The sequence below is a fragment of the Mycobacterium sp. GA-1199 genome, assembly GCF_001500045.1.
Lineage (GTDB): Bacteria > Actinomycetota > Actinomycetes > Mycobacteriales > Mycobacteriaceae > Mycobacterium.
The window spans coordinates 57,672-113,751 of sequence record NZ_LQIX01000008.1 but is presented as its reverse complement, the minus strand read 5'-3'; the positions used below and the strand labels follow the sequence as shown (position 1 = coordinate 113,751).

The window sequence follows — 56,080 nt, the reverse complement described above, 5'->3', positions numbered from 1 at the left end:
TTCGGCCCACCACGTACAGGACGGGGTCCTTGCCCTCCGAACGAAGAAGCGAAAACAGCTCCTCAGACCTCCGGAAGATGTTCGCGTTGTACGCACCGGCCAGACCCCGGTCCGAGGAGACCACCAACACGGCAGCCCGCCGAGGGTTCTCACGCGGGACGAGCAGCGGGTGATCCAGTGCGCTCGCACTCGCGAGTTCGGTGAGCATGTTCGTGATCTCGCGGTCGTAGGGCCGAGCCGCCTCGACTCGAGCCTGCGCCTTGGCGATGCGCGACGTCGCGATCAGTTCCTGGGCTTTGGTGATCTTCTTGATCGAGCCCGCGGAGCGGATGCGGCCGCGCAATTCGCGCAGTGTGGCAGCCATCTGTGTTCAGGCCTTACTTCTTCTTCGGTGCGGGCTTGCGAACCTTCACCGATTCCTTTTCGACGTCTTCCTCGTCCATCGCCTCGACATGCTCGTCGGGCACGACCGAGCTGCCGTCGGTGGTGGCGAAGCCCTTCTTGAAGTCGTTGACGACCTTCTCGAGTTTCTCCTCCAGCTCCTCGGAAAGCTTCTTGCTCTCCCGGATCTCCTTGAGGATGCCCTCCTGCGACCCCTTCACGTGATCGAGGAATTCCCGCTCGAACTTCTGAACGTCTTCCACGGGAACGGAATCCAGGTGCCCCCTGGTGCCCAGGAAGATCGCGACCACCTGGTCCTCGACCGGCATCGGGCTGCTCTGCGGTTGCTTGAGCAACTCAACGAGCCGTGCGCCGCGGTCCAGCTGCGCCTTCGACGTCTCGTCCAGATCGGAGGCGAACGCCGCGAACGACTCGAGTTCGCGGTACTGCGACAGGTCCAAGCGGAGACTTCCGGCAACCTCTTTCATTGCCTTGATCTGCGCGGCACCACCGACGCGCGACACCGACACACCGACGTTGATCGCCGGGCGCACACCCTGGTTGAACAGGTCGGTCTCCAGGAAGCACTGACCGTCGGTGATCGAGATGACGTTGGTCGGGATGTACGCCGAGATGTCGTTGGCCTTGGTCTCGATGATCGGCAGACCGGTCAGCGAGCCGCCGCCGAGCTCGTCGGAGAGCTTCGCGCAGCGCTCCAGCAGGCGCGAGTGCAGGTAGAAGACGTCGCCCGGGTACGCCTCACGGCCCGGCGGGCGGCGCAGCAGCAGCGAGATCGCGCGGTACGCCTCGGCCTGCTTGGTCAGGTCGTCGAAGACGATCAGCACGTGCTTGCCGTCGTACATCCAGTGCTGAGCGATGGACGAACCCGTGTACGGCGCAAGCCATTTGAAGCCGGCCGAGTCCGATGCCGGCGCGGCGACGATGGTCGTGTACTCCATCGCGCCGCCCTCTTCGAGGGTCTGCCGCACGCTGGCGATGGTGGTGCCCTTCTGGCCGATCGCCACGTACACGCAGCGGACCTGCTGATCGGGATCGCCGGTCTCCCAGTTCTGCCGCTGGTTGAGGATGGTGTCCACGCACACCGCGGTCTTCCCGGTCTTGCGGTCGCCGATGATCAGCTGGCGCTGTCCACGACCGATCGGGGTCTGCGAGTCGATGGCCTTGATACCCGTCTGCAGCGGCTCGCTCACGCCCTGGCGCTGCACCACCGACGGCGCCTGGAGCTCGAGGGCGCGACGTTCGGTCGTCTCGATCTCCCCGCGACCGTCGATCGGCTGGCCCAGCGGGTTGACCACGCGACCGAGGAAGCCATCGCCCACCGGCACCGAGAGGACCTCGCCGGTGCGCTTCACCTGCTGGCCCTCTTCGATCTTCTCGAAGTCACCGAGGATGACCGCGCCGACGCTGTGCTCGTCGAGGTTCAGCGCCACGCCCAGCACGCCACCGGGGAACTCCAGCAGCTCCTGGGTCATCACCGACGGGAGTCCCTCGACGTGAGCGATACCGTCGCCGGCGTCGATGACGGTGCCGATCTCTTCGCGCTCGGTGTCCGCCTCGAAGCCGGAGACATACTCCTCGATCGCGCCCTGGATCTCATCCGCCGAGATCGTCAACTCTGCCATGGTGTTCTGTCTTCCTACTTCGTGTGTGGTCTTGGTGTGGTGGGTCAGTCGGGTAAGCGGGTCTCGGCCGCCGCCAGCTTCGACGCCAGCGAACCGTCGATCACCTCGTCACCGACGGCGATCGTCAAGCCGCCGAGCAGTTCGGGGTTCACGTCGAGCTGGATCGACACCGGACGACCGTAGATACGGGTGAGCAGTTCGGTGAGCCGCTGGCTTTGGTCGTCACTGAGCTCGGCGGCCGCGCGAACCTGCGCAACGACTTCACCGCGCCGCGAGACGGCAAGATTCGCGAGTTCGCGAACGGCCTCGTCGGCGCGCTCCCCGTGCAGCAGATCGAGTGTCTGACGCAGCAGGTCGGCGGTGTTCTTGCTCGCCCGGCGCCCAAGCACGTTGTTCAGCAGCCCAATCCGTCCCTCGAGCGGGGCCGTGTACTCGCCCAGCAGCGAGATCAGGCGTGGCTCGGAATCGAGGATGCGACTGAACCGGAACAGCTGGTCTTCGACGTCCTCGATCTGGCCCTCCCCCTCGGCCCGCACCAAAAGGGCCAGCCGGGCGAGGTGCTGGATGCTGTGAATCAGATCGGAGGTGGCCGACCAACGCTGCGACACAGCCGTTTTGAAGAGGTCGAGCGCGGAGTCCGAGACCTTTCCCGAGAGCAGCCGCTCGACGAGCCGAACCTTGGGCTCATCAGCACTGGATGGATCGGCCAGATGCCGGGAGAGCACTGGTTCGCGGCGCAACAGTTTCGATGTGGAAGCCAGATCGTCAGCCAACCGCGTCAGCGCGTCCGCATCCAGACCGTTGGCCACCCCGTCGAACCGCTCGACCAACTGAGTCAGGGACTCGCGGCTGGCGGCCCGAAGCTTCGCCGTGACGACGTCTGTGAACGTCGTCGACGACGGGGCCATCTCGTCGAGCTCGGCCAGGAAGCGGTCGACTGTCGCCGACTGCTCGGCGCTGTCGGAGACGAAGTCGCGGACGAGATTGCCGGCCCGCTGCACCGATTCGGCGCCGAGGCTCTGCCGGAGCTCGCGAACGAGCTGCTGGCGCAGAAGCTGAACTTGTTGCGCCCCCAGCGTTTTGATGCGTTCCAGCTCGACGTCGGCCTGTGCGCGCAGCTGCTCGGCGATGATCTCGGCATCCTTGCGGGCCTCTTCGATCACATTCGCAGCCTCGGCCTTGGCCTGCTCCAGCGCCTTCGCGTGCTCGGTGTCGGCGTCGGCCACCTTCTTCTCGGCCTCGGTGTGTTCAGCGAGCTGGTTTCGGACCGTCTCCTGCTGCGTCCTCATCATGTTGCGCACCGGCGGCACAACAAATTTGACGACCACGAACACAATGAGGGCAAAGCCGATGAGCTGGCCGATGAAGGTCGACATTCGTCAGCGCTCCCGTCCTGTCGCGACCGGCACCGTGCGCGTAGCCACGTCGACGCCGAGCACCCGACTCGCGAGGTTGGCAGCCAACGTCTCCACCGACGACTGGAGATCGGCCGTCAGAGCCCGCGACTGTTGCGTGAGCTGCTCGTTCGCCTGCTGCAGAAGCGTCGATACCTCCGCATTGGCGCGGGCCCGCGCGTCGTCGACGATCTTGCGACCCTCAGCGCGGGCTTCCTCACGGACAGTCGTCGCCTCGCGGCGGGCATCCGCCATCACGTTGCGATAGTCGGCATCCGCGGCAGCCCGCAACTGGGCTGCCCGTTTGTTGTCCTCGGCCGTCTTGTACACCATCGCCTCGCGCTCGTGCAGGACCCGGGAAATCGGGGGCACGACCCACTTGGCGATCACTCCGAGCACGATCAAGAAGATCAGCAGCACGAAGATGAAGGTGCCGTTGGGGATCAGGAAGTTCTGGCCACCTCCCTGAGCCAACAGAACGACGTTCGAGTCAGCCATGGCCGGCTTTAACCCCCAACCGGGGTGGCGAACACGAACAGCGCCATGAACGCCAGGTTGATGAAGTACATGGCCTCCACCAGACCAACCGTGATGAAGAACGGGACGAACAATCGACCCTGTGCTTCCGGCTGACGGGCTACGCCGTTGACCAGAGCGCTACCGACGACACCGTCGCCGATCGCGGCACCGATGGCGCCGCCGCCCAGAAGAAGTCCACCGCCGATGAGTGCTCCGGCAGCGATAGTGGGATCCATTCCTTATCCTCCTTGATATCTGGTAGCAGTCCTACCAGGTGGTTTTGTCGAGCATTTCCGCGTGGTCAGTGATGTTCGTCCTCAAGCTCCATCGACTGGCCGAAGTACAAGATCGTCAGCAACGCGAAGATGAACGCCTGGATCGCGCCGATGAACAATTCGAACATTTTCCACAGGGCGTTCGGCGCCCACAGGATGTAGGCCGGGAACAGCGCGATGATCGTGACCATGATGCCGCCGGCGAAGACGTTGCCGAAAAGTCGGAGGGACAACGAGACTGGCTTGGCGAGCTCCTCGACGAGGTTGATCGGGGCGAGAAACGCCACGTGTCCTTTGAGCAGTCGCACGGGGTGGCCGATCGGACCCCGGCGCCAGAACCCGGCGGCGTGGTAGCAGAAGAACACGAACAGGCCGAGCGCCACAACGAAGTTGATGTCGGAGGCGGCGGGTTTGAGCAGTTCGTGGATACCGGTCTCATCGCTGTACTGCCACGGGAATACCGACAGCCAGTTCGCGATGAGGATGTAGACGAACAGTGTCACAGCAAGGGGCAGCACGAACGGCGCGATCTTCATACCGATCGCGGACTCGACCTGGTTGCGCACCTGGACGGTGATGGCTTCCCAGAAGAGTTGCACTCCGCTGGGCACGCCGGTCGACGTCACCTTTGCGCGCAGGTAGAACGCCAGCGCCAGCACGATCACGGCGGCGATCGACGCGGACAACAACGTATCGGTGTTAACAGTCAGCCCAAACCAATTGGCCTCGGTATGTGTGCCGACGTGAATTCCGGAGTCGGCGGCGAGGATGGTTTCGGTCATTACTGGGTGGCCTCCCCTTGGGATCCAACGGTGTCGGTCGGGCTGCCTGCGCGCAGCTTCCGCGCGACGGGCACGGCGGTCGAGAACACGAGCAGCATTTGGAACAACGCCATTCCGAAGACCACGCCCAACCCTTCGGGCCGGAACACGAACGCGATCACCAGTCCGATCACCGTCAGGACCATCAAGCGGATCGCGGAGTTCACGGCCATCTTGCTCTTCAGCGGGTGCGCGTGGGCGGTGATCCGAAGCGCCGATCGGCGGACCAGGATCGCGTTGAACAAGCCGAGGCCCAAGCCGATGCCGAAGAAGATTCCGACCATCGGGTGGCCGAGCAGGGCGGTCGCCACGGTTGCGAGCACGGTCAGCGCGAGGCAGATCACCGAGAGCCGCAACGGGCGGAACGCAACGGATGGCAACACCAATGGCGCATCTTGCGCTGGCGTCGTCACAACTTCACCTCAATCCGCGGTTCACGGTGGTTGCCCCGATGATTTGCGTGCGTGGCTTCCTGAGCGTATCGGAGGGCATTTGGCTCGCTGGAATCACCCACGGGGCAGCTCCCTTTGTCGGTCGTGGTTCCGTTCCGATCGGTGGTCTACCGATGGCCCGGGGGCCGGCAACCCGCGAGGTTATTTCGGGTTCTGAATGCACCCTAACACATGGTGGGAGGCATAAAAGAGGGTCTACTACTTTTCGTCGTACATCGGCTGGAATTGGCCGTTCCGCCGACGGAGAAGAGGGATCAAAGTGACGACGACGGCGACCAGAATTGCGGCCAGCATGACGGCTCCGCTGTAGCGCGGATCGAAGAAGATGGTGCTGGCCGCGCCGAAGCACACGATGCTCACCCACAGATAGATCACCAGGACCACGCGCCGGTGCGAATGGCCGATCTGGAGCAACCGGTGATGTAGGTGCATCTTGTCCGGTGTCGTGAAGTGGACGCCGGCCCGGGTGCGCCGGATGATCGCCAGCAGGGTGTCCAGGGCGGGCACGAACATCACCGCGACCACGAGCAGGAACGGCGACAGCAGCGCGAAGACGTCACGCACCCCGTACGCCGTCTGCGAGATGGGACCGGCGGCCGTGGTCGCCGCCGCCGCGAGCATCAGGCCGATCAGCATCGACCCGGAGTCGCCCATGAAGATCTTGGCGGGGTGGAAGTTGTGCGGCAGGAATCCGAGGCACACCCCGGCCAGCACCACGGAGATCACCGCGGGCGGATAGAACAGGACGTCGCCGCCGTGGTCGCGTAGCAGCCCCACCGAGAAGATGCAGATTGCCGACGCGGTGATCAGCCCGAGGCCGGCCGCGAGCCCGTCGAGACCGTCGATGAAGTTCATCGCGTTGACGATCGAGACCGTCAGCGCCAGCGTCAGCAGAATCGACGACACCTGATCCAGGACGATGGTGCCGACGCCGCCGATCGGAATGTAGAGCACGCTCCACGCCACCCCCATCGTGACGAGCACACTGGCCGCGGTGATCTGGCCGGCGAACTTCGTCAGGGAATCCAAGCCCCAACGGTCGTCGATCAGGCCGACGACCATGATCAGCCCCCCGGCGACGACGACCGCGGGCATGCCCGTCGAATAGACGAACCCCCGCGTCAGGGCCGGGAGTTGGGAGGCCAGCAGGACCGCGAACGCGACGCCGATGTACATCGCGAGCCCACCCATCCGCGGAATGGGTTGCGCGTGCACGTCTCGGTCGCGCGGGATCGCGACGGCCCCGAAGCGACGCGCCAGAACCCTGACCCATCCGGTCGCGAAGTAGGTGATGATTGCCGCCGTCAGCCCGACCAGCGCGAGCTCCCGGATCGGTACGCCCGCACCGCGATCGTTGAGAGCCAGCAGCGTGTCGGTGGCATAGACCACCGGTGAACCGTACTGCACGAAAGCCAATCTCAGTCCGTCAAAGTCGTCGGCTCGACACCGAGCACGGTCGCGATCGCCTCGACACCGACCGGGCCTTCGCGCAGCACGCGCGGGTGCGCGCCGGTGAGGTCGACGATCGTCGAGGCCGCCTGCCGCTCGGATGGTCCGGCCTCCAGATACACCTCGACTTGCTCGCCCAATTGTTCGCGCGCCGCTTCCGCGGTGACGGCCGGGGGGCGTCCGGAGACGTTGGCACTCGAGACCGCCATCGGCCCGACTGCTCGCAGCAGTTCGATGGCCACCGGGTGCAACGGCATACGCAACATCACGGTCCCGTGCGCGTCGCCGAGGTCCCAATGCAGCGACGGCGCCTGGCGTACCACCAGGCTCAGCGCGCCCGGCCAGAAGGCGCGGATCAGTTCGCGTGCGCTGGTGGGCACGTTGTACACCAGGCCTTCGATCGTGTGCCATGAGCCGACGAGGACGGGCACCGGCATATCGCGGCCGCGCCCTTTGGCGGCGAGCAGGGCGGCGACGGCTTCTCCGTCGAATGCGTCGGCGCCGACGCCGTACACGGTGTCCGTCGGCAACACGACCAGCCGGCCGCCCTTGAGCGCGCTGATCGCCGACGCGACTCCGGTGTCACGCTGGTCGGCGTCCGAGCAGTCGAACAACTGACTCATGCCGCGGATCCTCCTTCGGGGGTCCTTCGGGCGGTCACGAACCGCGGCCGCCCGGCGAGATCGCGCCGCGCGGTGATGTCGTCGAAACGCGTTGATCGGCTCAAACACTCAACGGTGCGTTCCGAGGTCGTGTCGTCGTGTTCGACGGCCACGAGCCCGCCGGTGCGCAGCCACCGACCCGCGAGACCGGAGATCGCCTCGATCACCCGCATCCCGTCTGGGCCGCCGAACAATGCGTGCGCCGGATCGTGTTCGGCCACTTCGGGTTCGAGCTGCGCACCGTTGGGAATGTAGGGCGGGTTCGCGACGACGAGGTCGACCGACCCGTCGAGTTCGGGCAGCAGTGCAGGTTCGGTCACGTCGGCGTGGACGATCTCGACGGCCGTGCCCGCAAGATTACGTCGCGCGTATTCGAGCGCCGGTTCGGAGTCGTCGACGGCGATGATGCGCGCGTCGGGCCGGCCCTTCGACAGCGTGAGTGCCAGCGCACCGCTCCCCGTGCACAGGTCGACGATCACTGGGGCGTCGGGCAACCGTTGTGCCAGAGCCCATTCCAGCAGGGCTTCGGTTTCGGGGCGCGGGATGAACACGCCGGGGCCGACGTGCACGTCGACCGGCCCGAAGGCGGCGGTGCCAACCAGGTGCTGCAGCGGGATGCGCTGGGCGCGCCGCGCGATGAGGCTGTCGTATCGTTCGGCGAATTCGGGGTCGGCCTCGGCGAACCGGAGAAGGCCCCGGTCCACCCCCAACACGTGCGCGGCCAGCAGTTCGGCGTCGACGCGCGGTGCCGCGACGCCCGCTTCGGCCAGCGCCGTCGCAGCGGCGTCGATCGTCTGGCTCAGCGGGGTGGGTGCCGGCGCCGGGCTGGGCCGGATCATGTGGCCTGCAGTCTCGCCTGCTTGTCGGCGGCGGCCAGCGCGTCGAACAGGTCGTCGAGCTCGCCGTCGAGCACCTGGTCGAGGTTGTGCGCCTTGAAGTTGATCCGGTGATCGGCGATCCGGTTCTCCGGGAAGTTGTAGGTGCGGATGCGTTCGCTGCGGTCGACGGTGCGGATTTGGCTGGCGCGGTCGGCCGAGGCGTCTGCCTGCGCCTGCTCCTCGGCCACCGCCTGCAACCGCGCGGCGAGCACCTGCATCGCACGGGCCTTGTTCTGCAGCTGCGACCGCTCGTTCTGACAGGTGACCACGATGCCCGTGGGCAGGTGGGTGATGCGCACGGCGGAGTCGGTGGTGTTGACGCCCTGGCCGCCCTTGCCCGACGACCGGTAGACGTCGACGCGCAGATCCGATTCGTCGATCTGCACCTCTTCGACCTCTTCGGGCTCGGGATAGACGAGCACCCCGGCCGCGGAGGTGTGCACGCGGCCCTGGGACTCGGTGACGGGGACCCGCTGTACGCGATGCACGCCGCCTTCGAATTTCAGCCGCGACCACACGCCGTCGGCGGAGTCGCCTTTGCTGCGGATCGAGAGTGTGGCGTCCTTGTAGCCGCCGAGGTCGGAGAAGGTCTCGTCGAGCACGGTGACGGTCCAACCGTGGCGCTCGGCGTAGCGGATGTACATGCGGGCGAGGTCGGCGGCGAATAGCGCGGATTCCTCGCCGCCCTCCCCCGACTTGACCTCGAGGACGATGTCGTCGGCGTCGTGCGGGTCGCGGGGCGCCAGCAGGTCGGTCAGCTGGGTGTCGAGTTGCTCGACGGTGGCCACCAGCTCGTCGACCTCGGCCGCGAACGACGGATCGTCGGCCGCCAGTTCCCGTGCCGCCTCCAGGTCACCGCGGGCGGCCTCGAGCTTGCGATACGTCGCGACGATCGGCGACACCTGCGCGAAGCGTCTGCCCACCTTGCGGGCGCGAGCGGCGTCGGCATGCAGGTCCGGATCGCTGAGTTGGCGTTCGAGGTCGGCATGCTCGGCCAGCAGCGTGTCGATCGCGCCTCCGGGCTGAGCCGGGGATTCAGCGCGAGCCATGTCGACCTCCTCTCCGTGGCTACTCGCGAACGCAAACCGGCGCCCGGCCTGGCCGCTGATGCGGCAGATCGGGCGCCGGAACGGAAGCTACTTGTCGGCAGCCTTGTCCTTGCGCTTGCCGTAGCGCTTCTCGAAGCGCGCCACCCGGCCGCCGCTGTCGAGGATCTTCTGCTTGCCGGTGTAGAAGGGATGGCACTGCGAGCAGACCTCGACGTGGATCTGTCCGCTCTGCTTGGTGCTCCGCGTGGTGAACGTGTTGCCGCAACCGCAGTGCACTGTGGTCTCTACATAATCGGGGTGAATACCCGTTTTCATGGTGTCCTCTTCGATCGTGCCCCGGGTCGCCCCTCCGTGCTGGAGGTGACGGGCGTGAACCGGAACTTCAGGGTCGGCGGTCCATTATGCCAGCTAGGGCCGCCAAGTGCCTAAACGCGTGCGCACCGGGCGGTATTCCGCTTCCGCCTCGACCGTCGCGCTATTCCACCTCCGGGCCGAACGTGGGTTACCCGCACGCGGCGCGGCGGTTTGGCGTGACATAACCCCACACTCGCGGCTAGACGGCTAGACGGCTCGCGGCTAGACAGGTTGGAACCTGCTGCCGTCACGCCGCCACAGCGTCCTGCCGTCGGGTGTGACGCCTCGCGCGACGAGCTCACGCTTGACAATCTTGTTGGTCGCGGTGCTGGGCAGGTCGTCGGCGACCCACACGTAGCGCGGCCAGGCCTTCGGCGAGAGGTCTCGCTGTGCCGCCAGGAACTGCTCGAACGTCTGCGGATCGAGTTCGGCGTCGTCCTGCAGCACCAGGGCGGCCATCACCTGGTCGCCGACAAGCTCGTCGGGCACCGGATAGACCGCGACGCGGTTGACCGCCGGCAGCCGCAGCAGGATCCGCTCGATGGGCGCGGTCGCGAGGTTCTCGCCGTCAACCCGCATCCAGTCGGCGGTGCGTCCGGCCAGGTAGATGTAGCCGTCGGCGTCGCGGTACGCCAGATCCCCCGACCAGTACATGCCGTGGCGCATCCGCTCGTCGGTGGCGTCCGGGTCGTTGTAGTAGCCGCGAAACAGGCCGCTGCCGTCGGTGTTGACGAGTTCGCCGATCGCCACGTCGGCGTTGGTCAACGCGCCGTTTTCGTCGAACTCCGCCACCGGGCATTCGGTGACCGTGTCGCTGTTGTAGATCGCCACGCCTGGAAAGCCTTGTCCGATGGAGCCTTTCGGCGTGTCGGGGGTGCGGGTGATGATCACGGCGTTCTCGGTCGAACCGAAGCCGTCGTCGACGGTGACGTCGAAGCGCCGGCTGAACTGCTCGATGTCGCGGTCGGTGGCCTCGTTGCCGAATGCGACGCGCAGCGGGTTGTCGCGATCGTCGGGCTGCTCGGGAGTGGCCAGAACGTAGGCCAGCGGTTTGCCCACATAGTTCATGTAAGTCACGCGGTGGCGTCGGATGTCGGCCAGGAACCTGGACGCCGAGAACTTGGCGGGCACCATCGCGGCCCCGGCGACGAGCGCAGGCGCCCATCCGCCCACCACGGCGTTCGAATGGAACATCGGCATCGAGAGGTAGCAGACGTCGTTCTCGGTGAGTTCGAACCTCTCGGCCAGGGCGTTGCCGGCGAACAGCACCATGAGGTTGGCAACCTGGACGGCCTTGGGGTCACCGCTGGTGCCGGAGGTGAAGATCATCATGAACGTGTCGTCGACGGCGGCTTCGCGGTGCGGAATGAATGTCGTCGCGGTGGCCAGGAAGTCCGTCCATGCGGTGCTCGATGTGTCCAGCACCGTGACCCCCGACAGGTCCAGACCGTCGAGCAGCGCACGGTGTTCGGCGTCGGTGATCAGGAACTGACAGTGCACCTTGGTCACGTCGCGTGCCAGGGCCTCCCCGCGGCGCGTGGTGTTGATACCGCACACGACATAGCCCCCGAGGCCGGCCGCCGCGAGCGCGATCAGCATGTCGGGAGTGTTGCCGAGCAAGACCCCGACGTGCAGGGGACGGTCCGCGTCGGCGGCGCCGATGAGCGCGGCGGCCTGCGTCTTGGCCTCGGCGACGTATTGGCGGTAGGTCCAGGTGCGGTCCCCGTGCCGGATGGCGACGGTGTCGCGGTCGGCGCGCTCGTTGAGCAGCTGCTGGAGCGTGTCCGCCATGGCTCACCTTCCGACAGTGAACAGATTCGCGATTCTGTCTACCATGACACAATGCCCCGATCGGCCCACTCGAGGGCGAGGTTAACGGAGGAGCCCACCTGGTGACGAGCGGCGCCGCCACCAAGACCGTCCGCGATCGACTGATCGACGCGGCCGAGGTCTGCCTGCGCGCCAAGGGAATCCGCTCGACCACCGTGTCCGAGGTGGCCGAGGTGGCGGGCGTCTCCCGCGGCTGGCTGTACCGCCACTTCCCCGACAAGGTCTCACTGCTGGGCGCGGCGATCGTGCGGCTCAATGAGGCCTACTGGTCCGAGGCGCACGAGATGCTCGAGCGCGTCGAGGGCCTGGACCGACAGATCGCCGCCGGAGTCCTGCACGGGCGCACGGCCTACGACGACCCCGGCACCCTTTTGATGAAGCTGCGCGTCGACGAGCCGGACGAGTTCGCCGCGTGCGCGGGCGCCGGTGTGCAGGGACTGGTGCCCGACCTGGCCGACTTCTGGTCGCGCTACCTGGTCGCCGCACGCGAGTCGGCCGAGATCCACCCCGACACCAATATCGCCGAAGCGTCGGAATGGCTTGCCCGCGTGCTGATTTCGCTTGCCACCGTACCCGGCAGAACGCTTGATCCCAGCGACGGCGACGCGGTGCTGCGCCACCTACGCCGCTATGTCATGCCAGGACTGCGAGCCGACCCGGGCGCGTGATCTCTACGCGACGTCGATGGTGATCGCGGGCCGACCGACGAGCGTCATGAGGATGTCGCGGATCGGCGCCTCGACTCGTCGACCCTCGCCGGCCTGGAACTCGGCGTCCGTCGCGGCGAGTTGTACGCCGTCAAAGCGTCGCTGCGCCTTGAACGGAAAACCCATTGCCCACACCCGTTCGGCCGCCGCCACCGCCGCGTCGACGGGCATGGGACGGTCGATCCCGAGTGGCACGGCGATGTCCTGGGTGTGCACCAAAACATCCGTCAACGGGTCGAGTTCGGCGGTGCCCGGCGGACGCTTACGCGACCCGCGCATGGCGCGCAGCGCCGCTGTCAGCTCGGCAGGAGATCGCTTGTCCTGCACCGCTACTCGGTAGATCATCGCGTTGAACCGGAAGCCGGACCGCAGCAGTTCGAACAGCAACCTCGGCGTACCGGATGCGGAGTGCGTGATGTGCGCGGCCACGTGGCGAACGGTCCACCCCTCGCACAGGCTCGGCGTCGACCATTGTTCGGGCTCTAGGCCGTCCAGCATGTCGGCAAGGCTCGCACGCTGCTCATCGATATGCCGCCATATCGTGTCGGAGTCCACGACAGCCCCTTTAGTCAGGTTTCCTGACCAAATGTAGTCAGGTAATCGTACTAACGTCAACGTGTGACCGAGATGCCGAACGTCGCCACGCTCATGTTCATCGGACACCGCGCCGTCGAGACACGCGTCATGGAGGCATTGGCTGGCGCCGGCGCCGACGACATCACTGCGGCACAGAGTCGGCTGATGCAACGCCTCGATCCGCGCGGGATGCGGCTCACCGATCTCGCCGAGCAGGCACGCGTCACCAAGCAGACGGCCGGTGCGCTGGTCGACCAACTGGAACGCTCGGGTTACGTGTTGCGCTCCCCCGATCCAACCGATGCACGGGCCCGGCTGGTGACATTGAGCGACAAGGGCATGGCGGCGTGCAGGACCGCGGGCGCCGAGGTCGCCAAGGTCGAGGACGAGTGGCGACGTTACCTCGGTGACCGCCGGTTTCGGCAGCTACGCGAAGCGTTGACGGCGCTGCGCGAGATCACCGACCCGTATCGATGAATGGTTTCAGTTAGTCGGCGTCCATCGAGCCCGGGGCGGTCTTGGAGACCTGCACCAGGAACTCGTAGTTGTTCTTGGTCTTGCGCAGCTGGCTCATCAACAGGTCGATGGCCTGGTGCGGATCCAGCCCCGACAGCACGCGACGCAGCTTGTGCACGATCGCGAACTCGTCCGGCGAGAGCAGCAGCTCGTCCTTGCGGGTGCCGGACGGGTTGACGTCGACGGCCGGGAAGACGCGTCGCTCGGCGATCTTGCGGTCGAGCTTGAGCTCGGCGTTACCGGTGCCCTTGAACTCCTCGAAGATCACCGTGTCGCCGGTCGACCCGGTCTCCACCATTGCGGTGGCGACGATGGTCAGCGAGCCGCCCTCTTCGATGTTTCGGGCCGCGCCGAGGAACCGCTTCGGCGGATACAGCGCGGTCGAGTCGACACCACCGGACAGGATGCGACCCGAGGCCGGCGACGCGTTGTTGTACGCGCGGCCGAGGCGGGTGATCGAGTCCAGCAGCACGACAACGTCCTTACCCTGCTCGACGAGCCGCTTGGCCCGCTCGATCGCCAGCTCGGCGGCCTGGGTGTGATCGGACGGCGGCCGGTCGAACGTCGAGGCGATGACCTCGCCCTTGACCGAGCGCTGCATGTCGGTCACCTCTTCCGGACGCTCGTCGACGAGCACCACCATCAGGTGGCATTCCGGATTGTTGGTGGTGATCGCGTTGGCGATGTCCTGGAGGATCGTGGTCTTACCGGCCTTGGGCGGCGACACGATCAGCGCGCGCTGACCCTTGCCGATCGGCATGATCAGGTCGATGACGCGGGTGGTCAGCTTCTCGGTGTTGGTCTCCAGGCGCAGCCGCTGATTCGGGTAGAGCGGCGTGAGCTTGTTGAACTCGGGCCGCTTCTTGGCCTCCTCCACCGGCTTGCCGTTGACGGTGTCCAGGCGCACCAGCGGATTGAACTTCTGCCGCGGGTTCTTGTCGCCGCCTTCTCCATCTCGGGGCACCCGCACGGCACCGGTCACGGCGTCACCGCGGCGCAAGCCGTTCTTGCGCACCATGTTCATCGAGACGTACACGTCGTTCGGGCCGGCCAGATAACCGGAGGTGCGGACAAACGCGTAGTTGTCGAGGACGTCGAGGATGCCGGCGACAGGCTGAACGACGTCGTCCTCACGCAGTTCGGTGTCGCGGTCACCGCCGCCGCCGTCACCGCCACCGCGCTCACGGCGCCTGCGGTCCCGGAACCGGCGACCGCGACGACCGCCTCGGCCCTCGCCGTCGTCGTCGTTGTTGTTGCCGCCGCCGCGGTTCTGACCGCCCTGCTGGTCGCCGCCCTGCTGCTGATCGCCGTCGGACTTGGTATCCGACTTGTTGGACTGGTCGCTCTTGTTGGACTGGTCGCTCTGGCGATCGCCGGTCTTGGTAGCGGCGTTGTCCGGCTGGTCGCCCGAAGCGTCGGGTGCGCCGGTTCCACGCGACGCGCCACGCCGCTCACGGCGGCGGGGCTGTTGCTCGGCGTCGGTGTTGGAACCGCTGTCGTCGCTCTGGGTGCCCGACTCGGCGTTCGGAGCATCCTTGGCGGGTTCGGTGGTCTTGGCCTCGCTGGTCGCGGGAGCCTCACCGCCGGCGGATGCCTTTCCGCGGCCGTTCGAGTCGCCGCGCCGCTCACGGATGGCGGCGACCAGTTCGCCCTTGCGCATACCGGATGCGCCCTCGACGCCGATTTCCTTGGCCAAGGCACGCAGTTCGGGCAGCACCATGGTCGAGAGGGAGCCGCCGCGGTTGCCGGAAGCGACCTCGGCGGTCGGTGCTGTTTCCGCGGTCGGCGTCGCGTTCGGCGCGTCCGCCGCCGCAGAAGTTGAGGTTTCTGAACTCACGGCGTTTGGCAGCTCACCGTTTTCGCTGCTGCCCCCAGCCGTGATCAGGTCCGTTTCAGTCACGGATGTCCTTTCTTTCCCTCGCAGAACGAGTCGTGCGGGGATTCGGTGCGATCAGTCGAACCACTGAACGCGTGGGCCCCACCATTGCCCCTGCAACGGTGATGGCCGGGCCTCGCCGGTATTCGGCGAACCGTCAATCCACGAGTAGACCACGGGGAAAATGGGTGGTGTCCTAGTGTCGGCGCAGGTAGAGACGCTGCGATTGCCTGACGACAGCGAGAATATCCCGCATCGGGACGGGAAGCAAGAAAGACATGGGTGTCGTGTTGCTCCTGTGATTCCTGTTTTGGCCGCGGTCAGCGTCGTACTGCCGCGCCCGACGTCCACTTGGCGCCGTCACCGATGGTCATGGCTTTGACGGTGAACCCGTTCGCGGTGCCGTACTCGAGAGCCTCTGCGGGCAACTCCGCTGACGTGCACAGAGCAAGCACCGAAGGACCCGCTCCCGAGAGCACCGCTGCTATGCCACAACGTCGCAGGACATCCAGGTATTCCGCGGAAGCCGGCATCGCCGACGCCCGTTGCGGCTGATGCAGGACATCCTCCGTCGCCGGCATCAACAGGTCGGGCCGTTCTGTCAATGCGACCACCATCAGAGCGGCCCTGCTCACGTTGAAGCGCGCGTCGGCATGGCTGACCTTCTCCGGCAGGAGCACGCGCGTCTCGGCGGTCGACGAGCGTTCGTCCGGTATCGCGACGAACAGCCGGATGTCGGGGTGCACCCGGATCGGCGCGACCTCGAATCGGGTCCCCGACTCATGCTCTTCGGTCCAGGACACCACGCCACCGCCCAGCACGGCCGCCGATGCGTTATCGGGGTGCCCTTCGAACTCCGAGGACAACTGGATGAGGTCGTGCTCCGAGAGAATCTCCGAAGACATCTGCGCCGCAAGGCCGTTGACCACCGAGAGTCCGCTGACCACCGCAGCTGCCGACGACCCAAGGCCGCGCGAGTGCGGAATGTCGTTGCGGCATCGCACCGTCATGCCGGCAGCGCTGATGTTCAGCGCCTGGAGCCCTCGCCGGATGGCCCGAACCACGAGATGGGTGTCATCCAGCGGCACCTGACCTTCGCCCTCGCCTTCGACCTCGACCGTCAAGCCGGAATCCGTTGTCTCTACGACGATCTCGTCGTAGAGGCCCAGCGCGATGCCCAGACTGTCGAAACCGGGGCCGAGGTTCGCGCTGGATGCCGCCACCACGGAGGTGGCGCTCAGTCCCGACGGCAGTACGCGTGTCACCGGCTATCCAAGCCCCAGCTGCTCGACGACGGCCACCGGATCGACGGGGACCGCGATCACCGACGGCATGCCCTTCAACGCGGTGTCCGGGTCCTTGAGCCCGTTGCCGGTCACCGTGCACACGACCGTCGAACCCTTGGCCACCCAACCGTCTTCGACCGATTTGAGCAGACCGGCGATGCTGGCCGCGGATGCGGGCTCGACGAACACGCCCTCGCTGCTGGCGACCAGGTGGTAGGCCTCGAGGATCTCTTCATCGGTGGCGGCCAGGAATCGACCGTCGGACTGCTGCGCGGCCGCCACGGCGGTGGTCCACGACGCAGGCGAGCCGATTCGGATGGCCGTCGCGATGGTTTCCGGATTCTTGACCGGTTCCCCGTGCACCAGCGGCGCCGCACCGGCCGCCTGTGTGCCGAGCATGCGGGGAAGACGGTCCGAGACGCCGTCGCTGTGGTACTCGGTGTAGCCCTTCCAGTATGCGGTGATGTTGCCGGCATTGCCCACCGGCAGCGAGTGCACATCGGGCGCCACGCCCAGCGCGTCGACGATCTCGAAGGCTGCGGTCTTCTGCCCTTCGATGCGGTACGGGTTGACGGAGTTGACCAGCGATATGGTCGGGAAATCGGCGGTCAGCTTACGCGCGAGTTCCAGGCAGTCGTCGAAGTTGCCATCGACCTGGATGATCTTGGCACCGTGCATGACGGCCTGGGCCAGCTTGCCCATTGCGATCTTGCCCTGTGGCACGAGCACTGCGCAGGTGATCCCGGCCCTGGCCGCATAGGCCGCTGCCGATGCCGACGTGTTGCCCGTGGATGCGCAAAGGACCGCCTGCTGGCCCCGCGCCACGGCCTCGGTCACCGCCATGGTCATGCCGCGGTCCTTGAACGAGCCGGTCGGGTTGAGCCCCTCGACCTTGAGATGCACTGTGCAGCCGGTGAGTTCGGACAGGCGCTGCGCGGGGAGCAGCGGAGTACCACCCTCACGCAGGGTGATCGGCGTCCAGCTTTCGTCGACCGACAGCCGGTCGCGGTACGCGGCGATCAGCCCGGGCCAAGGCTGGTGAACGGTCTGCGCGGAGGCGCTCATTCGGTGGTTCCTTCCATGCGCAGCACGCTGTTGATGCTCTGTACGACATCGAGGTCGGCCAACGCCGCCACGGTCTCCGAGAGCGCTGCGTCCGTGGCCTGATGGGTCACAACCACGATGCGGGCACCGCAGCGCTGACCGTCTTCGTCGACCATGCCCTCCTGACGCACCTCGGCGATACTGACATCACGTTCACCGAACTCGGCCGCCACAGCGGACAACACGCCTGCTCGATCCGCGACGTTCATGTTCACGTAGTAACGAGTCGGGATGAAGCCAATCGGGGCGATCGGCAGCTTGGCGTACTTCGATTCGCGCGGGCCGCGGCCGCCCTGCACACGGTTGCGAGCCGCCATCACGAGATCACCCATCACCGCAGAGGCAGTGGGTGTCCCGCCGGCCCCCTGCCCGTAAAACATCAGGCGACCGGCGGCTTCTGCCTCGACCACGACCGCGTTGAACGCTCCGTTGACGGCGGCCAGCGGATGGTCCAGCGGCACCAGGGCGGGGTACACCCGCGCCGAAACCCGTTGCTGTCCCTCGTCGCTGGTGAGCCGCTCGCAGATGGCCAGGAGCTTGATCGTGCACCCGAGCGCCTTGGCGGATTCGAAGTCGGCGCTGCTGACCTTGGTGATGCCTTCGCGGTACACATCGTTGGAGCTGACCCGCGTGTGGAAGGCGATCGAGGCCAGGATCGCCGCCTTCGCCGCGGCGTCGTATCCCTCGACATCGGCGGTCGGGTCAGCCTCGGCGTAACCGAGGGCGCTCGCGTCGGCCAGCGCGCTGGCGTAATCGGCGCCCGTGCTGTCCATCTCGGAGAGGATGTAGTTGGTGGTGCCGTTGACGATGCCCGCTACTCGGACGACCGAGTCCCCCGCCAGGGACTGGGTCAGGGGACGGATGACGGGGATCGCACCGGCGACGGAAGCCTCGAAATATAGGTCAGCACGAGCGTTCTCGGCCGCCTGAGCCAATTCCCCGGTGGAGACGGCCATCAGCGCCTTATTGGCGGTGACGACAGACTTGCCCTGCTCCAAGGCGGTAAGGATCGCTTTGCGCGCGGGTTCCACGGGCCCCATCAACTCGACGACGATGTCGACATCGTCGCGCGAGACGAGTTCCTCGACGTTGTCGGTGAGCTTGTCCACCGAGATACCGCGGTCGTCGGCCACGCGACGGACGCCGACGCCGCGCAGTACCAACGGCGCACCGATGCGTGCGGCCAGGTCGTCGGCGCTCTCCTCGATGATGCGCACCACCTGGCTACCGACGTTCCCAAACCCGAGAACCGCTACGCCGATGGGCTTTTCAGAGTCAGTCATCGTTACCTCACTTCCAGACTCAGCAGATCGTCGACCGTCTCCCGGCGCAGGATCAGGCGGGCTCCCCCGTCGCGCACGGCCACAACGGCGGGACGGCCGATCAGGTTGTAACGGCTCGACATGGAGTAGCAGTAGGCGCCGGTCGCCGCGACTCCCAACAAGTCGCCGGGCCGGATGTCATCGGGCACCCACGTGTCACGGACGACGATATCGCCGCTTTCACAGTGCTTTCCGACGATACGGCCGATCGCCGGCGCGGCGTCGGTGTGCCGTGATATCAGCCGTGCGTCGTATTCGGCGCCGTAGAGCGATGTGCGTATGTTGTCGCTCATACCGCCGTCCACGCTGACGTAGCGGCGGTGTGCGGTCGGGCTCACGGCGACATCCTTGACGGTGCCGACCTCGTAGAGCGTGATGGTTCCGGGCCCTGCGATGGCTCGGCCCGGCTCGACCACCAACCGCGGAGCCGGAAGCCCGACGGCAGCCGACTCGTCGCGCACGATCGCGGTCAGCTTGGCCGCCAGGTCGGCGACCGGAGGCGGATCGTCCTGGGGCAGATACGAGATGCCGAGTCCGCCGCCCAGATCGACGATCGACATCTGCGAGGTCTTGTCGACGCCGAACTCGGCGACCACGTCGCGAAGGAATCCGATAACCCGGTGCGCGGCGATCTCGAAGCCCGCGACGTCGAAGATCTGAGAGCCGATGTGGCTGTGCAGGCCCTTGAGACGCAGGTGATCGGTCTGGAACACCCGGCGGACAGCGTCCATGGCGGCGCCCGAAGCCAGGGAGAGTCCGAACTTCTGGTCCTCGTGCGCGGTGGAGATGAACTCGTGGGTGTGCGCTTCGACGCCGACCGTGACGCGGACCAGCACGTCCTGGACCACGCCTGCGGCACCGGCGATCTGGTCAAGCCGGTCGATCTCGACCATCGAGTCGACCACCACGTGTTCGATACCGGCCTTGACGGCCGCCGTCAGCTCGGCAACCGATTTGTTGTTGCCGTGCAACGCAATCCGTTCGGCGGGAAATCCACCGGCCAGCGCGACGGCCATCTCTCCCCCGCTGGCCACGTCGAGCGAAAGGCCTTCTTCGGCGATCCAGCGGGCGACTTCGGTGCACATGAACGCCTTGGCGGCGTAGCGGACGTTCTCACCCCCGCCGAACGCCGCGGCGATCTCACGACAACGCGTCCGGAAGTCGTCCTCGTCCACCACGAAGGTCGGCGTCCCGAACTCCGCGGCGATGTCGGTGACGGGCACACCGCCGATCGACACCACGCCGTCGTCATCGCGAACGGTGCTGCGCGGCCACACGTTGGGCGCCAACAGCAGGAGTTCGGACGGAGACTGTGGGCGCGGCGGAGCACCACCGTGGTGGATCTCTTCGGCGTGCCGGGGCCCGGCGGGATGGGCGATCACATGCGCTCCGGAGCGGCGACGCCGAGGATGCCGAGACCGTTCGCAATCACCTGACGGGTGGCCTGACACAGCGCCAGGCGCGCGCCGTGCAGTTCGTTGGGCGTCTCGTCGCCTTGCGGCAGGACTCGACAGGAGTCGTAGAAGCGGTGGTAGTCCCCGGCCAGATCCTCGAGATACCGCGAGACACGGTGAGGTTCGCGCAGTGCCGCAGCCATTTTGAGCACTCGGGGGAACTCGCCGATGTTGCGGATCAGCGTGCCTTCCTTGTCGTGGTTGAGCAGATGCAGGTTCCCGGCGTCGGGCACCACACCGAGTTCAGCGGCGTTGCGGGCCAGGGCCGAAAGGCGCGCATGCGCGTATTGCACGTAGTAGACCGGGTTTTCGTTGGACGCCGAGGACCACAGCTCGAGGTCGATGTCGATCGGGCTGTCGACCGAGGACCGGATCAGCGAGTAGCGGGCGGCGTCGACGCCGATCGCCTCGACCAAGTCGTCGAGGGTGATCACGGTGCCCGCCCGCTTGCTCATTCGGACCGGTTGACCGTCGCGCACCAGGTTGACCATCTGACCGATGAGCACCTCGACGGTGGCCGGGTCCTCCCCCAGCGCGGCGGCCACCGCCTTGAGCCGGGCGATGTAGCCGTGATGATCGGCGCCGAGCATGTAGATGCACAGGTCGAATCCGCGTTCGCGCTTGTCCAGGTAGTAGGCGATGTCGGCGGCGACGTAGGCCGGCGCACCATCACTCTTGATGACGACGCGGTCCTTGTCGTCGCCGTAATCGGTTGTGCGCAGCCAGGTTGCGCCGTCCTTCTCGTAGATGCTGCCCGCGTCGCGGAGCCGCGCGATGGCCTGCTCGACGCGTCCGGAGGTGTGCATCGAGTCTTCGTGGGTGTAGACGTCGAAGTCGGTGCCGAAGTCGTGCAGGGACTGTTTGATGTGGGCGAACATCAGGTCTACCCCGATGGCGCGAAACGTCTCGCGCATCTCGTCTTCGGGCAGGCCCAGCGCATCGGGCTCCTTGGTGAGCACCTGCGCGGCGATGTCCTTGATGTAGTCGCCCGCGTAGCCGTCCTCGGGGGTCGGTTCGCCCTTGGCCGCGGCGATCAGGGAGTTGGTGAACCGGTCGATCTGGGCGCCGTGGTCGTTGAAGTAGTACTCGCGGGTGACCGCGGCGCCTTGGGTCGACAGCAGCCGGCCGAGGGCGTCGCCGACGGCGGCCCAGCGTGTGCCGCCGATGTGGATCGGCCCGGTGGGATTGGCGGAGACGAACTCGAGGTTGATGTTGAGTCCTGCGAGCGCCTCGGAGTGACCGTAGGCCGCGCCGGCGGTCAGCACGTCGGTGACGATGACGTTCTGCGCTGACGCTTCAAGGCGCAGGTTGACGAAGCCGGGTCCGGCGACGTCCGCGGCGGCGATGCCGGCGGTGTCGGTCAGGGCGGCGGCCAGCCAGCCGGCTAGTTCCCGCGGGTTGGCGCCGACCTTCTTGCCCAGCTGAAGGGCGAGGTTGGTGGCATAGTCGCCGTGCTCGGGGTTGCGTGGACGTTCGACGGTGACGGTGTCCGGCAGCGCTGACGCGTCGAGCCCATGCTGGGCCAGCACCGCGGCGGCGGTGGTCTTGAGCAGGTCGGCCAGGTCGGCGGGGGTCACGGGGGTCCATCCTATGGTCTCGGGTGGTCAGGCCCCGAATCCGTTTCCGATGAGTCGAATGCGTTACGCTGTCGAAGCCCATTGGCGCTGTTTTACTCACGCGCCCCCGTAGCTCAGGGGATAGAGCGTCTGCCTCCGGAGCAGAAGGCCGCAGGTTCGAATCCTGCCGGGGGCACCACTCCAAAACGTCCGCCGCCCACGGCGATAGGCCGATGCGGCCGATACCGCGGAACTCGATCGCGGCGCCCTCCTGATGTTCCCATCTCGGCGTCTGCGCCGGCCTCCACAGGTCCCGGACCCGCCGGTTAGCTGGCCGGTCAGCACCGACCAGCTTGATGAGTCCCCAGTATTCCCTCGATCAGCGTGGAAGCATGTGGCTGTGAGCGCTGTACAGGATTCATCCGAAGATCAGCAAGTTCGCTCGACCAAGGCGGACGCCATCTTCATCGTCGGTTGCCTGTTGGCGGTTCTCGTCGTCGGCTGGCTGTCCCTGGTCACGCAGCCGACCGCGCTGGCGTCCACGGCGTGGTGGCCGGTCGCCGGCATCGCCGTCGGATTGGGGATCCGCTTCCCCCGGCGGTATGTCTGGCCCCTTGCTGCGGCGGTCGCGGCGATCACCTTCCCTCTGCTGTTGTGGGCCGGGCGACCCACCGCCCTGGCCGTGGCGTTGGCGGTGACCGTCGGACTCGAGATGGTGGTCGCGACCGTCATCCTGCGCGGCCGTCAGGACTCTCTGCCGGTACTGGCCGCCCCGCGTGACCTGGGTCGACTGCTAATCGCGGTCGCCGCATCAACCGTCATCTACGACCTGGTCGGGACGGCCGCGACACTGCTGCTCGTCGATTCCTCCGAGGCGTGGTCGCGCCTGGTCACGTCGGCCCCCAAGCATGCCGCCGGAATGCTGCTGTTCGTTCCGCTGTTCATGCGCCTGCCCAGGAGGCCCCGCCAGGCCGGTCCGGTCGAGACGGTAGCGCAGGTGGTCGTCACCCTCGGCCTGGTCACCTTCGTGTTCGCGTTCAACCCCGGGATGCCGCTGTCGTTCCTCCCGTTCATGCCGCTTGTGTGGGTGGCGATGCGCCTGACGACCCGCGAGTTGATCGCGGTGATGCTGGCAATCGCGGTGATCGCATCCGCCGGCAGCACGTACAACACGGGACCCTTCGCGTTCAACCTCCTCGCACCGGATACGGGGAACCTCGTCCTGCAGGTTTTTGAACTGTCGATGGTCGTGGTGTTCCTGTCGCTCTCGCTCGCGGTGGGCCAGGAGCGGGCGACGGCGCAGCGCCTCAACGAGAGCGAGGAGTTGTTCCGGAAGATCTTCGACACCTCCGTCGCGGGGATGATGATCGCCGCCCGCGACGCGACCGGCTGGAATGTATTGCGCTCCAACGCCTCTGCGATCGACATCCTCCCCGGGCTCGCCGGCCGGTCGCCGCAGCTCCCCACGCTGCTCGGCGAGCAGGCCGCCGCCGCCCTGTCCGCTGAAGCCGACGCGCTCACCGAGGGCAACGCCCGCCTGACGCTGACCACGAGCAGCGAACAGGTCCTCAACTTCAGCATCGCGCTCATCGACGAGAACGACCACCGCAGGACGGTGGCTCTGCAGTTCTACGACATCACCGAGGCGATGCGAGCCCGACGGCTCGAACAGGAAGAGCTCGAACGCGCCGCCGAAGTGCAGCGGGCCCTGCTGCCGGGCCGGCTTCCCCATACCCCGGGCTGGAGTTCGGGTGCAGCCTCCGTCCCGGCCCGGCAGGTCGGCGGGGACTTCTACGACATCCGGGTCGATATTCCGCACGCGGTGTTGAGCCTCGGCGACGTGATGGGCAAGGGCATGGGCGCCGGGATGCTGGCGGCCGCCACTCGGGCAGCGTTGCGCGCCAACGACACCCGGCTCAGCCCGTCTGCCGCAGTCAGTCGCGTCGCAGACGTCATCGACCACGATCTGCAACGCACCAGCGCATTCGTCACGCTCACCTACGTGCTAGTCGACCTGGTCACCGGCGACTTCCGCTTCGCCGATGCCGGCCACGGTCTGCATTTCGTCGTGCGGACCGGCTCCAACGCGGTCGAACGCGCCGCGTCCAGCGATCTGCCGGTTGGCCTGGACAACGGTTGGGACGAGAAGCACGGCGCGCTGCAACCGGGTGACGCCATCCTTCTCGTCAGCGACGGGGTGATGGATCTGTGGGGCGGCTCGGTGGAGAAGCTCTCGGACGCCGTGGCCGAGTGCGCGCGGACGCACGGCACCAGTCCTCAAACGTTGGTCGACGCACTCTGCGCGCGGGCCAACGGCGATCTCGACCGCGATGACGTGACCGCCGTCGTCCTGCGACGCGAGCCTGTGCAGGCACAGATGAACTGATCACCCCATGAGGTCCCGTTCGTTGACCGACCACGCTCGGCGGTTACCTTCGACGCGAACGAGACCGGTGCGAAGAGCCGCCTGAAGTCGGGACCATCGAAGCCGGCTCAGCAGCAAGAAGCTGCCGGTTCGCCGTCCCGCGCTGTCGCTCCGCAGCACAGGTCGTCTTCGACGTCCGCATCATGACGCTGCGGGCTGCTGCCGAAGGTCTCGGAGTCAGCCAGGACGGTGTAGACCTCCCACTTTTCGCCGGCTGGGCCGGTGACCCAGACCTTGTCCTGTTTGGCGAAGCAACACGTCGTGCCGATCTCCTCGTCGGTGACTAGGCCCGCACCCGTCAGCCGCGCGATTTCGGCGTGGACCGTCTCGCTGGATTCCACCTCGACGCCGAGGTGGTTGATGGTTCCGCCTTCGCCGGGGTTCTCCAGCAGCACGAGCTTGAGGGGTGGCTCGGCGATGGCGAAGTTGGCGTATCCCTCTTTGAGCTTGGCGGGCTTTGTGTTGAACAGCTTCGAGTAGAACGTGACGGCCTCGTCGAGGTCGTCGACGTTGAGTGCCAGTTGAACGCGGGACATGGTGACCTCCATACCTGTGTGACATATATCGAACTTGCGACACGGCCGATACTGCCCACCTTTTTGATATATGTCAATATCTCTGGCATGCTGGATTCATGCCAAGAGCGCTGCCAATGGTCGACATCTCCGCCCCCGTGTGCTGCGAGCCGGTCGCAACGGGCCGACTCGACGACGACGACGCCCTGGGTATCGCGCTGCGCCTCAAGGCGCTGGCCGACCCCATGCGGGTCAAGTTGGTTTCGCTGCTGTTCAGTGCGGCGGAGGGCGAACTGTGCAGCGGGGATCTCGCGGCCGACGTCGGCCTGTCCGAGTCGACCGTGAGTCATCATCTGACGCAGCTGCGCAAGGCGGGCCTGGTGGAATCCGAGCGACGCGGCATGAACGTCTACCACCAGCCCAACCGCGACGCCTTGATCGCTTTGTGTCGGGTGCTCGATCCGAGCTGCTGCGCGTAGCCACGGCTCTATTCAGTACTCGGTCACGTTTGCTGCTCCACCCGCGAGGGTAGTCATCGCACACTGCCCGCGGTCGTCCTATTCGACGGGAGGAGTCGATATGGCGGACTTGACCAATCTCTTCGGTTCGCTTCAATCGATCATCTGGTTGTTGATCGTCATCCTCATCATCGCCGTGGTCATCTGGGCCGTGCGTATCGCGCTCGCCCCAAGGCCACGGTCGCACTCCGAACCGCCGGTGGTGCAGCAACCGATCGTGCAGCAGCCGGCGCCCTCTGGCGGTCTGGCGCCGGGCTGGTACCCGGACCAGAACGACCCCAACTCGATGCGCTATTTCGACGGCCGCACGTGGACGTCGCAAACCGAGCCCCGCCGCTGACCTTGCGGCCCACCCCGCTCAGATCGGCAGGCTCGTGCCGGTTTCCTTCTCGGCGAACTCCCAGAGCCTTCTGGCGTCGTCGTAATCGCAAGCGACGGCACCCCGGCCGCTCAACGTCGGCGCACCCTTCAAGCCGTACCTGCTGTCGATGCCGACATAGCTGCCGGGCGGAATCGGCTCGGTGATGCAGTAGAGCGTCGGTGCCGCACCCGCGTCGAGATCGTTGGCGAGCACCCGGGCCGCCGCCTTGACCACTGCGTGAAATGCGGCCATCGCCGGCTTCTCGGAGACGTTCGACAGATTCGACGCCACCCAGCCGGGGTGCGTCAGGAAGCTGGTGATCGGCGAGCCGGCCTCACGCAGCCGGCGGTCGAGTTCGAGGCCCCACAGCATCACGGCCAACTTCGAGCGGGCATACGCCGGGAACGCCGACCATTTGCTGGAGCGCAGATGCGGGTCGTCGAAGTTGATGCTCGCCGATCTGTGCGCATCCGAGCCCACGTTGATGATCTTCGAGCGCACCCGCCCGAAGAGCAGATTGGTCAACGCGAACGGTCCCAGGAAGTTAATGCCGAGCGTCGTCTCGAAGCCGTCCACAATTTGGCCACGGTTCTGCGCGACGAGCCCCGCGTTGTTGATGAGGATGTCGACGTCACCCTCGAGCAGATCGGGGAAGGCGTGCACCGACGACTGATCGGCCAGGTCGAGTTTGATCACCGTCGTTGCGCCGCCCATCTCAGCGGCTCGTTGTGCGCCCAAATCGGGGTTGCGCACCGCGAGGATCACCTGCGCGCCGGCACCGACCAGCGCGCGCGCCGTCGCCAGGCCGACTCCGTTGGTGGCCCCCGTGACGATGATCCGTTTTCCGCTCAGATTGCCGAGCCGACTCGGCGACCAATTCGTAGCCACCGTGTGAGGTTAGGCGATGCGGCCGAGCCTCCACCTTCGTTGACACCACGCATCGGCGCTGGTTGTCTTCTCGCCGATGAGCGACTCCGCCCGCGAGATCGAGAATCTCGTCTACGCCTACGCCGAGCGAATCGATTCCGGCGATTTCGACGGTGTCGGCGCACTGTTCACCTACGGTCGGATCCGCGCCGTCGAGAACGGGCCCCCGGACACGGTTTTCGAGGGTGCGACCCGGGTGCGGCAGATGTTCGAGATGGCGGTGCGTCTGTACGACGACGGCACTCCCAAGACCAAACACCTCACCACGAATGTGACGGTCCACGTCGACGAGGACGCCGGAACGGGCCGCGGTAGCGCCTACTACTGCGTCACACAGGCCACACCCGATCTGCCACTGCAGATCATCGTGACCGGCCGCTACCGCGACACCTTCCACCGCGTCGATGGCACATGGTGGTTCGACAGCCGCACCATGTTCGTCGACCAGGTCGGCGACACCAGCCACCACCTCAAGTTCTAGAGGCGGCCGACCTTCACCACTTCCACGGCTTGTTCCAGTGCCCTGGCGGCGGGACACCGGGTATGTGGGCGATATGTCCGGGCGGCGGCGGCTTCGGAACGTGGATGTGCACCGGCGGGACCTTCGGAACGTGGACATGCACCGGACCCGGCGGCTCCCACCACCAGTCGTCGTGGGCCATCGCCTGGCCCGCGCCCACACCGACGGACGCGAACGCGAACGCACCGGCCATCACGGCTGTGGTCGCGATCTTTTTCCTGACTGTCATCGTCATCGTGATTCCTCTCGGCTGTCTGCCCGCCGCCGCAACGGACGCTCGATAGTGCGTTCCAACGCGACCGGGCCCTCACGACTTCCCCGACGGTCCCATCCTGCCACTGCGGCGAGTACGCCCGCCAATCGCCCTACGCCGCGAATTCTTTGACGACGTCGGCGACCCTGCGCACCTGGTCGACATCCGAACTGGTTGGAATCAGATGAATCTCGTCGGTGCCGATGTCGCGGAACCGGCGCAAGACGTCGAGCAGCTCTCGTTCAGTGCCCGCCCAGCCGGTCGCAGGCGCCATCGCATCGACCACGTCGGCGGGGATCCAGTTCATGTAGCGCCGCAGATGCCGGTGTACCTGCTCGCGCGGTCGGTCACCCTCGCCGATCGCGAACCAGAACGACGTCGCCAGGTGCGGTGCGGGCTTACCGGCGTCGGCCCAGGCGGCGCGGGCCACATCGAACAGCTCGTTCTGCCTGTCGACGTCCAGATCGAGCGTCGTACCCGCCAGCCCGTCGGCCCACTGTGCGGCGCTGCGTACCGTCTTGGGTCCGATCGTGCCGACCACCAACCTCGGGCCGCCGGGCTGCAGTGGCGCCGGTCCGACGGGAAGAACGGATTCGGTGACCTTCTCGCCCGCCCAGACCCTGCGCATCACCGCGACGCGATCGGCCATCCCGCGCATGGTCTGGTCGGCCGGGTCCGCGCCGACGGCGCGGTAGTCCTCTTCCCTGCCGCCGACGCCGAGACCCACCGTCAATCGGCCGCCGCAGAGCATGTCGCCGGTGGCCAGCGCCTTGGCCAGCATCACGGGGTCGTGCAGCTGCGGGACCACCACGGTGGTCACCAAACGGACCCGATCCGTCCACGCGGCGAGCGCCCCGAGCAGTGTCAGCGAGTGCGGGTTGTCGAACGCGATGCGCTCCCCCCAGCACAGCGACGAGAAGGGTCCGCCGTCGATCACCCGAGCCCACGTCTGCAGCGTCTCGGCATCAAGGTCGGCTTCCATGACCGGCAGCGTCATCCCGATTTGCACGACGGCGATTCTGGCACGGCTGGCAGCATGGGGACATGGCGATCACCACGACGTCCGTCGCACACATCCGGCTGACCGTGACCGACATCGAGCGGTCGCGCGAGTTCTACGAGGCGGTGTTCGGCTGGAGCGTCTTCATCGAGCTTCCCGAGGGCGCCGACGCGGCAACCCGCCAGGCGCTCAGCTTTCTGTACGGCGGCGTCATCTACGACCTCGGTGGTGTGCTTGTGGGCTTGCGACCGGCGGCCATGAGCACCGACGCGTTCGACGAGAACCGCACGGGTCTCGACCACGTCGCGTTCCGGTTGACCAGCAAGGACGAACTCGACTCGGCGGAAAGTCATCTCGACTCTCTCGGGGTGGCACACGAGCCGATCAAGGACATCGGGCCGATGTACATCCTCGAATTCCGCGATCCGGACAACATCGCGTTGGAGTTGACCGCCCCGAAGTGACGCCTCAGGTGAGCCTGCTGATGATGTCGGCCACCGAACCCGGCGCGGCGGCGCGGAAACCAGTGCCCGCCCACACGTTCACCCCGTGCGGATCACCCGCGCGCACCGCCGCCGCCCGCAGCGGGCTGGTCAGGTAGTGCACTTCGGGGTATCCCAACGGCGCCTCGTGTTCGTGATCCTTGACGAACCGGTTCCGCAGACCCCGTGCGTAACGACCCGAGAACGCCTTCGTCACAACGGTTTCGGTGAACTCACCATCCTGCAACGCCGCACGGTGCACGGCGCTGCTGCCCGCCTCGTCGGCGAGCAGGAACGCGGTGCCCAGTTGTGCGGCCACCGCGCCCACGTGCCGGACCCGCGCGACGTCCTCGGCGGTCATGAGACCTCCCGCGGCGACGACGGGCACGTCGACGTTGGCCATCACCGATGCCAGCAGGTCGTCCAGCGGGACCTCTGACGGCCGGGCGGTCGGGTCGAAGGTGCCGCGGTGTCCTCCGGCGCCGGGACCCTGCGCGGCCACCGCATCGACACCGTGGGCGACCGCCTGCCGCGCCTCGGCGAGCGTGGTCACGGTGCCGACCGTGGTGATGCCGGCGGCGCGCAACCGCTGGATCTCCTCGGCGCTGGGCAGGCCGAAGGTGAACGACGCCACCGCGGGTCGCAGGTCGAGCAGGACGTCGAACTTGGCCGCCCAGGCGTCGTCGTCGAATCGGGGCTCACCGAGTCTCGCGCCGTAGCGTTCGGCGTCGCGGGTGAGCGCCTGCGCATAACGCGCGATGGCCTCGGGGTCGGCCGCGCTGGGTTGCGATGCGAACAGGTTGGCGCCCACCGGACCTGTTGTCAGGCGCTGCGCCGCACTGAGGCGTTCGCCGAACACCTCGGCGCTCAGGTAACCGGCGGCGATGAAACCCAGGCCGCCCGCATCTGTGCCGGCGGCGGCGAGTTCCGGGGTGGAGGGGCCACCGGCCATCGGGGCCACGACGACGGGATGTTCGAGGTCTGAGAAGTCGAACGTCACGGGTCCATCGTGCATCGTTGTCGGGTCGCCACCGCGGTGGTTGACTGAATCGGTATGGCCATCACGTTCAACCACACCATCGTGGCCACCAAAAACCGCGAGGAGTCGGCCCGGTTCTTCACCGAGTTGTTCGGGTTGCCCCCTGCCCGCGAGTTCGCCCATTTTCTGGTCGTGGACCTGGCGCACGACGCCAGCCTCGATTACGCCCATGTCGGCCCGGATGAGGAGATCCGCCCGCAGCACTACGCATTCCTGGTGTCCGAAGACGAGTTCTCCGAGATCTATGACCGCATCGTGGCGCGAGGCCTGCAGCACTGGGCCGATCCGCGGGGCATGCGCCCCGGCGAGATCAACCACAACGACCGCGGTCGCGGAGTCTACTTCCGGGATCCGTCGGGCCACTACCTCGAGATCATCACCCGCCCCTACGGATCCGGCGCGGACTGACCCGCGACGTCAGTTGAGCGAGTGGCCGCGCTTGGTCTCCTGATCGCGGTAGTCGTCGGCGAGTTTGCGGACGTGCTTGGGCAGCGCATCGGCGGCCACGTCGGCGACGCTGGTCTGTTCGAGCACCGATCGCATGCTCGCGCGCAGCGCACGCCAGACGTCGGTCAGCGGCGTCGTCGGGCCCGTATAGGGCAGGTCCCCCAGACCGATGTCACGGACGCTGGCAAGGGGTCCGTCGATGCAGCGCAACACGTCGGCGATGCTGATGTCCTTAGCCGGGCGGGCCAACTCGTAGCCGCCCTCGCGGCCGCGGTGGCTGCGCACGAGGCGGTCGGTGCGTAGCGCAGACAGGATGTCGACGAGGAACTGCGGCGGAATGCCCTGCGCCTTGGCGAGGTCGTCGGTGGTGACGAGGACGCCGTCGTCGGCCGTGGCCAGTTGCACCATCGCGCGGACGGCGTACTCCGCTTTGGCCGACATCCGCATGGATTCAGTCAATCACGCGTGACGGCGAGCACGGCGTCGGCCAGTTCGGGCCGGCACACCACCAGGTCGGGCAGCAGCGGATCGGGCCGGTTGTAGCGCAGCGGTGAGCCGTCGATGCGGGAGGTGTGCAGTCCGGCGGCGCGGGCGACGGCGACCGGGGCCGCCGAGTCCCACTCGTACTGGCCTCCGGCGTGCACGTACACATCCGAGAGACCCTGCACGACGGAGGCGACCTTCGCTCCGGCCGAGCCCATCTCCACCAATGTCCCGCCCAGCGCGTCGCGCACCGCGAGCGCGATGGCCGGCGGCCGCGTGCGGGACACGACGATCCGCGGGGTTTCGGGTTGCGGCGGCGGTGGCGTGACCGTCGGGGTGGCCAGCGTGATGCCCTGCGCCGGAAGAGCGACCGCCCCGGCGACCAGATCTCCTGCCTCCCAGAGCGCAACGTGCACCGCCCAGTCGTCGCGTCCGAGTTCGGAGAATTCCCGGGTACCGTCGAGGGGGTCGACGATCCAGACGCGTTCGGCGGTCAAGCGCACAGGATCGTCGGCGCCCTCCTCCGACAGCACCGCGTCATCCGGCCGCTCGGCAGCCAGCGCCTCGGTCAGGAAGTCGTGGGACCGTTTGTCCCCAGCGGACTTTCGCTCAGCGGCAGTCGCGTCGGCAAGCTCTTCGCGGATGTCGAGCAGTAGCCTGCCTGCCGCCGTCGCCAGCCGGCCGGCGAGCTCGTGATCGCTCACTGCCCGCTTTCCAGCAGCTCGATGACCAAGTCGGCGAGCTCCTCGGGATCGCGGTCGGGCGTCAACCTCAGGTCGGGGTTCTTGGGCCGCTGATAGGGGCTGTCGATACCGGTGAAGTGGGTGATCTCCCCGGAGCGGGCCTTGGCGTACAAGCCTTTCGGGTCGCGTCGCTCGCAGTCCTCCAGCGGGGTGTCGCAGAACACCTCGAAGAAGTCGAGCCCGGCTTCGTTGGTCACTTGTCGCGCCAGGGCACGGTGTTCCTCGAGCGGGCTGATCGCGGGCACCAGCACAACCTGCCCGGAATCGGCGAGGATCGCGGCCACATGAGCGAGCCTGCGCTGGTTCTCGGCGCGGTCGGCCATCGAGAAGCCGAGGTCGGCGTTGAGGCCGTGACGCAGGTTGTCGCCGTCGAGAACATAAGCGGGAACGCCTTTTTCGATCAGCTTCTGCTCGACGAGCATCGCCACCGACGACTTGCCCGAGCCCGACAGGCCGGTGAACCACACCGTCCGGCCCTTGCTCAGCCGGTCCTCGGCCTTGCACAGCGACTCGTGCCTGACGGTGTTGGGGCTCGAGGTGCGGGCGGTCACCTGCGGCAGGATCATTCCCGCGGCGACCGTGCCGTTGGTGTTCGGGTCGATCAGGATGAACGAGCCGGTGGTGGCGTTGCGGCTGTACTCGTCGAGCAGCAACGGTTGTTGTGTGCGCAGCGAGATACGGCCCAGCTCATTGAGTTTGAGCGCGGTGACTTCCTTGTCCCGGTGCAGCGTGTTGACGTCGAGGCGGTAGTCCAACGCCGTGACCCGCGCCCGCGTGGTGCGGGTGGTGTGCTTGATGAGGTAGTCGCGGCCGGGTTCGAGGGCGGAGCCGTCGGCCATCCAGCAGACAGTGGCGTCGAACTCCTGGGCCACCCGCGGTTGGTTGTTCGGCCGGGCGATGAGATCGCCGCGCGAGATGTCGATGTCGTCGGTGAGGCTGATCGCCACCGCCATCGGGGGGAATGCTTCATCGATCGGTCCGCTGGGCCCCTCGATCGCCGCGATCCGTGACGTCAGGCCGGTGGGCAGCACGACGACGTCGTCGCCGACCTTCATCACTCCGCTGGCGACCGTGCCCGCATAGCTGCGATGGTCGTGATGCTCCAGCGACTGCGGGCGGATCACATACTGGACCGGGAACCGCACGTCGACGAGGTTGCGGTCACCGGCGATGTACACCTCTTCGAGGTGGCTCAGCAGCGGCGGACCTTCGTACCACGGCGTCTTGTCGGATTTGGTGACGACGTTGTCGCCGTTGAGCGCCGACAGCGGAATCGTCGTCACGTCGTGGATGTCCAGGCGCGCGGCGAAGTCGTGGAAATCGTCGCGGATCTTCTCGAACCGCTCTCTGTCCCAGCCGATCAGGTCCATCTTGTTGACCGCGAGCACGATGTGCCGGATGCCGAGCAGCGACGCCAGGAACGCGTGGCGGCGGGACTGCTCGAGCAACCCGTGGCGCGCGTCGACCAGGACGATCGCCAATTGCGCGGTGGAGGTACCCGTCACCATGTTGCGGGTGTACTGAATGTGGCCCGGAGTGTCGGCGATGATGAATTTGCGCTTGGGCGTAGCGAAGTAGCGGTACGCGACGTCGATCGTGATGCCCTGTTCACGCTCGGCCCGCAGGCCGTCGGTCACCAACGCCAGATCCGTGTAGTCGTGACCGCGTTCCTTGGAAGTCCGCTCGACGGAGGCCAGTTGGTCTTCCATGACGGCCTTGGAGTCGAAGAGCAGCCGCCCGATCAGGGTCGACTTGCCGTCGTCGACCGATCCCGCGGTGGCGATCCGCAGCAGCGTCGCGGCGGGCCGGGTGGTGGCGCCGCGTTCGGCGGTGCGAGTCATCAGAAATACCCCTCCCGCTTGCGGTCTTCCATTCCAGCCTCGGAGATGCGGTCGTCGGCGCGGGTGGCGCCGCGTTCGGTGAGCCGCGACACCGCCGTCTCGGCGATCACCTCGGAAACCGTTGCGGCGTGCGACTCCACGCAGCCGGTGCAGGTGACGTCGCCGACGGTGCGGAACCGCACGGTCTTCTCGATGATCTGCTCGTCCTTGCGCGGCTGTAGATACTTGTGCACGGCCAGCAGCATGCCGTCGCGCTCGAACACCTTGCGGCGGTGGGCGTAGTAGATCGACGGCAACTTGATCTTCTCGGCGCCGATGTAGGACCAGATGTCGAATTCGGTCCAGTTCGACAGGGGGAACACGCGGATGTGCTCGCCCTTGTGGTGGCGGCCGTTGTAGAGGTTCCACAGCTCGGGCCGCTGGGCCTTCGGATCCCATTGGCCGAACTCGTCGCGGAAGGAGAACACCCGCTCCTTGGCGCGTGCCTTTTCCTCGTCGCGGCGGGCGCCGCCGAACGCGGCGTCGAACTTGTTCTCGCGGATCGCGCGCAGCAGGGTCACCGTCTGCAGCGGGTTGCGCGACGGGATCGTCTCGACCACGCGCCCGGCGTCGATGTCGTCCTGCACCTTGGCCACGACGAGCCGGACGCCGAACTCCTCGACGAGCTCATCGCGGGTCTGCAAAACCTCGTCGAAGTTGTGGCCCGTGTCGACGTGCATCACCGGGAACGGCAGCCGACCCGGGCGGAACGCCTTGAGCGCCAGATGCAGCATCACGATGGAGTCCTTGCCGCCGGAGAACAGCAGCACGGGCCGCTCGAACTCCGCGGCGACCTCGCGGATGATGTGAATGGCCTCGGCTTCCAGGGACCTCAGATGGCTGAGTTCGTAGCGCCCGGCATGGACTTGTTCGGTGGTGGCCGTCATCATTTCCTCGTAAAGTTGGTAGGAATGACCATATTTACGATCATTACCCGATATTAGACACCGCTGTCGCCCGGGGTGTCAACGCACGTCGCCTATCTCCGCGACGGTGCGTGTTTGCACACGACATGCCGCCAGAATTCGACAGCTTGCGCACGCTCGAGGCCCCGCGAACGTGCGCTCAGCACTTACCCGCGAGGTAATTGCCCCACGTGGCCCCGTGCCGATACTCGACCCATGACCACCACTTCCCCGCCCCGAACGGGCGCCGATGTCATGGCGCAGTTCATTCCACAGTCCCCCTTTGTCGCCAAACTCGGCATCGTCGCCGAGCAACTCGACGGCGACCAGGCCCGATTGCGCCCGCCGTGGGACGCGTCGAACGTGACGGTCGACGACATGGTGCAACGCGGTGCGATCGCGGCGTTGGCGGACGTCGCGGTGATGGCCGCGGCGTGGTCGCGGGCCACGGTGCCACTCGCGGGCGTCGAGCGCGCGCAAAGTGGCGCAATCTCGCGGCGCGTCGTGCGCAGACACGCGCGCTCGCGCCACAAAGGAGTTACGGGGTGACCTCGGTCAGCCGGCCGGTGGCGACGTCGAAGATGAAGCCCCGCAACGACTCGTGCTTGGTGACGAACGGGCTCGCCTCGATCCGCCGCAGCGACTGCCGCACGTCCACCTCCAAGTCGATGAACGACTCGGCCGCCCACTCGGGTTTGATGCCGATCTCATCCTGGATCTGCTGCTTGAATCCGTCGTCGGTGAAGGTCAGCATGCCGCAGTCGGTGTGGTGGATCAGGATGATCTCCTTGGTGCCGAGCAGTCGCTGGCTGATCGCCAAGGAGCGGATCTCGTCGTCGGTGATAACGCCGCCGGCGTTGCGGATAACGTGCGCCTCGCCGTCGCCCAGACCGAGGATCCGGTAGACGTCGAGACGGGCGTCCATGCACGCCACCACCGCGACGTGCTTGCTCGGCGGCAGCGGCAGCGGACCGGAGAACGTCTTCGCGTACTCCTCGTTGTTCTTCAGATATTCGTCGGTCACAGACATCCGTCGACCCTATAACCGCGCCCCGGTGATAAGGCCGGAGAAAATCAGGCCGATCCAAAGACGGTCCAGATCACCGGCTGGGCAGGGTCACGACGAAGCGGGTGTCACCGGGGACGCTTTCGACCTCGATGGTGCCGCCGTGGGCCTCGACGACGGCGGCCACGATCGCCAGCCCGAGGCCGGTCCCTCCGTCGCGTCGAGACCGCGACGTGTCGCCGCGGGCGAACCGTTGAAAGATTTCGGGCTGCAGCCACACGGGGATGCCGGGGCCGTCGTCGGTCACGGTCAGTACCGCCGACCCGTCGTCGACCACACGCAACGACGTCGTCACCGATGTGCCTGGCGGAGTGTGAGTACGCGCGTTGGCGAGCAGGTTCGCCAACACCTGCTGCAGGCGCGCCCGGTCGCCGACCACGACGACGGGCTCCTCGGGCAGGTCGAGCTGCCATCGCTGTTCCGGCCCGGCGACATGGACGTCGCTGACCGCGTCGAGGGTCAAGCGGGAAAGATCCACCGGCTCGCTCTGCAGGGGCCGTCCTGTGTCGAGCCTCGCGAGCAGCAGCATGTCTTCGACCAGTTCGGTCATGCGTCGCGTCTCGGACTCCACTCGGCTCATCGCGTGGGCGACGTCTTCGGGGACGTCATCGCGTTTGCGTTGCGCCAGTTCGGTGTAACCACGGATGGCGGCCAGCGGAGTGCGGAGCTCGTGGCTGGCATCCGCGACGAACTGGCGCACGCGTGTTTCGCTGGCGTGCCGCGCCGACAACGCCGACGCGATCCGGTCCAGCATCCGGTTCAGCGCGGAGCCCAACTGCCCCACTTCCGTTCGTTCGCTCGTCGGGTCGACTTTCACGATCGGCGTCGGCAGCCGCACTTCCCCGCGGTCAAGTTCGAGATCGGCCACTTGACGGGCCGCATCGGAAACCCTTGCCAGCGGCGCGAGTTGACGGCGGATGATCACGATGCCTGCCGTCGTACCGCCGATCAACGCGGTCGCCCCGACGATGCAGAAGATGATCGCGACGATGACCAACGTGTCGTCGACGTCGGAGGTGGGCAGGCCGATCACGATGGTGTCGCCGCCCCGCGGCGAATTCATCGCAACCACTCGGTAGCGGCCGAGCCCGTCGAGGTCGAGTGTCGTCGGCGTGTCCGAGTCCACACGCGCGAGTTGTTGCGCTGCGGCCGTGCTGATCTCGCTGCGGGTGCCGTCCGCGGTGATCACGCCGGCGTCGACCGGAGTGCCGCGTGAGACGACCGCGCCGACGGTGCGGGCGGCCTGTCCCGGCGCGTTGAGGAACGCAGGACCCGGTCCGAGATCGTCGCGGATGATCATGCGGTGACGCAGACCCGGACGCGGGAACCCCGGCGGCCCCGGCGGCGGGCCGAATTCGAACAGGCCGACCGAGCGTCGCCCGGTCTCGGTCAAACGCTCATCGAGTTGACTGACCAGAAAGTGTTGCAGGACAAGGACCGTACCCATACCGACCGTCGCGCACACCAGCGCGAGTAGCACGATCTGGGACGCGAGCAGCCGAGCGCGCAACGACCACGTCCGCGGCCAACGCATCCGTGTCGATGAGCCGTCAGCGCGCAGGTTTGAGAACATACCCGGCACCGCGCAACGTATGAATCATCGGTGCTCGCCCATTGTCGATCTTCTTTCTCAGGTACGAGACGTACAACTCGACGACGTTCGAGCGGCCGCCGAAGTCGTAGCTCCAGACCCGATCGAGGATCTGCGCCTTGCTCAGCACGCGTTTGGAGTTGCGCATCATGAACCGGAGCAGCTCGAACTCCGTTGCCGTCAACGTGATCAGCTCACCGCCACGGGTCACCTCGTGGCTGTCCTCGTCGAGGACCAGATCACCGACGACGATCTTCGCGCCGTCGGGTTCTGCTGCCACCCCGGTGCGCCGCAGCAGCGCCCGTAGGCGAAGGACCACTTCCTCGATGCTGAACGGTTTGGTGACGTAATCGTCTCCGCCCGCGGTCAAGCCTGCGATGCGGTCCTCCACCGAGTCCTTGGCGGTCAGCAGGAGCAGCGGTAACCCGGGAATCTGTTCGCGCAGTCTGCGCAACACGTCCAGACCGCTCATGTCCGGGAGCATCACGTCGAGCACCACGACGTCGGGTGGCGTCTCGCGCGCTGAGGCGATGGCCGAAGCCCCGTCGGCAGCGGTAGCGATGTCCCAGCCCTCGTATCGCAGGGCCATCGACATCAACTCCGCGAGTACCGGTTCGTCGTCGACGACCAGCACGTGAATCGGCGTGCCGTCGGCGCGGCGCATGACGACCCGACCCGAGTCCTGCTCGCTCACGCCGGGGGTCGCCACGGCTCCATTATCGCGGCCGACATGAACGCCGGCTGTGCGCTTGCTATGCGCCAGCTGTGAAACGGCCCGGTATGGCTAGCCGGTCGGTGCGGGCTCCGCGGTCACCGGGGGCGTGGCCACCGACGTCGTCGGGGTTTCCGGAGCCTTGCTGTCGGTGACCGTCTCGCCGGTGGTGATCTCCGACGTCGTCACCGGCCCCGGGGTCACGGGCGGTTCGTCATCTTGCGCGGCCGTCGTGGAGGCGACTGAGAACGCCCCCATCGCGAGCAGCGCGCTGGTCCCGACCGCCGCCGAGAGCAACTTCACCTGTTTCGTGTTCACTTCGATCTCCGTTTGTCCGGTGGGCGCGATGCCGTCGCGGCCCCTCTAACAGCGCAAACAGGGTTTCGTCGTACCCTTGGCTGGTGGATAACCGAACGGGAGGCCGACGAAACGAACGGGGGCGCTACTTGGCGGCTTCCTCTTCCGAGGGCAACGGCGCGGGCCCCTTGATCGCGGGCTTCGCGATTCCGACAGCTGGAGCCGTGGCCGGGGTGGAGTGTCTGCTCGTCGCGCCGACCGTCATGGTAGGTGTGGCGGTCGCGGGGCCGCTGGTCGAATGTGCTGCGAGCAACCCGAGCGCGGCCATGGCCACGAGCGCACAGCCGCCGATCACCGCCGAGACTGGCCGCATTCCGGCACCGGACCGCATACCGCGACGTGTCATCTGAGTTCTCCATTTCGTGGTTGCCCAGTCGCCCCGTTGGCGCGGCACCGGTGAAATCGCAGATGCACCCGACTGAACCAGCGGCTGCTGGGCGCGCGCTGCGACCGCGGTGAGAGTTCGCCAAAACGGCCAGCTCGGCGCGCTGCGACGGCCCGCATCACGGCCATCAGGGTCGTCATCTCCTAACCTGAGCGCATGCAGCCGACCGACGGACGCCCCGCATGACGCGGTTCCTGGCGCGCCGACTGCTCAACTATCTGGTGTTGCTGGCATTGGCGTCGTTCCTTGTTTTCCTGCTCGCGTCGTGGCAGTTCGATCCCCTCGACAGTTTGGAGAGCCGCAACCCGCGTCCGCCCCAGGCCGTCATCGACGCCAAGCGCGTCGAGCTCGGACTCGACAAGCCGGTGCTCGAGCAGTACGTCCACTGGGCGTCCGGCGCCGTCCGCGGCGACTTCGGGGTCACGATCGGCGGGCAGCCGGTGACCGACGAGCTGTGGCGACGGGTAGGCGTCAGCCTCCGCCTGCTGGTGATCGGCTCGGTCATCGGGACCGTGATCGGTGTGGCCGCCGGGGCGTGGGGCGCCATCAGGCAGTACCGGCTCAGCGACCGCGTCGTGACCGTGCTGTCCCTTCTGGTGATCAGCACGCCGACGTTCGTGCTGGCCAACCTCTTCATCCTGGCCGCGCTGGGAGCGAACAACGTGTTCGGCGTCCGGATCTTCGAATACACCGGCGAGACTTCGCCATTCCCCATCGAGGGGGCGTGGAACCAGTTCGTCGACCGGTTGCAGCACCTGGTGTTGCCCAGCATGACGCTGGCCATCTCCTCGATCGCGATCTACAGCCGCTACCAGCGAAACGCGATGCTCGACGTCCTCGGTCAGGACTTCATCCGCACCGCGCGGGCCAAGGGCCTGACGCGGCGGCGCGCGCTCGTCAAACACGGCCTGCGCACCGCGCTGATCCCGATGGCGACGCTGTTCGCCTACAGCGTCGCGGGATTGGTGACCGGCGCGGTGTTCACCGAGAAGATCTTCGGCTGGTACGGCGTCGGCGAATGGATCGTCACCGGCATCGGTAACCAGGACATCAACATCGTCGCTGCAATCACCGTGCTGTCCGGGGCGATGATCCTGTTGGCCGGCTTGCTGTCCGACGTGGTCTACGCCGCGCTCGATCCGAGGGTGCGGGTGTCATGACCGAACCCGTCACGAGTGAGACCTCGACCACCGCGCAGTCCGGCGTCGACGCGGCCGGTTTCGCGTCGCGACGGTCACTGGTGTTCCGCCGGTTCCTGCGCAACAAACCTGCCGTCATCTCCCTGGTGCTGCTGCTGGTGCTGTTCGTCGGGTGCTACGCGTTGCCTCCCCTGTTGCCCTACAGCTACAGCGATCTCGACTACTTCGCGCTGCAGCAGCCGCCCAGCCCGGACCACTGGTTCGGCACCAACGCGCTGGGGCAGGATCTGTTCGCCCAGACGCTGCGGGGGATGCAGAAGTCGATGCTGATCGGTGTCTGCGTCGCGTTCATCTCGACGATCATCGCGGCGACTGTGGGCACGATCTCGGGGTACTTCGCCGACTGGCGAGACCCCGCCCTGATGTGGCTGGTCGACCTGATGCTGGTGGTGCCGAGCTTCCTGCTGATCTCGATCGTCGTGCAGCGCACCAAAGGCGACATCGTCTGGATGATCGTGCTGCTGTCGTTGTTCAGCTGGATGATCAGCTCCCGGATCGTCCGCGGCATGACGATGAGCCTGCGTGACCGCGAATTCGTCGCGGCCGCACGCTATATGGGCGTCAGCAACTGGCGCATCATCATCCGCCACATCCTGCCCAACGTCGCGTCGATCATCATCATCGACACGGCGCTCAACGTCGGCGTCGCGGTACTGGCCGAAACAGGGCTGAGCTTCCTGGGTTTCGGCATCCAGCCGCCCGATGTGTCGCTCGGAACGCTGATCGCCGACGGCACGAAGTCGGCGACGACGTTCCCGTGGCTGTTCCTGTTCCCCGGCGGAGTGCTGGTGCTGATCATCCTGTGCGCCAACCTCGTCGGCGACGGCTTGCGCGACGCGCTCGATCCGAGTGCCCGTCAGCTCCGGGGGCGCAAACGATGAGCCTGCTCGAGGTCCGCGACCTCACCGTCGAGTTCCCCACCGACTCGGTACCGGTGAAAGCGGTGCGCGGCATGAACTTCGACGTCGGCAAGGGTGAGGTGGTGGCGCTGGTCGGCGAATCCGGGGCGGGTAAATCGGCCAGCGCGATGGCCGTCGTCGGCCTGCTCCCCGAGTACGCCGAGGTGTCGGGTTCCATCCGACTGCACGGCGACCAGTTGATCGGGCTGCCCGATCAACGGATGTCGGCGATCCGCGGCAAGGCCATCGGAACCGTGTTCCAGGATCCGATGTCGGCGCTCACCCCCGTCTACACCGTCGGCGACCAGATCGCCGAGGCCATCGAGATCCACCAGCGCGGCGTCGGCCGACAAGCCGCCAGGAGGCGCGCGGTCGAACTGCTCGAACTGGTCGGCATCGCCCAACCCGACCGGCGGGCCAAGTCTTTCCCGCACGAACTCTCCGGTGGTGAACGTCAACGGGTGGTGATCGCGATCGCCATCGCCAACGATCCCGACCTGATCATCTGCGACGAGCCGACGACCGCCCTGGACGTCACCGTGCAGGCGCAGATCCTCGAGGTGCTCAAGACCGCTCGCGACGTGACCGGCGCCGGCGTCCTGATCATCACCCACGACCTCGGGGTGGTCGCCGAGTTCGCCGACCGCGCGCTGGTGATGTATGCGGGGCGTGCGGTCGAGGTGGCCGGCGTCGAGCGGCTCTACGCCGACCGGCGCATGCCCTACACCGTGGGTCTGTTGGGCTCCGTTCCCCGCCTCGACGCCGCCCAGGGCGCGCGCCTCATCCCCATCCCCGGGGCACCGCCGTCGATGGCAGCGTTGCCGCCCGGGTGCCCCTTCGCCCCGCGCTGTCCGCTTGCCATCGACGACTGCCGCGCCGCCGAGCCCGAGCTGCTGCCCATGGATTCCGGGTCGGGCCATTCGGCCGCGTGCATCCGCACCGAACACGTCGTCGGCCGCAGCGCCGCGGAGATCTACGGCGTGTCGAAGGCCGCGCCCGACTCGCCGTCTACGGCAGAACCCCCTGTGGTGCTGCGCGTCGACGATCTGGTCAAGACCTACAAACTGACCAAGGGTGTGGTGTTTCGCCGCCAGGTCGGTGAGGTGCGCGCCGTCGACGGCATCAGCTTCGAACTGCATCAGGGCCGCACGCTGGGCATCGTCGGCGAGTCCGGGTCGGGCAAGTCGACGACGCTGCACCAGATCCTGCAGCTGACCGCCCCGGAAGGCGGCTCCATCGAGGTGCTCGGCAAGGACGTGGCCTCGCTGGACCGGCGCGCCCGCCGAGAGCTGCGAGGAGACCTGCAGGTGGTGTTCCAGGACCCGGTGGCCTCCCTGGACCCCCGCCTGCCGGTATTCGAAGTGCTCGCTGAACCATTGCAGGCCAACGGCTTCGACAAGCGGCGACGCGACGAACGGGTCGGCGAGCTGCTCGGCATCGTCGGGCTGCGGCGGGAAGACGCCACCCGCTATCCCGCCGAGTTCTCCGGAGGACAGAAGCAACGCATCGGCATTGCGCGCGCGCTCGCGCTACAGCCGAAGATTCTCGCGCTCGACGAGCCGGTGTCGGCCCTGGACGTCTCGATCCAGGCCGGCATCATCAACCTGCTGCTCGATCTGCAGCAGCGGTTCGGGCTCTCCTATCTGTTCGTCTCGCACGACCTCTCGGTGGTGCGGCACCTCGCCCACCGGGTGGCGGTGATGTACAAGGGCACCGTCGTCGAACAGGGCGACAGTGACCAGGTGTTCACCGACCCGCAGCACGACTACACCCGCCGGTTGCTGGCCGCGGTTCCGCAACCGCAGGTGAATCGCCGCTAGAGTCGGAGCGCATGAAGATGCGACGCTTCGCTGCGGTGTCCATGATCGCCGCGCTGACCCTGACCGCCTGCTCCGGCGGATCCGAGGAAGCCCCCTCCGCCGGCGGCGAGGCGACGGTGGGAAGCACCAACGACATCAACCCGCAGGACGTCGCCAACCTGCAGCAAGGCGGCAACCTCCGGCTGGCGCTCAACGACTTCTCGCCGAACTTCAACCCGCTGCACATCGACGGCAACACCGGAGACAACAACTCGGTCCTCAAACCTACGATGCCGCGCGCGTTCCGGATCGGTCCCGACGGCTCGGCCACCGTCAACACCGACTACTTCACCGATGTGGAGCTGACGAGCACCGACCCGCAGGTCGTCACGTACACGATCAACCCGGAGGCGGTGTGGAGCGACGGCGCACCGATCACCTGGGAGGACATCCGATCGCAGATCAACGCGACCAGCGGCAAGGACGACCGGTTCGCGATCGCCGCGACCAACGGCAGCGACCGGGTCGAGAAGGTCGAGCGGGGCGTCGACGACCGCCAGGCCGTCGTCACCTTCGCCAAGCCGTGGTCGGACTGGCGCGGCATGTTTGCGGGCACCAGCATGCTGCTGCCCAAGAGCTCGACGGAGGATCCGGAAATCTTCAACAGGGGACAGCTCGACGGCCCCGGCCCGTCGGCGGGACCGTTCATCGTCTCCAACCTCGACCGTGGTGCCAAGCGAATCACGTTGACGCGCAACCCCGAATGGTGGGGTGAGCAGCCGCTGCTGGACAGCATCACCTTCCTGGTCCTCGACGACGCCGCGCGCATCCCCGCGCTGCAGAACAACACCATCGACGCCACCGGTCTGGCGACACTGGACGAGATGGAGATCGCGCGACGCACGCAGGGTGTGACGATCCGGCGGGCGCCCGGTCTGGCCTGGTATCACTTCACGTTCAACGGCGCCCCGGGTTCGATCCTGGCCGACCCCGCGCTGCGACGCGCGATCGCCAAGGGCATCGACCGCAAGACCATCGCCGAAGTCACTCAGCGCGGGCTCGCCGACAACCCCGCACCGCTGAACAACCACATCTTCGTCGCGGGCCAGGAGGGTTACCAGGACAACAGCGGCTCGATCGCCTTCGACCCGGAGAAAGCCAAGCAGGAACTCGACGCGCTCGGTTGGCGGCAGGTCGGCCAGTTCCGCGAGAAGGACGGCCGCCAACTCGTGATCCGCGACGTGCTGTTCGACTCCCTCAGCACCCGGCAGTACGGGCAGATCGCGCAGAACAACCTCGCCCAGATCGGCGTGAAACTGGAGCTGGACGTCCGCCGGGCCGCCGGCTTCTTCACCGACTTCGTCACCGTCGGCAACTTCGACATCGCCCAATTCTCTTGGAGCGGCGACGCTTTCCCGCTCGCGAGCCTGACACAGATTTACCGCACCGGAGCCGAGAGCAACTTCGGACAGATCGGCAGCCCGGAGATCGATGCGAAGATCGAGCAGACCGTCGGTGAACTGGATCCCGCCAAAGCCCGTGTGCTGGCCAACGAGCTGGACAAGATGCTGTTCGACGAGGTGTTCAGCCTGCCGTTGACCCAGTCGCCCGGAAACGTCGCGGTGCGAAGCAATCTGGGGAACTTCGGTGCGTTCGGCCTGGCCGACGCCGACTACACGAAGATCGGCTTCATGAAGCCCTGACCAGACGGTAGGACTTTCGTGGTCATCTTCGGGGTCTTTGGTCCTCTACCGCCGCAAGAGCCTCGCGGTACGTGACATGCGGTCGTAGCGTCGAGGTCGGGAGATCTTATGACTGCATTCATGCGCAACTCGGACGCCTTCACCTGGGCGATGGAAACCGACCCGCGGTTGAGGTCGACAGTGGTGACGGTGATCATGCTCGAACGTGTTCCGGACTGGGACGAGATCCGGAGCCGATTCGACCGGATCAGCCGCATGCTGCCGATGTTCCGCCAACGGGTAGCGCAGTCGCCCGCGCCGGCGCCGCCGAGGTGGGAGGCCGCGCCCGACTTCGATCTCGACTTCCATCTGCGGCGCGTGACGGCGCCCGCCCCGGGCACGCTCGAGACGGTCTTGGAGATGGCGCGTCTGGCGCAGATGGCCGACTTCGACAGGGCACGGCCGCTGTGGGAAGCCACGTTGGTCGATGGCATGGCCGACGGTGCGGCGGCGCTGCTGTGCCGGTTCCATCACGCGTTGACCGACGGCGTGGGTGGCGTCCAGATCGGGATGATCCTCTTCGACGTCGAGGAGAGTCCCAGCACCGTCGTACCGCTTCCACCGGAGCCGCAAGCGCAACCCCCGTCATGGTTCACCAGCTACGGTGAGGCGATCCGCTACAACGCCGGGTTGGCCGGTGCTGCGGTCAGCGCCGCGGTGACGGCGACGCCCCGCTGGCTGTACCGCGGAATGCGTCGGCCCCAAGCAACTTTGACCGCCGCGGCTGCGACCGCAGCCTCGATCTACCGCACCGTCCGACCGGTGAACAGCACGGGTTCGCCCTTGATGACCCGGCGTAGCCTCGTGCGCCACCTCGCCGTGCACGAGGTTCCGCTGCACCGCCTGCGGGAGGCGGCCCATCGCTGCGACGGCGCCCTAAACGATGCATTCGTGGCCGGCGTCGCCGGTGGACTGCGCCGCTATCACGACAAGCACGGCGTCGGTGTCGGCGATCTGCATCTGACCATGCCGATTAACCTGCGGACCGCCACCGACGAGATGGGCGGCAACCACATCACACTGATGCGGTTCGACGTCCCAGCGGGTGTGGCCGACCCGTCCGACCGTATCAGCGAAATACGCCGTCGCACAGACAAAGTACGTCACGAGCGCTCTCTGCCCTACACCCAGACGATCGCCGGGGCGCTCAATCTCATGCCCCGCTGGTACATCGGGTCCATCCTGCGCCACGTGGACTTCGTCGCCAGTGATGTGCCGGGCATCCCGATCCCGGTGTATCTCGGCGGTGCGCGGGTCGGCGCGCAGTACGCATTCGGGCCCACGATCGGTGCGGCCGTCAACGTGACGCTGTTGACCTATGCCGGCACCTGTCATTTCGGGATCAATGTCGACACCGGCGCGATACCCGACTACGACCTCTTCCATTCCTGCCTGGTCCAAGGGTTCGACGAAGTTCTGGCGCTAGCGGACTGAGCACGGTAGCGCCTTCGGCTCTCGGTGAGCCAAAGCAGTGTCGGCGGCGTGTGCCGTCGGTAGAACAGGCCCATGACAACGGCCGACCACCCCACACGCACACGTCCCGGTACTCCGGAATGGGCGCAGCTGCTCGCCCGCATCTCGGCAGGCGCCAGCGACCGGGACCTCAACGACGAGAACCCCTTCGACGCGGTCGCCGCGCTCAAACACGCGGGCTTTGGCACCCTTCGACTGCCGGTCGAGGCAGATGGCGCCGGATTCACCGTCCCACAACTGTTTTCTGCCGTCATCGACGTCGCGCACGCCGATCCGATCGTCGCGCACATCTTCCGCACCCACTTCTGGTTCGTCGAGGAACGGCTGCGCACGATCGGTCTGCCGACGTCGAAGGCGTGGCTGGAGAAGGTCGCCGCCGGCAAGGTCTTCGGCAACGCGTTCAGCGAGAAAGGCTCGTTGGCCGTCGGCAGCCTGGTGTTCAAGACGCGTCTGCTACCCGACCCCACCAATCCGGGGAGCTATCGTCTGAACGGCGAGAAGTTCTACAGCACAGGGACGTTGTTCTCCGACTACCTCACGGCGACCGCCACCACCGACCACGACTCGGTCGCCAACGTGGTGGTCCCCGCCGACCGTGAGGGGGTGCGCATCATCGACGATTGGGACGGCTTCGGTCAGCGTCGCACCGGCACCGGCACCACCGTCTTCACCGATGTCGCGGTCGCCGCCGACGAGGTGCTCAGCGACACACCCTACGACGCCGATCCGGTGCCGACGGTCCAGTACGCCTCGCTGCAGCTGTTCATCCACGCGGTCGTGGCGGGCATCCTCGAGTCCGTCGTCGACGACGGCGTCGCTCTGCTGCGGTCCCGTGACCGCAGCTTCAGCCATGCGCTGACCGAACGGCCCAGCGACGATCCGCTGTACCAGAAGCTGCTGGGTGAACTGGCCAGTACCGCCTACATCGCCAGGGCCTCGGTGCTCGATGCGGCCGCGGCCATCGGCGCCGCGACGGCCTCGGAGGTCGACGGGGTTCCCGACGCCGACCTCGCCGCGGAGGCCCAGCTGAAGGTGGCCAAGGTCAAGGTGCATCTGGACGCGGTGGCGCCGGAGGCCGCCACGCGACTGCTCGAGCTCGGCGGGGCCAGCGCTGCCAGCCGCAAACGCAATCTGGACCGGCACTGGCGCAACATCCGCACGATCACGTTGCACAACCCGGTCGTCTACAAGGCCAGGGTGATCGGCCAGAACCTGCTGCACGACACCGCGATTCCGTCGAACGCCTACTTCTGACCCCTCACCCACCCAGCGATTTGTGCGTGATTTCGATCGCTCAGCGAACGTTTTCACGCACGAATCGCGCTCCTAGGAGCACACCATGTCGCGTCAACTACACCTGGGCGGTTTTCAGATCGCCTCACAGGTCACCCATTCGCATGCGGCGTGGCGTCATCCCGCCAGTGACACCGGGTTCACCACGCCGGAGTACTACCACCGCATCGGTCGCATCCTCGAGCGCGGCAAGTTCGACTTCGTGTTCTTCGCCGATCTGCTCGCGGCGCCGATCCGCTTCGGTGACGACATCACCGAGCCGCTGCGCCGCGGCACCCAGGCGACGGCGACGCTGGACCCGTCGATCGTGGCGGCCAGCATCGGCGCGGTGACCTCGAAACTGGGTGTCGCGATCACCAAGTCCGCCACCTACTTTCACCCCTATGAGCTCGCCCGCATCTTCGCCAGCCTCGACCACATCACCCGCGGCCGGGTGGCGTGGAACATCGTCACATCGCTGACGCAGAGCGAGGCACGAAACTTCGGTCATGACGATCATCTCGACCACGAGTTCCGCTATGAGCGCGCCGACGAGTTCGTCCGGACCGCACTGGAGTTGTGGTCGAGTTGAGATCCCGACGCGCTGGTACTCGACAAGAAGGACGGCGTGTTCGCCGACCCGTCGCGGGTTCGTGCCGTCGAACACGACGGTCGGTTCTTCAAGACCCGTGGCCCACTGAACGTTCCGCGCTCACCGCAGGGAAGACCGGTGCTGATTCAGGCCGGCTCGTCGAACACGGGGAAGGACTTCGCCGCCCGCTGGGCGGAGGCCATCTTCGAGATCGACCCCACACCGGAAGGTAGGCGGGCCTACTACGACGACGTCAAGTCGCGCGCATCGGATTTCGGCCGCGACCCCGACAAGGTGCTGATATTTCCTGCGTTCATTCCGTTCATCGGGGAGACCGAGTCGATCGCGCGGGAGAAGGCGGCGTTCCACAACGAGTTGGCCGATCCGATCTCCGGTCTGATCACGCTGTCCGTGCACACCGACCACGACTTCTCGGTTTACGACCTCGACGCTCCGGTCGAAGATGTCCGAGTCAGCGGAACGCAGGGCCTGTTCGACACGGCGCGACGGGTCGCCAATCGCGACAACCTGACTCTGCGCGACATCGGCAAGTGGTACGCCCAGGGCGTGCTCCTGCCCCAATTCGTCGGTACCGCAGAGCAGGTCGCCGACCAGATAGAGGATTCGTTCAACGCCGGCGAGGCCGACGGGTTCATGGTGTCGGCCGCGCAGACGCCGGGCACCTTCAACGACTTCGTCGACTCGGTGGTCCCCGAACTGCAGCGGCGCGGGCTGTTCCGCACCGAGTACACGGGCGACACGCTGCGCGAGCACCTGGGGCTCGGTGATGTCACCGCCGGGCCGGCGCAGCGGCTGCAGTCTGCGAGCTAGCCGGTCGACAGGCGCGGGCGCAATCGCTGCGCGTCGATCCGCGCTCCCGCTTCGAGGTCGTCGATAAGCGTCTCGGCGTAGTCGACGAGCCCCGTGACGTCGACGCCGTGGGCGGCCGCCGTTTCGTCGGCCAGACCGGCGCGGGCGCGGCTCAACACCCCCAGCGCCCCCTTGGTGTTTCCGCGTTGCACGTGGGTGATGCCGACCGCGAGCTGGGCGAGGCTCTGCCAGAGGGTGCGTTCGGTGTCCGGGCCGTTCTTCCACGCCGCCTCCAACACCTCGTGCGCGTGGAACGCCATGCCCTTGTCGAGAAGCTCCTGGGCGTAGGCGAGGGTTTCGGCCGGCGGCAGGTCGAGGTCGTCGGGGATTCGCGCGACACCCTCGCTGCTGTGGGGCAGCGGCCGTCCCAGCGCATCGCGGGGGCGGGTGTTGCGCGGACGCCCGGCGTCGTCGCGGTCGCGCTCGGCCATGGAACCCATCTTGGCACTGCTCAGGCGCGGAGCAGTTCGGCGGCCTTCTCCCCGATCAGCACGCTGGGCGCGTGGGTGTGCCCGCGGATGATGGTCGGCATCACCGACGCGTCGGCGACCCGCAGCCCTTCGACACCGCGGACGCGCAGGTGCGGGTCGACCACGCTCGCGTCGTCGCGGCCCATGCGGCACGTGCCGACCGGGTGGTACAGGGTGTGCGAGAACGTGGCGAGCGCGCGTTCCAGCGTCGCCTCGTCGAGGGCCGCCGAATCGAGGGGGCGCGCGATCTCGCCGATGACGCCCTCGAGCGCGGGCGCCTGGGCGATCGTGGCGCAGATGCGCAGGCCGGCCATCATCGCCGCGCGGTCGGCGCCGCCCGGATCGCTGAGGTAGCGCGGGTCGATGATCGGCTTGTCCGCCGGGTCGGGCGAGCGCAGTTCGATGGTGCCGGTGCTGGACGGTTTGAGCAGGATCGCGCCCAGTACGACGGCGTGCTTGTCGTAGGGGTCGCCGATGCCCTCTTCAAAGAACGGTGCCGGGGCGAAGATCAGCTCCAGATCGGGCAGCGCGAGGTCGGGGCGGCTGCGGACGAAGCCGTAGGCCTCTCCCACGTTGGAGGTGAGCATGCCGCGACGTCGCAGCAGGTAGTTGAGCAGCTGAAGCGGCTTCTCGGCGGCGAACAGGCTGTCGTCGGGAACGTCGAAGCCGAGGGCCGCGATGAAGTGGTCGAGGAGATTGGTGCCCACGTTCGGTGCGTGGACCAGCGTGTGGATGCCGTGCTCGGCCAACCGTTCGCCGTCACCGATACCCGACAACATCAACAGCTGAGGGCTGTTGATCGCGCCGCCGCACAACACGACTTCGCGCCGGGCCCTGATGACGCGGCGGGCGCCGTTCTGCTCGATCTCGACGCCGACGGCGCGGTGGCCGTCGAACACCACCCTGGTCGCCAACGCCTCCGTCTCGAGCGTGAGGTTGTCGCGCTTGAGGGCCGGTTTCAGGTAGGCGTCGGCGGCGCTCCACCGCGCACCGCGGCGCTGAGTCACCAACGTCTCGCAGAACCCCTCCGGTGCCGCCTGGTTCGGCTTCTCGATGCGGTACCCGCACTGCTCGGCGGCGGCAAGCCATTTGGCGGTGGCGCTGCGCGGGCTGCGCTGCGGGCTGATCGACAGCGGCCCGGCTTCGATGCGGCGCAGATACGGCTCGAGGTGCGCGTAGTCCCACTGCTCGCCGGCGGTCTGCCCCCACTCGTCGTAGTCCGCGGCGAATCCGCGCACCCACATCATCGCGTTCATCGACGACGACCCGCCGACCATCTTGCCTCGCGGCCAATAGATTTCGCGGCCGTCGAGCTCCTTCTGCGGTTCGGTCAGGTAATCCCAGTCCATCGGGCCGCGAAACAGTTTGACGAAGCCGGCGGGGATGCGGATGAACTTGTCCTTGTCATGCGGACCGGCTTCGAGCGCGACGGCCCGGACGGACGGATCGTCGCTGAGCCGGGCGGCCACCACCGATCCGGCCGAGCCCGTTCCCACGACGATGTAATCGGCTTCCATCGCCCGGAGTCTAGGTTTTCGGCGGCGGACAAACGCCGAAGTGCCGGAAACCCGCCGCGAAAATCGGCGTCGCCGGCCGGTCGCCGCGCAGGAGCGTGGCTATGCGGTGAGCGCGATGTGCTGGGCTCCGTCGACGGCCGCGTACCGCTGCGGGCTGCACGTCAGCACGATCACCTGCCCGTCGCCGCCCACCGCGTTGAACACCGCCCCCATTTTGACCAGTCGGTCGGGATCGGTGAATCCGAGCGCGTCGTCGATGACCACCGGCACGCTGTCCTCCTTGGCCACGAGCGCCGCGCCGGCCAGTCGTGCCACGATGCCGAGTTGTTCCTTGGCCCCACCGGACAGCGAATCGTAGGGCACGGTGCGCCCCGACAGCGTGCGGGCGCAGATCCGCAGCGCGCTGTCGACCTCGACCTCGAAGCTGTCGCCGAACACCATGCGGCCCAACCGTTCCACTTCGCCGCGGAACGGCTCGACGTAACGCTGCCGGGTGGAGTCGCGGTGCCGTGCGATCACCGACCGCAAGAGCTCGGCGGCCCGCGCGCGGCGCTGCACCCTCGAGTACTCGGCGATCGCGTGCTCCCGCTCCGTTTCCGCCTCGTCGAGCTTGCCTTTGCGACCTTCGGTGCCGTACACCTTCAGCTGCGTGCCGACCTCCCGCAATTCCTCAGCGATTTGGTCGTGCGCGGTCGACACGGCGTCGGCCCGTTGCGTTGCCTCCCGAAGGGCTGCGGCCACGACATCGGGCGCCGCGCGGTTCACTTCCTCGCTCAACTCCTCGACCAAGCTGGTGGCCCGCAACGCTTCCTCGGCGTGCACCTGAGCCCGGTGCGCCAACTCGTCGTCACCGACGGTGGCGCGCTGCCCCTGCAACCGTTCACGGGCCAGGGTGAGCTCGGACCGCGCACCGGCCAGCTTCTCGCGCAGCACGGTAAGCCGAATATCGCACTCCCCCAGGCGCTTAGCGGCCTCTTCGGCGACCTTGCGCTGCTTGTCGCAGTCGCCGATCGCCTGCTTGTGCGCGGTTGTGGCGGCGTCGAGCTCGGCACGGGCGGCGCCGGCGTCGACCTCGAACAGATCGGCCACCTCTGGTTGACGGGTCTCGAGGTCAGCCAGCCGCGCCCTGAGCCGGTCGGCCGATTCGTCGCCCGTCAGCGCCTCGACCGTCGCGCTGAGCCGGTCCCTGGTGGTGACCAGCTGTTGCCGACGCTGGTCCTGAGCGCGCGCCTCGTCGACGTCGTCGACGCCGCAAGCCGTCAGTGCCTTGGCCAGCACATCCTGTGCCGCATCGAGTTTGGCTTGGGTCTCCGACGCCGGCGTGCCGGGCACCAGCCGGGCGGTCAGCAGATCGGGCACCTCGATGGCGGTCTCAGCGCTGACGCTGGCCGTCCACGCCTGACCGGCGCCGAGGGTGACCGTCTGGCCCCCGACGCGGAGCTCGACGGCCGCCGACGCGATGACCTCGATGTGTGCCGACGCCAACTCGACCTGTGCCGTCACGGCGTCGACCGTCGCCTTGGCGGCGTCGATGGCCCGCATCTTCTCGCCGGTCACCCGGATCTCGGCGAGTTCGCCCTGCACGCGTTCGAGGTCACGCTGGGCGGTCTCGACCTTCGACAGTTGCGCGGCGATGCGGTCAGCCTCGTCGCGATCGGCCAGCCGTTGAACGGTACTTCGCGCCGCTTCGACACGGGCTTCGGTGCCTTTCAACGCTTTTCGCGCCTGCTCGGCTGCCGCCTCGGCGAGTTCGGCGACTTCGGCGGCCGTCGCCTGGTTCTCGTCGGCCTTGACGGCCTCGGCCTCGAGGTCGGCCATCGCGGCGGCCCGCTGCTCGATGTCGGCACGCAGGCGCCGCCGCTCCTCGACCGCGGCGCGCGACGTGTCGTGGTTGGCCTGCGCCGCCGCGAGAACCAGTTCCGCCTCCTTGAGCTGTGCCTTCAACGCGGCCACCGCCTCGGCGGCCTGCTGCGCGACGGCGACCTGCCGTGCCGCATCGGTGCACTGTGCGGTCAGCCGGGCCAGTTCGTCGGTGAGCGTGGCGTGCCTGCGGACCGCGTCGTCGACCTGCGCAACGGCGGCCGCCGCCTCGGCCAACGCCTCCTCGGCCGTGCGCAACCGGGTGGTGGCAGCGGCCCATTCACCTGTGGGCCTGCCGGTGCGGGTGAAGTAACGCAGGTATTCGTCCTCGACGCGGTCAACCAGCAGCGGTTCGGCACCCGAAAGCCTTACGGCCTCACCGGCAGCCACGTCGAGCGCACGTGAGAGCGCATCGCATCCGGACAGGTCGACCGCCGCCGTCGACCCGGACTGCAGCACCCGCTGGGCCTGCCACAGGCAGGTGTCGACGGTCTCGTCGAGCATGGCCCGGACCCGGTCGTGCGCCTCGTCACCGGTGAGCTGTTCGCGGCGCGGCTCCATGATCGTCAGCTCGGTTTCGAAGCGTTTGTGGAAGCGCTTGCGGTACACGAAACGATAGGGGCCGGTGGAGATCTCGGCCTCGACCTCGGCGCCGACGTCGGCGTGTGTCGGCTTGACCTCTTTGACCTCTTTCTTCGCCGACCGGTCCTTGGCCTCGATCAACAGGTCCAGCGCCTCGATCATCGACGACTTGCCGATCTCGTTCGCGCCGCTGACGATCACCACGCCATGGTCGGGGAATTCGATCTCGCGACGGGTGATGCCGCGGTAGTTGGTCAGGACCAGGCGGTGCAGTTTCATGCCACACCTCGATCCGACAGCCGTAGGAGCAGCGCCAGCGCGGCCCGGGCGTCGTCGGCCGCCTCACCGTCCGACCGTGCGGTCGCGACCAGTTCGTCGACGGCCGATGCGGCGAAGCCGCCGATACCGAGGTCGTCGAACTCACCGTCGGCGGGGACGACCGCGATGTCGCTCTGCTTCTCGTCCACCCTCAACGCGGCGAAGAGGCGGGCGTACTTGTCCAGGCAGACGTCGAGCGCGGCCTTGTCGGTGACCGTCAGCGATCCGGTCAACGCGAGACGGACCACGGTACGTTCCTTGTCCGGCAACAGATCCAGGTTGATGTCCAGGTCGGCGACGTCGCGGTCGCTGTCCACCCCACGGCGCAGCGTGACGAACCGCCAGCGGCCCACCCTCCGCGGTTCCACGGTCACCGGACGCCCCGGGGCGTCCTCGTCGATGTCGACGATCAGCACATGCCCCGGGTCCACCTCGATGTCGTCGTAGTTGGTGACCTCAGGCGACCCGGAGTACCAGATCCGCCCGGTGGACCCCACCTGCATACGAGAGTGCTTGTCGCCCAATGCCACATAGTGCACCGCGCCCCGGTTGACGGCCGCCTCCAGCGCCGCCAGCCGGATGAGCGACGGCCGGTCCTTGTCCGGCACGAAGATGTCCACACCGCCGTGGCCGACGACGACCCGCGTCACCCCGTCGGCGCAAAGACCCTCGAGCACGCCCGCCACGGGGTCCGACGACGGCGCCTTCGAGGTCCACGGCGAGGCGACCAGCTCGAGGCCGGGCCGCACCTCGTGCACCCCCGCGCGGTCGAGCACCGACACGTTGCCGGGACACTCGGCGACGAACAGCGGGCTGGTGTAGACCGACGAGGCGTCCAGCGGGTCGTGGTTGCCCGGCAGCAGATAGACCGGAACGCCGATGGCGCGCATGGCCTCGAGCGAAAGGCTGACGTCGCGCGATGTCAGTTGGTTGTGCTCGAAGACGTCGCCGGCGACGCCGACGAACTCCGCGCCCGCGTCGGCGGCCACCCGGCCCAATTCGACCACCGCGTCGCGGCGCGCCGCCGAATAACGGGGCTGCGCCTCACCATTGAGGAAGTACCGCGTCATGCCGAGCTGCCAGTCGGCGGTGTGCACGAATCGCATCTCAGCGCCCCCTTCCCCTCGTCGTGTTTGCCGGGCACCGCGAGTGTAGGGCGGGACGCCGACAAGTCCCGGGAGGTGCAGCGGCATGCCCTACGGTTAGTCCGGTGTACCGCACGCTGCTGTTGCTCCGGCACGCCAAGTCGGACTATCCGCCAGGGGTCGCAGACCACGACCGTCCGCTGGCGCCCAGAGGCGTGCGCGAAGCCGGGTTGGCCGGCGACTGGCTGCGCGCCAACGTGCCCGCCGTCGACGCCGTGCTGTGTTCCACCGCCACCCGCACCCGCGAGACGCTCACGCGCACCCGCATCGCCGCGCCGGTCCAGTACCGCGACCGCCTCTACGACGCGACTGCGGGCACGGTGATCGACGAGATCAACCGCGTGCAATCACACTTCGACTTCGAGGTGGGGACCCTGCTGGTGATCGGCCACGAACCGGCGATGTCGGGTGTCGCGCTCGGCCTGGCCACCGCCGACGGCACCAACGTCGCTGCGGCCGAACAGATCTCGCTGAAGTTCCCGACATCGTCCATCGCGGTGCTGCGCACGCGGCAGACGTGGGCCGACGTGGCGCTCGACGGCGCCGCGCTGGTGGACTTCCACGTCGCGCGCTAGCGGTCAGGCGCGGGTGGCCAGCGTCAGCTCCATCAGCTTGATCGCCATACCGCAGGCGTCCATCCCCGGCGACTGCGGGTTGACCCACCAGCCGACCACGCCGGCCGCGTCGCTGGCCACACCGCACGCCCCGTTCGGATCGTTCGGCCGCATCACGATGGACTGGATCCCGGCGACCCTGCGGTCTTCGATCCGATAGTCCAACCGCTGGGCCACCTCGCGCTCGTGGTCCAGATCGCCCTGCTCGAACCAGAACCTGGTGATGTCGATGAGGCCACCCGGGTTGGCCGCCTGCCAGCGGCACACGGCGCCGACGAACGTGCTCTGGATGTCGAGCGGGTCGGCGCCCACGGTCTCGGCGAGGATGTCCTCGGTCAGCACCTCGCACTCCTTGAGCAGGTTCGGGTACTGCCGCTCGGAGTCCTCGTTGCGCGGTCCCCCGCCCGAGCCCGACTTGGCCGCCGTGCCTTCGACCGTCTGGGTGCAACCGGTGAGTACGGACAACGAAGCGAGCACGGCGAACGTGCCCGCGATCAGCCGACGAGCGGACGCGGTTCTCATTCGGAGTTCACAATCGATTGGCGGGTCAGTTCCTTGGCCACCTCGCACGGATCCGGGAACGGCTTGCTGGCGTAGCTGACCGACCACTCGATGAAGTCATCGTCGAACTGGATGCCGATCTCGCAGAGGTTGACGCCGTTGATCGGGTCCTCGCTGTACCCGATGAACCCGTCGTGGCCTTCGATGCTGATGTCCTCGACGGCGGTGCGGGACAGTTCCATGGTTTTGCGCTCACGCCCGATCGGGCTGCCGCGGAACCAGGTGAACGAGAAGTGCGGGCCGAGAATGCTGCCGCCGGCCAGCCACTGGCACCCGACTGAGGTCTTGGCGGTGTTGATCAGCCCCGGAACCCGGGTCTGCTTGATGACCTCCTGGTCGCTGATACCGCCACACTGGGGGAAGAACGGGCCGTGCGACACGTTCTCCGTGACAGCCGGGGTGTCCTCAGGCACTTGCGGGCCGGCAGGTTCGGAATCCGAGCATGCGGACAGCG

The 56,080-nt window shown here is 67.1% G+C and carries 55 protein-coding genes, 1 tRNA gene and 2 pseudogenes (2 of these 58 only partly in view); 18 read left to right on the top strand and 40 right to left on the bottom strand.

Going from position 1 to position 56,080, the window contains the following annotated elements; translation table 11 throughout:
* The 13 genes from AU198_RS07445 to fadD1 all read right to left on the bottom strand — a co-directional run.
* Positions 1-364: the 5' end (the start) of a F0F1 ATP synthase subunit gamma gene (locus tag AU198_RS07445; RefSeq protein WP_064347135.1), read on the bottom strand. The gene continues 563 nt to the left of window position 1, outside the view; only the first 364 of its 927 coding nucleotides appear in the window; its start codon is at positions 362-364; the stop codon falls past the left edge of the window.
* A 13-nt stretch (positions 365-377) separates the two neighbouring features.
* Positions 378-2,024, bottom strand: coding sequence for a F0F1 ATP synthase subunit alpha (gene atpA / locus AU198_RS07440; protein ID WP_064347132.1), 1,647 nt, complete (start codon positions 2,022-2,024; stop codon positions 378-380).
* 44 nt (positions 2,025-2,068) lie between these two features.
* Positions 2,069-3,400 carry a F0F1 ATP synthase subunit B/delta gene (locus AU198_RS07435; protein WP_064347129.1) on the bottom strand — a complete coding sequence of 444 codons (1,332 nt, stop codon included), beginning with the start codon at positions 3,398-3,400 and terminating at the stop codon, positions 2,069-2,071.
* Positions 3,401-3,403: 3 nt separating this feature from the next.
* Entirely contained in the window at positions 3,404-3,916 is a 513-nt protein-coding gene (locus AU198_RS07430) for a F0F1 ATP synthase subunit B (protein WP_064347127.1), read from the bottom strand.
* Between the two features lie 8 nt (positions 3,917-3,924).
* Positions 3,925-4,173, bottom strand: a complete 249-nt coding sequence (locus AU198_RS07425) for a F0F1 ATP synthase subunit C (RefSeq protein ID WP_064347125.1) — start codon at positions 4,171-4,173, stop codon at positions 3,925-3,927.
* 65 nt (positions 4,174-4,238) lie between these two features.
* On the bottom strand, positions 4,239-4,994 hold the full coding sequence (gene atpB, locus AU198_RS07420) for a F0F1 ATP synthase subunit A (protein ID WP_064347117.1): 756 nt from the start codon (positions 4,992-4,994) through the stop codon (positions 4,239-4,241).
* Positions 4,994-5,446: an ATP synthase subunit I gene (locus AU198_RS07415; protein WP_064347114.1), complete on the bottom strand. Its 453-nt coding sequence runs from the start codon at positions 5,444-5,446 to the stop codon at positions 4,994-4,996. Before AU198_RS07415 ends, atpB begins: the two co-directional genes overlap by 1 nt.
* Before the next feature lie 237 nt (positions 5,447-5,683).
* Positions 5,684-6,901 (bottom strand): glycosyltransferase family 4 protein, encoded by a 1,218-nt coding sequence (locus AU198_RS07410; RefSeq protein ID WP_197416045.1) that lies wholly within the window; start codon positions 6,899-6,901, stop codon positions 5,684-5,686.
* Between the two features lie 2 nt (positions 6,902-6,903).
* The gene (locus AU198_RS07405; protein WP_064347112.1) at positions 6,904-7,557 is read right to left on the bottom strand and encodes an L-threonylcarbamoyladenylate synthase; all 654 of its coding nucleotides are present in this window, start codon (positions 7,555-7,557) and stop codon (positions 6,904-6,906) included.
* Positions 7,554-8,435: a peptide chain release factor N(5)-glutamine methyltransferase gene (gene prmC / locus AU198_RS07400; protein ID WP_064347110.1), complete on the bottom strand. Its 882-nt coding sequence runs from the start codon at positions 8,433-8,435 to the stop codon at positions 7,554-7,556. The genes AU198_RS07405 and prmC overlap by 4 nt, the downstream gene beginning before the upstream one ends.
* Positions 8,432-9,523, bottom strand: a complete 1,092-nt coding sequence (gene prfA, locus AU198_RS07395) for a peptide chain release factor 1 (RefSeq protein WP_064347108.1) — start codon at positions 9,521-9,523, stop codon at positions 8,432-8,434. Before prfA ends, prmC begins: the two co-directional genes overlap by 4 nt.
* A gap of 87 nt (positions 9,524-9,610) precedes the next feature.
* Positions 9,611-9,838: a 50S ribosomal protein L31 gene (rpmE, locus tag AU198_RS07390; RefSeq protein WP_064347106.1), complete on the bottom strand. Its 228-nt coding sequence runs from the start codon at positions 9,836-9,838 to the stop codon at positions 9,611-9,613.
* Positions 9,839-10,099: 261 nt separating this feature from the next.
* Positions 10,100-11,668 (bottom strand): fatty-acid--CoA ligase FadD1, encoded by a 1,569-nt coding sequence (gene fadD1 / locus AU198_RS07385; RefSeq protein ID WP_064347103.1) that lies wholly within the window; start codon positions 11,666-11,668, stop codon positions 10,100-10,102.
* A gap of 101 nt (positions 11,669-11,769) precedes the next feature.
* On the opposite strand from fadD1, the gene AU198_RS07380 reads away from it, so the two are divergent.
* Positions 11,770-12,375, top strand: coding sequence for a TetR/AcrR family transcriptional regulator (locus AU198_RS07380; RefSeq protein ID WP_064347102.1), 606 nt, complete (start codon positions 11,770-11,772; stop codon positions 12,373-12,375).
* A 3-nt stretch (positions 12,376-12,378) separates the two neighbouring features.
* Here AU198_RS07380 and AU198_RS07375 read toward each other — a convergent pair whose 3' ends face one another.
* Entirely contained in the window at positions 12,379-12,969 is a 591-nt protein-coding gene (locus tag AU198_RS07375; RefSeq protein ID WP_064347100.1) for a maleylpyruvate isomerase family mycothiol-dependent enzyme, read from the bottom strand.
* 72 nt (positions 12,970-13,041) lie between these two features.
* Between AU198_RS07375 and AU198_RS07370 the strand changes: the two genes are divergently transcribed.
* A complete protein-coding gene (locus AU198_RS07370) occupies positions 13,042-13,467 on the top strand; it encodes a MarR family transcriptional regulator (RefSeq protein WP_197416049.1) in 426 nt (141 codons plus the stop codon).
* 10 nt (positions 13,468-13,477) lie between these two features.
* Here AU198_RS07370 and rho read toward each other — a convergent pair whose 3' ends face one another.
* The 6 genes from rho to argS all read right to left on the bottom strand — a co-directional run bounded on the left by rho (position 13,478) and on the right by argS (position 22,125).
* Positions 13,478-15,406, bottom strand: coding sequence for a transcription termination factor Rho (rho, locus tag AU198_RS07365; RefSeq protein WP_064347095.1), 1,929 nt, complete (start codon positions 15,404-15,406; stop codon positions 13,478-13,480).
* Between the two features lie 296 nt (positions 15,407-15,702).
* On the bottom strand, positions 15,703-16,647 hold the full coding sequence (gene thrB, locus AU198_RS07360; RefSeq protein WP_064347094.1) for a homoserine kinase: 945 nt from the start codon (positions 16,645-16,647) through the stop codon (positions 15,703-15,705).
* Between the two features lie 3 nt (positions 16,648-16,650).
* On the bottom strand, positions 16,651-17,733 hold the full coding sequence (gene thrC, locus AU198_RS07355; protein ID WP_064347091.1) for a threonine synthase: 1,083 nt from the start codon (positions 17,731-17,733) through the stop codon (positions 16,651-16,653).
* Entirely contained in the window at positions 17,730-19,055 is a 1,326-nt protein-coding gene (locus AU198_RS07350; RefSeq protein WP_064347089.1) for a homoserine dehydrogenase, read from the bottom strand. Before AU198_RS07350 ends, thrC begins: the two co-directional genes overlap by 4 nt.
* A gap of 2 nt (positions 19,056-19,057) precedes the next feature.
* Positions 19,058-20,437 (bottom strand): diaminopimelate decarboxylase, encoded by a 1,380-nt coding sequence (lysA, locus tag AU198_RS07345; protein ID WP_197416048.1) that lies wholly within the window; start codon positions 20,435-20,437, stop codon positions 19,058-19,060.
* 35 nt (positions 20,438-20,472) lie between these two features.
* Positions 20,473-22,125 (bottom strand): arginine--tRNA ligase, encoded by a 1,653-nt coding sequence (gene argS, locus AU198_RS07340; protein ID WP_064347086.1) that lies wholly within the window; start codon positions 22,123-22,125, stop codon positions 20,473-20,475.
* Between the two features lie 102 nt (positions 22,126-22,227).
* Here argS and AU198_RS07335 point away from each other — a divergent pair.
* Both AU198_RS07335 and AU198_RS07330 read left to right on the top strand, forming a co-directional pair.
* Positions 22,228-22,303 (top strand) — tRNA-Arg (locus tag AU198_RS07335).
* A gap of 201 nt (positions 22,304-22,504) precedes the next feature.
* A complete protein-coding gene (locus tag AU198_RS07330; protein ID WP_064347085.1) occupies positions 22,505-24,490 on the top strand; it encodes a SpoIIE family protein phosphatase in 1,986 nt (661 codons plus the stop codon).
* Positions 24,491-24,597: 107 nt separating this feature from the next.
* Here AU198_RS07330 and AU198_RS07325 read toward each other — a convergent pair whose 3' ends face one another.
* Positions 24,598-25,065, bottom strand: coding sequence for an ArsI/CadI family heavy metal resistance metalloenzyme (locus tag AU198_RS07325; protein WP_064347171.1), 468 nt, complete (start codon positions 25,063-25,065; stop codon positions 24,598-24,600).
* Positions 25,066-25,163: 98 nt separating this feature from the next.
* Between AU198_RS07325 and AU198_RS07320 the strand changes: the two genes are divergently transcribed.
* On the top strand, positions 25,164-25,523 hold the full coding sequence (locus tag AU198_RS07320; protein ID WP_064347083.1) for an Rv2640c family ArsR-like transcriptional regulator: 360 nt from the start codon (positions 25,164-25,166) through the stop codon (positions 25,521-25,523).
* A 100-nt stretch (positions 25,524-25,623) separates the two neighbouring features.
* Complete coding sequence (locus AU198_RS07315) at positions 25,624-25,902, top strand: DUF2510 domain-containing protein (protein ID WP_064347082.1); 279 nt, start codon at positions 25,624-25,626, stop codon at positions 25,900-25,902.
* A gap of 18 nt (positions 25,903-25,920) precedes the next feature.
* Here the strand turns inward: AU198_RS07315 and AU198_RS07310 are convergent, their stop codons facing one another.
* Positions 25,921-26,811, bottom strand: coding sequence for an SDR family NAD(P)-dependent oxidoreductase (locus AU198_RS07310; RefSeq protein WP_064347081.1), 891 nt, complete (start codon positions 26,809-26,811; stop codon positions 25,921-25,923).
* Between the two features lie 76 nt (positions 26,812-26,887).
* On the opposite strand from AU198_RS07310, the gene AU198_RS07305 reads away from it, so the two are divergent.
* Positions 26,888-27,331 (top strand): nuclear transport factor 2 family protein, encoded by a 444-nt coding sequence (locus tag AU198_RS07305; protein WP_064347079.1) that lies wholly within the window; start codon positions 26,888-26,890, stop codon positions 27,329-27,331.
* A gap of 13 nt (positions 27,332-27,344) precedes the next feature.
* Here the strand turns inward: AU198_RS07305 and AU198_RS07300 are convergent, their stop codons facing one another.
* Positions 27,345-27,599 carry a hypothetical protein gene (locus tag AU198_RS07300; RefSeq protein WP_064347169.1) on the bottom strand — a complete coding sequence of 85 codons (255 nt, stop codon included), beginning with the start codon at positions 27,597-27,599 and terminating at the stop codon, positions 27,345-27,347.
* A 136-nt stretch (positions 27,600-27,735) separates the two neighbouring features.
* Entirely contained in the window at positions 27,736-28,620 is an 885-nt protein-coding gene (locus tag AU198_RS07295) for an LLM class flavin-dependent oxidoreductase (protein ID WP_064347077.1), read from the bottom strand.
* A gap of 47 nt (positions 28,621-28,667) precedes the next feature.
* On the opposite strand from AU198_RS07295, the gene AU198_RS07290 reads away from it, so the two are divergent.
* Positions 28,668-29,087, top strand: a complete 420-nt coding sequence (locus AU198_RS07290) for a VOC family protein (RefSeq protein WP_064347075.1) — start codon at positions 28,668-28,670, stop codon at positions 29,085-29,087.
* 4 nt (positions 29,088-29,091) lie between these two features.
* Here the strand turns inward: AU198_RS07290 and AU198_RS07285 are convergent, their stop codons facing one another.
* Entirely contained in the window at positions 29,092-30,120 is a 1,029-nt protein-coding gene (locus AU198_RS07285) for a nitronate monooxygenase (RefSeq protein ID WP_064347073.1), read from the bottom strand.
* A gap of 39 nt (positions 30,121-30,159) precedes the next feature.
* Here AU198_RS07285 and AU198_RS07280 point away from each other — a divergent pair, with 39 nt between their 5' ends.
* A complete protein-coding gene (locus AU198_RS07280) occupies positions 30,160-30,552 on the top strand; it encodes a VOC family protein (protein WP_064347072.1) in 393 nt (130 codons plus the stop codon).
* A gap of 9 nt (positions 30,553-30,561) precedes the next feature.
* Here the strand turns inward: AU198_RS07280 and AU198_RS07275 are convergent, their stop codons facing one another.
* Genes AU198_RS07275 through cysD form a run of 4 tightly spaced genes read right to left on the bottom strand, consistent with a single transcriptional unit; the run spans position 30,562 to position 34,584 of the window.
* Positions 30,562-31,038 carry an Rrf2 family transcriptional regulator gene (locus AU198_RS07275; RefSeq protein ID WP_064347070.1) on the bottom strand — a complete coding sequence of 159 codons (477 nt, stop codon included), beginning with the start codon at positions 31,036-31,038 and terminating at the stop codon, positions 30,562-30,564.
* An 8-nt stretch (positions 31,039-31,046) separates the two neighbouring features.
* Entirely contained in the window at positions 31,047-31,778 is a 732-nt protein-coding gene (locus AU198_RS07270; protein WP_064347068.1) for a 3'(2'),5'-bisphosphate nucleotidase CysQ, read from the bottom strand.
* The gene (cysN, locus tag AU198_RS07265) at positions 31,775-33,658 is read right to left on the bottom strand and encodes a sulfate adenylyltransferase subunit CysN (RefSeq protein ID WP_064347065.1); all 1,884 of its coding nucleotides are present in this window, start codon (positions 33,656-33,658) and stop codon (positions 31,775-31,777) included. Before cysN ends, AU198_RS07270 begins: the two co-directional genes overlap by 4 nt.
* Positions 33,658-34,584, bottom strand: a complete 927-nt coding sequence (gene cysD, locus AU198_RS07260) for a sulfate adenylyltransferase subunit CysD (protein ID WP_064347167.1) — start codon at positions 34,582-34,584, stop codon at positions 33,658-33,660. Before cysD ends, cysN begins: the two co-directional genes overlap by 1 nt.
* A 234-nt stretch (positions 34,585-34,818) precedes the next feature.
* Between cysD and AU198_RS07255 the strand changes: the two are divergent.
* Positions 34,819-35,058 (top strand): annotated as a pseudogene (locus AU198_RS07255) (PaaI family thioesterase); the annotation flags it as partial.
* Positions 35,059-35,140: 82 nt separating this feature from the next.
* On the opposite strand, the gene AU198_RS07250 reads toward AU198_RS07255, so the two are convergent.
* From AU198_RS07250 to AU198_RS26380, 5 genes are all read right to left on the bottom strand, one after another.
* Positions 35,141-35,632 carry a beta-class carbonic anhydrase gene (locus AU198_RS07250; RefSeq protein WP_064347063.1) on the bottom strand — a complete coding sequence of 164 codons (492 nt, stop codon included), beginning with the start codon at positions 35,630-35,632 and terminating at the stop codon, positions 35,141-35,143.
* A gap of 70 nt (positions 35,633-35,702) precedes the next feature.
* A complete protein-coding gene (locus AU198_RS07245; RefSeq protein WP_064347165.1) occupies positions 35,703-37,241 on the bottom strand; it encodes a sensor histidine kinase in 1,539 nt (512 codons plus the stop codon).
* Positions 37,219-37,923 carry a response regulator transcription factor gene (locus AU198_RS07240; protein WP_064347163.1) on the bottom strand — a complete coding sequence of 235 codons (705 nt, stop codon included), beginning with the start codon at positions 37,921-37,923 and terminating at the stop codon, positions 37,219-37,221. Before AU198_RS07240 ends, AU198_RS07245 begins: the two co-directional genes overlap by 23 nt.
* A 120-nt stretch (positions 37,924-38,043) precedes the next feature.
* The gene (locus tag AU198_RS07235; RefSeq protein WP_064347061.1) at positions 38,044-38,289 is read right to left on the bottom strand and encodes a hypothetical protein; all 246 of its coding nucleotides are present in this window, start codon (positions 38,287-38,289) and stop codon (positions 38,044-38,046) included.
* Positions 38,290-38,413: 124 nt separating this feature from the next.
* Positions 38,414-38,674, bottom strand: a complete 261-nt coding sequence (locus AU198_RS26380) for a hypothetical protein (RefSeq protein ID WP_197416044.1) — start codon at positions 38,672-38,674, stop codon at positions 38,414-38,416.
* Between the two features lie 221 nt (positions 38,675-38,895).
* On the opposite strand from AU198_RS26380, the gene AU198_RS07230 reads away from it, so the two are divergent.
* The 7 genes and pseudogenes from AU198_RS07230 to AU198_RS07200 all read left to right on the top strand — a co-directional run bounded on the left by AU198_RS07230 (position 38,896) and on the right by AU198_RS07200 (position 48,520).
* A complete protein-coding gene (locus AU198_RS07230; protein WP_064347058.1) occupies positions 38,896-39,873 on the top strand; it encodes an ABC transporter permease in 978 nt (325 codons plus the stop codon).
* Positions 39,870-40,793, top strand: coding sequence for an ABC transporter permease (locus tag AU198_RS07225; protein ID WP_064347056.1), 924 nt, complete (start codon positions 39,870-39,872; stop codon positions 40,791-40,793). Before AU198_RS07230 ends, AU198_RS07225 begins: the two co-directional genes overlap by 4 nt.
* On the top strand, positions 40,790-42,631 hold the full coding sequence (locus AU198_RS07220) for a dipeptide ABC transporter ATP-binding protein (RefSeq protein WP_064347054.1): 1,842 nt from the start codon (positions 40,790-40,792) through the stop codon (positions 42,629-42,631). The genes AU198_RS07225 and AU198_RS07220 overlap by 4 nt, the downstream gene beginning before the upstream one ends.
* A gap of 11 nt (positions 42,632-42,642) precedes the next feature.
* Complete coding sequence (locus AU198_RS07215) at positions 42,643-44,313, top strand: ABC transporter family substrate-binding protein (protein ID WP_064347052.1); 1,671 nt, start codon at positions 42,643-42,645, stop codon at positions 44,311-44,313.
* A 108-nt stretch (positions 44,314-44,421) separates the two neighbouring features.
* Complete coding sequence (locus AU198_RS07210) at positions 44,422-45,786, top strand: wax ester/triacylglycerol synthase domain-containing protein (protein ID WP_064347050.1); 1,365 nt, start codon at positions 44,422-44,424, stop codon at positions 45,784-45,786.
* Between the two features lie 72 nt (positions 45,787-45,858).
* On the top strand, positions 45,859-47,079 hold the full coding sequence (locus tag AU198_RS07205; RefSeq protein WP_064347047.1) for an acyl-CoA dehydrogenase family protein: 1,221 nt from the start codon (positions 45,859-45,861) through the stop codon (positions 47,077-47,079).
* A gap of 85 nt (positions 47,080-47,164) precedes the next feature.
* Positions 47,165-48,520 (top strand): annotated as a pseudogene (locus AU198_RS07200) (LLM class flavin-dependent oxidoreductase).
* Here the strand turns inward: AU198_RS07200 and AU198_RS07195 are convergent.
* From AU198_RS07195 to AU198_RS07180, 4 genes are all read right to left on the bottom strand, one after another.
* Positions 48,517-48,990, bottom strand: a complete 474-nt coding sequence (locus AU198_RS07195; RefSeq protein WP_064347161.1) for a DUF309 domain-containing protein — start codon at positions 48,988-48,990, stop codon at positions 48,517-48,519. The pseudogene AU198_RS07200 and the gene AU198_RS07195 sit on opposite strands and share 4 nt — an antisense overlap.
* 20 nt (positions 48,991-49,010) lie before the next feature.
* On the bottom strand, positions 49,011-50,546 hold the full coding sequence (locus tag AU198_RS07190; protein WP_064347045.1) for a GMC family oxidoreductase: 1,536 nt from the start codon (positions 50,544-50,546) through the stop codon (positions 49,011-49,013).
* A gap of 99 nt (positions 50,547-50,645) precedes the next feature.
* Positions 50,646-53,267 carry an AAA family ATPase gene (locus AU198_RS07185; protein ID WP_064347043.1) on the bottom strand — a complete coding sequence of 874 codons (2,622 nt, stop codon included), beginning with the start codon at positions 53,265-53,267 and terminating at the stop codon, positions 50,646-50,648.
* A complete protein-coding gene (locus AU198_RS07180) occupies positions 53,264-54,412 on the bottom strand; it encodes a metallophosphoesterase family protein (protein WP_064347041.1) in 1,149 nt (382 codons plus the stop codon). Before AU198_RS07180 ends, AU198_RS07185 begins: the two co-directional genes overlap by 4 nt.
* 104 nt (positions 54,413-54,516) lie before the next feature.
* Here AU198_RS07180 and AU198_RS07175 point away from each other — a divergent pair, with 104 nt between their 5' ends.
* Entirely contained in the window at positions 54,517-55,026 is a 510-nt protein-coding gene (locus AU198_RS07175) for a SixA phosphatase family protein (protein WP_064347039.1), read from the top strand.
* A gap of 3 nt (positions 55,027-55,029) precedes the next feature.
* Here AU198_RS07175 and AU198_RS07170 read toward each other — a convergent pair whose 3' ends face one another.
* On the bottom strand, positions 55,030-55,587 hold the full coding sequence (locus AU198_RS07170) for a DUF3558 domain-containing protein (RefSeq protein WP_064347036.1): 558 nt from the start codon (positions 55,585-55,587) through the stop codon (positions 55,030-55,032).
* Positions 55,584-56,080, bottom strand: partial view of a DUF3558 domain-containing protein gene (locus tag AU198_RS07165; protein WP_064347034.1) — the 3' portion only. The gene runs 67 nt beyond the window's last position; the window shows 497 of its 564 coding nt (coding positions 68-564); the start codon falls outside the window, past its right edge; it ends in the stop codon at positions 55,584-55,586. The genes AU198_RS07170 and AU198_RS07165 overlap by 4 nt, the downstream gene beginning before the upstream one ends.

What these genes read in the sequence shown, in the direction of transcription:
- atpA (WP_064347132.1), bottom strand. Translation starts at nt 2,024, where the DNA reads ATGGCAGAGTTGACGATCTCGGCGGATGAGATCCAGGGCGCGATCGAG.
- AU198_RS07435 (WP_064347129.1), bottom strand. Translation starts at nt 3,400, where the DNA reads ATGTCGACCTTCATCGGCCAGCTCATCGGCTTTGCCCTCATTGTGTTC.
- AU198_RS07430 (WP_064347127.1), bottom strand. Translation starts at nt 3,916, where the DNA reads ATGGCTGACTCGAACGTCGTTCTGTTGGCTCAGGGAGGTGGCCAGAAC.
- AU198_RS07425 (WP_064347125.1), bottom strand. Translation starts at nt 4,173, where the DNA reads ATGGATCCCACTATCGCTGCCGGAGCACTCATCGGCGGTGGACTTCTT.
- atpB (WP_064347117.1), bottom strand. Translation starts at nt 4,994, where the DNA reads ATGACCGAAACCATCCTCGCCGCCGACTCCGGAATTCACGTCGGCACA.
- AU198_RS07405 (WP_064347112.1), bottom strand. Translation starts at nt 7,557, where the DNA reads ATGAGTCAGTTGTTCGACTGCTCGGACGCCGACCAGCGTGACACCGGA.
- prmC (WP_064347110.1), bottom strand. Translation starts at nt 8,435, where the DNA reads ATGATCCGGCCCAGCCCGGCGCCGGCACCCACCCCGCTGAGCCAGACG.
- prfA (WP_064347108.1), bottom strand. Translation starts at nt 9,523, where the DNA reads ATGGCTCGCGCTGAATCCCCGGCTCAGCCCGGAGGCGCGATCGACACG.
- rpmE (WP_064347106.1), bottom strand. Translation starts at nt 9,838, where the DNA reads ATGAAAACGGGTATTCACCCCGATTATGTAGAGACCACAGTGCACTGC.
- fadD1 (WP_064347103.1), bottom strand. Translation starts at nt 11,668, where the DNA reads ATGGCGGACACGCTCCAGCAGCTGCTCAACGAGCGCGCCGACCGCGAC.
- AU198_RS07370 (WP_197416049.1), top strand. Translation starts at nt 13,042, where the DNA reads ATGCCGAACGTCGCCACGCTCATGTTCATCGGACACCGCGCCGTCGAG.
- thrC (WP_064347091.1), bottom strand. Translation starts at nt 17,733, where the DNA reads ATGAGCGCCTCCGCGCAGACCGTTCACCAGCCTTGGCCCGGGCTGATC.
- AU198_RS07350 (WP_064347089.1), bottom strand. Translation starts at nt 19,055, where the DNA reads ATGACTGACTCTGAAAAGCCCATCGGCGTAGCGGTTCTCGGGTTTGGG.
- AU198_RS07325 (WP_064347171.1), bottom strand. Translation starts at nt 25,065, where the DNA reads ATGTCCCGCGTTCAACTGGCACTCAACGTCGACGACCTCGACGAGGCC.
- AU198_RS07320 (WP_064347083.1), top strand. Translation starts at nt 25,164, where the DNA reads ATGCCAAGAGCGCTGCCAATGGTCGACATCTCCGCCCCCGTGTGCTGC.
- AU198_RS07315 (WP_064347082.1), top strand. Translation starts at nt 25,624, where the DNA reads ATGGCGGACTTGACCAATCTCTTCGGTTCGCTTCAATCGATCATCTGG.
- AU198_RS07305 (WP_064347079.1), top strand. Translation starts at nt 26,888, where the DNA reads ATGAGCGACTCCGCCCGCGAGATCGAGAATCTCGTCTACGCCTACGCC.
- AU198_RS07300 (WP_064347169.1), bottom strand. Translation starts at nt 27,599, where the DNA reads ATGACAGTCAGGAAAAAGATCGCGACCACAGCCGTGATGGCCGGTGCG.
- AU198_RS07295 (WP_064347077.1), bottom strand. Translation starts at nt 28,620, where the DNA reads ATGACGCTGCCGGTCATGGAAGCCGACCTTGATGCCGAGACGCTGCAG.
- AU198_RS07290 (WP_064347075.1), top strand. Translation starts at nt 28,668, where the DNA reads ATGGCGATCACCACGACGTCCGTCGCACACATCCGGCTGACCGTGACC.
- AU198_RS07285 (WP_064347073.1), bottom strand. Translation starts at nt 30,120, where the DNA reads ATGCACGATGGACCCGTGACGTTCGACTTCTCAGACCTCGAACATCCC.
- AU198_RS07280 (WP_064347072.1), top strand. Translation starts at nt 30,160, where the DNA reads ATGGCCATCACGTTCAACCACACCATCGTGGCCACCAAAAACCGCGAG.
- AU198_RS07275 (WP_064347070.1), bottom strand. Translation starts at nt 31,038, where the DNA reads ATGCGGATGTCGGCCAAAGCGGAGTACGCCGTCCGCGCGATGGTGCAA.
- cysN (WP_064347065.1), bottom strand. Translation starts at nt 33,658, where the DNA reads ATGACTCGCACCGCCGAACGCGGCGCCACCACCCGGCCCGCCGCGACG.
- cysD (WP_064347167.1), bottom strand. Translation starts at nt 34,584, where the DNA reads ATGACGGCCACCACCGAACAAGTCCATGCCGGGCGCTACGAACTCAGC.
- AU198_RS07250 (WP_064347063.1), bottom strand. Translation starts at nt 35,632, where the DNA reads ATGTCTGTGACCGACGAATATCTGAAGAACAACGAGGAGTACGCGAAG.
- AU198_RS07245 (WP_064347165.1), bottom strand. Translation starts at nt 37,241, where the DNA reads ATGTTCTCAAACCTGCGCGCTGACGGCTCATCGACACGGATGCGTTGG.
- AU198_RS07240 (WP_064347163.1), bottom strand. Translation starts at nt 37,923, where the DNA reads ATGCGCCGCGCCGACGGCACGCCGATTCACGTGCTGGTCGTCGACGAC.
- AU198_RS26380 (WP_197416044.1), bottom strand. Translation starts at nt 38,674, where the DNA reads ATGACACGTCGCGGTATGCGGTCCGGTGCCGGAATGCGGCCAGTCTCG.
- AU198_RS07230 (WP_064347058.1), top strand. Translation starts at nt 38,896, where the DNA reads ATGACGCGGTTCCTGGCGCGCCGACTGCTCAACTATCTGGTGTTGCTG.
- AU198_RS07225 (WP_064347056.1), top strand. Translation starts at nt 39,870, where the DNA reads ATGACCGAACCCGTCACGAGTGAGACCTCGACCACCGCGCAGTCCGGC.
- AU198_RS07220 (WP_064347054.1), top strand. Translation starts at nt 40,790, where the DNA reads ATGAGCCTGCTCGAGGTCCGCGACCTCACCGTCGAGTTCCCCACCGAC.
- AU198_RS07215 (WP_064347052.1), top strand. Translation starts at nt 42,643, where the DNA reads ATGAAGATGCGACGCTTCGCTGCGGTGTCCATGATCGCCGCGCTGACC.
- AU198_RS07210 (WP_064347050.1), top strand. Translation starts at nt 44,422, where the DNA reads ATGACTGCATTCATGCGCAACTCGGACGCCTTCACCTGGGCGATGGAA.
- AU198_RS07205 (WP_064347047.1), top strand. Translation starts at nt 45,859, where the DNA reads ATGACAACGGCCGACCACCCCACACGCACACGTCCCGGTACTCCGGAA.
- AU198_RS07195 (WP_064347161.1), bottom strand. Translation starts at nt 48,990, where the DNA reads ATGGCCGAGCGCGACCGCGACGACGCCGGGCGTCCGCGCAACACCCGC.
- AU198_RS07190 (WP_064347045.1), bottom strand. Translation starts at nt 50,546, where the DNA reads ATGGAAGCCGATTACATCGTCGTGGGAACGGGCTCGGCCGGATCGGTG.
- AU198_RS07185 (WP_064347043.1), bottom strand. Translation starts at nt 53,267, where the DNA reads ATGAAACTGCACCGCCTGGTCCTGACCAACTACCGCGGCATCACCCGT.
- AU198_RS07180 (WP_064347041.1), bottom strand. Translation starts at nt 54,412, where the DNA reads ATGCGATTCGTGCACACCGCCGACTGGCAGCTCGGCATGACGCGGTAC.
- AU198_RS07170 (WP_064347036.1), bottom strand. Translation starts at nt 55,587, where the DNA reads ATGAGAACCGCGTCCGCTCGTCGGCTGATCGCGGGCACGTTCGCCGTG.